Source organism: Ectobacillus ponti (assembly GCF_024294785.1).
GTDB lineage: Bacteria > Bacillota > Bacilli > Bacillales > Bacillaceae_G > Ectobacillus > Ectobacillus ponti.
In genome coordinates this window covers 1-54,383 of the sequence record NZ_JANCLT010000001.1, presented here as the reverse complement: position 1 = coordinate 54,383, position 54,383 = coordinate 1, and the positions used below count along the sequence as shown (strand labels likewise).

67 protein-coding genes, 1 pseudogene and 1 riboswitch (1 of these 69 running past the window's edge) are annotated in these 54,383 nt (G+C 51.6%); of the genes and pseudogenes, 48 read left to right on the top strand and 20 right to left on the bottom strand.

Annotation, left to right across the window (positions count from 1 at the left end; translation table 11 throughout):
- The 3 genes from NK662_RS00340 to NK662_RS00330 form a co-directional block, all read left to right on the top strand.
- Window positions 1-863 carry the 3' portion of a GerAB/ArcD/ProY family transporter gene (locus NK662_RS00340; protein WP_254756209.1) on the top strand. Its footprint begins 298 nt before the window's first position, so 863 of the gene's 1,161 nt are visible here — the last part of the coding sequence; the start codon falls outside the window, past its left edge; its stop codon occupies window positions 861-863.
- 132 nt (window positions 864-995) lie between these two features.
- Complete coding sequence (locus NK662_RS00335) at window positions 996-1,697, top strand: DUF554 domain-containing protein (protein ID WP_254756207.1); 702 nt, start codon at window positions 996-998, stop codon at window positions 1,695-1,697.
- Between the two features lie 112 nt (window positions 1,698-1,809).
- A complete protein-coding gene (locus NK662_RS00330; protein ID WP_254756205.1) occupies window positions 1,810-2,193 on the top strand; it encodes a hypothetical protein in 384 nt (127 codons plus the stop codon).
- Between the two features lie 55 nt (window positions 2,194-2,248).
- On the opposite strand, the gene ribH is transcribed toward NK662_RS00330, so the two are convergent.
- The 3 genes and pseudogenes from ribH to ribE form a co-directional block, all read right to left on the bottom strand.
- On the bottom strand, window positions 2,249-2,719 hold the full coding sequence (gene ribH, locus NK662_RS00325; RefSeq protein ID WP_254756203.1) for a 6,7-dimethyl-8-ribityllumazine synthase: 471 nt from the start codon (window positions 2,717-2,719) through the stop codon (window positions 2,249-2,251).
- 47 nt (window positions 2,720-2,766) lie between these two features.
- Window positions 2,767-3,390: pseudogene (gene ribB / locus NK662_RS00320) on the bottom strand (3,4-dihydroxy-2-butanone-4-phosphate synthase); the annotation flags it as partial.
- A 12-nt stretch (window positions 3,391-3,402) separates the two neighbouring features.
- Window positions 3,403-4,047 carry a riboflavin synthase gene (gene ribE, locus NK662_RS00315; protein WP_254756201.1) on the bottom strand — a complete coding sequence of 215 codons (645 nt, stop codon included), beginning with the start codon at window positions 4,045-4,047 and terminating at the stop codon, window positions 3,403-3,405.
- A 174-nt stretch (window positions 4,048-4,221) separates the two neighbouring features.
- Window positions 4,222-4,362, bottom strand: a riboswitch (FMN riboswitch).
- 98 nt (window positions 4,363-4,460) lie between these two features.
- Here ribE and NK662_RS00310 point away from each other — a divergent pair.
- On the top strand, window positions 4,461-4,847 hold the full coding sequence (locus tag NK662_RS00310; RefSeq protein ID WP_254756199.1) for a fluoride efflux transporter FluC: 387 nt from the start codon (window positions 4,461-4,463) through the stop codon (window positions 4,845-4,847).
- Entirely contained in the window at window positions 4,844-5,200 is a 357-nt protein-coding gene (gene crcB, locus NK662_RS00305; RefSeq protein WP_254756197.1) for a fluoride efflux transporter CrcB, read from the top strand. The genes NK662_RS00310 and crcB overlap by 4 nt, the downstream gene beginning before the upstream one ends.
- 14 nt (window positions 5,201-5,214) lie before the next feature.
- Here the strand turns inward: crcB and NK662_RS00300 are convergent, their stop codons facing one another.
- Entirely contained in the window at window positions 5,215-5,430 is a 216-nt protein-coding gene (locus NK662_RS00300) for a CDGSH iron-sulfur domain-containing protein (protein ID WP_438503563.1), read from the bottom strand.
- Between the two features lie 114 nt (window positions 5,431-5,544).
- On the opposite strand from NK662_RS00300, the gene NK662_RS00295 reads away from it, so the two are divergent.
- Window positions 5,545-5,787, top strand: coding sequence for a DUF2552 family protein (locus NK662_RS00295; RefSeq protein WP_254757382.1), 243 nt, complete (start codon window positions 5,545-5,547; stop codon window positions 5,785-5,787).
- Here the strand turns inward: NK662_RS00295 and NK662_RS00290 are convergent.
- A complete protein-coding gene (locus tag NK662_RS00290; protein ID WP_254756193.1) occupies window positions 5,784-6,686 on the bottom strand; it encodes an alpha/beta hydrolase in 903 nt (300 codons plus the stop codon). The genes NK662_RS00295 and NK662_RS00290 overlap by 4 nt on opposite strands.
- Window positions 6,687-6,871: 185 nt before the next feature.
- Between NK662_RS00290 and NK662_RS00285 the strand changes: the two genes are divergently transcribed.
- Together NK662_RS00285 and NK662_RS00280 are read left to right on the top strand one after the other, a co-directional pair.
- Complete coding sequence (locus tag NK662_RS00285) at window positions 6,872-7,783, top strand: LacI family DNA-binding transcriptional regulator (RefSeq protein ID WP_254756191.1); 912 nt, start codon at window positions 6,872-6,874, stop codon at window positions 7,781-7,783.
- 86 nt (window positions 7,784-7,869) lie between these two features.
- Complete coding sequence (locus NK662_RS00280; RefSeq protein ID WP_254756190.1) at window positions 7,870-8,313, top strand: ribbon-helix-helix protein, CopG family; 444 nt, start codon at window positions 7,870-7,872, stop codon at window positions 8,311-8,313.
- A gap of 37 nt (window positions 8,314-8,350) precedes the next feature.
- Here the strand turns inward: NK662_RS00280 and NK662_RS00275 are convergent, their stop codons facing one another.
- Entirely contained in the window at window positions 8,351-9,940 is a 1,590-nt protein-coding gene (locus NK662_RS00275) for a bifunctional metallophosphatase/5'-nucleotidase (protein WP_254756188.1), read from the bottom strand.
- A 220-nt stretch (window positions 9,941-10,160) separates the two neighbouring features.
- Here NK662_RS00275 and NK662_RS00270 point away from each other — a divergent pair, with 220 nt between their 5' ends.
- From NK662_RS00270 to NK662_RS00260, 3 genes are all read left to right on the top strand, one after another.
- On the top strand, window positions 10,161-10,412 hold the full coding sequence (locus NK662_RS00270) for a YqkE family protein (protein ID WP_254756186.1): 252 nt from the start codon (window positions 10,161-10,163) through the stop codon (window positions 10,410-10,412).
- Between the two features lie 93 nt (window positions 10,413-10,505).
- Entirely contained in the window at window positions 10,506-11,330 is an 825-nt protein-coding gene (locus NK662_RS00265) for an aldo/keto reductase (protein ID WP_254756184.1), read from the top strand.
- 60 nt (window positions 11,331-11,390) lie between these two features.
- Entirely contained in the window at window positions 11,391-12,224 is an 834-nt protein-coding gene (locus tag NK662_RS00260; protein WP_254756182.1) for an aldo/keto reductase, read from the top strand.
- 119 nt (window positions 12,225-12,343) lie between these two features.
- On the opposite strand, the gene NK662_RS00255 is transcribed toward NK662_RS00260, so the two are convergent.
- On the bottom strand, window positions 12,344-13,252 hold the full coding sequence (locus tag NK662_RS00255; RefSeq protein WP_254756180.1) for an aldo/keto reductase: 909 nt from the start codon (window positions 13,250-13,252) through the stop codon (window positions 12,344-12,346).
- A gap of 56 nt (window positions 13,253-13,308) precedes the next feature.
- Entirely contained in the window at window positions 13,309-13,443 is a 135-nt protein-coding gene (gene mciZ, locus NK662_RS00250; protein WP_254756178.1) for a Z-ring formation inhibitor MciZ, read from the bottom strand.
- A gap of 76 nt (window positions 13,444-13,519) precedes the next feature.
- On the opposite strand from mciZ, the gene NK662_RS00245 reads away from it, so the two are divergent.
- Window positions 13,520-14,062: an NUDIX hydrolase gene (locus tag NK662_RS00245; protein ID WP_254756176.1), complete on the top strand. Its 543-nt coding sequence runs from the start codon at window positions 13,520-13,522 to the stop codon at window positions 14,060-14,062.
- A 7-nt stretch (window positions 14,063-14,069) separates the two neighbouring features.
- Here NK662_RS00245 and NK662_RS00240 read toward each other — a convergent pair whose 3' ends face one another.
- On the bottom strand, window positions 14,070-14,639 hold the full coding sequence (locus NK662_RS00240; RefSeq protein ID WP_254756174.1) for a GNAT family N-acetyltransferase: 570 nt from the start codon (window positions 14,637-14,639) through the stop codon (window positions 14,070-14,072).
- 460 nt (window positions 14,640-15,099) lie between these two features.
- Between NK662_RS00240 and spoIIM the strand changes: the two genes are divergently transcribed.
- From spoIIM to corA, 10 genes are all read left to right on the top strand, one after another.
- On the top strand, window positions 15,100-15,747 hold the full coding sequence (spoIIM, locus tag NK662_RS00235) for a stage II sporulation protein M (RefSeq protein ID WP_254756172.1): 648 nt from the start codon (window positions 15,100-15,102) through the stop codon (window positions 15,745-15,747).
- 105 nt (window positions 15,748-15,852) lie between these two features.
- A complete protein-coding gene (gene fur / locus NK662_RS00230; protein ID WP_254756170.1) occupies window positions 15,853-16,314 on the top strand; it encodes a ferric iron uptake transcriptional regulator in 462 nt (153 codons plus the stop codon).
- Between the two features lie 110 nt (window positions 16,315-16,424).
- Window positions 16,425-16,655, top strand: coding sequence for a YqzK family protein (locus NK662_RS00225; RefSeq protein WP_254756168.1), 231 nt, complete (start codon window positions 16,425-16,427; stop codon window positions 16,653-16,655).
- A gap of 6 nt (window positions 16,656-16,661) precedes the next feature.
- Window positions 16,662-17,552 carry a site-specific tyrosine recombinase XerD gene (gene xerD / locus NK662_RS00220; RefSeq protein ID WP_254756166.1) on the top strand — a complete coding sequence of 297 codons (891 nt, stop codon included), beginning with the start codon at window positions 16,662-16,664 and terminating at the stop codon, window positions 17,550-17,552.
- A 289-nt stretch (window positions 17,553-17,841) separates the two neighbouring features.
- Window positions 17,842-18,567: a FixH family protein gene (locus NK662_RS00215; protein WP_254756164.1), complete on the top strand. Its 726-nt coding sequence runs from the start codon at window positions 17,842-17,844 to the stop codon at window positions 18,565-18,567.
- A 26-nt stretch (window positions 18,568-18,593) separates the two neighbouring features.
- Window positions 18,594-19,307 carry an N-acetylmuramoyl-L-alanine amidase family protein gene (locus tag NK662_RS00210; RefSeq protein WP_254756162.1) on the top strand — a complete coding sequence of 238 codons (714 nt, stop codon included), beginning with the start codon at window positions 18,594-18,596 and terminating at the stop codon, window positions 19,305-19,307.
- Window positions 19,308-19,473: 166 nt separating this feature from the next.
- A complete protein-coding gene (gene deoB / locus NK662_RS00205; protein ID WP_368736042.1) occupies window positions 19,474-20,649 on the top strand; it encodes a phosphopentomutase in 1,176 nt (391 codons plus the stop codon).
- A 14-nt stretch (window positions 20,650-20,663) separates the two neighbouring features.
- Window positions 20,664-21,479, top strand: coding sequence for a purine-nucleoside phosphorylase (locus NK662_RS00200; RefSeq protein WP_254756160.1), 816 nt, complete (start codon window positions 20,664-20,666; stop codon window positions 21,477-21,479).
- A 17-nt stretch (window positions 21,480-21,496) separates the two neighbouring features.
- Window positions 21,497-22,801 carry a pyrimidine-nucleoside phosphorylase gene (locus NK662_RS00195; RefSeq protein ID WP_254756158.1) on the top strand — a complete coding sequence of 435 codons (1,305 nt, stop codon included), beginning with the start codon at window positions 21,497-21,499 and terminating at the stop codon, window positions 22,799-22,801.
- A 137-nt stretch (window positions 22,802-22,938) separates the two neighbouring features.
- Window positions 22,939-23,889 (top strand): magnesium/cobalt transporter CorA, encoded by a 951-nt coding sequence (gene corA / locus NK662_RS00190; protein ID WP_254756156.1) that lies wholly within the window; start codon window positions 22,939-22,941, stop codon window positions 23,887-23,889.
- Between the two features lie 59 nt (window positions 23,890-23,948).
- On the opposite strand, the gene NK662_RS00185 is transcribed toward corA, so the two are convergent.
- Both NK662_RS00185 and NK662_RS00180 read right to left on the bottom strand, forming a co-directional pair.
- On the bottom strand, window positions 23,949-25,238 hold the full coding sequence (locus NK662_RS00185) for an NCS2 family permease (RefSeq protein WP_254756154.1): 1,290 nt from the start codon (window positions 25,236-25,238) through the stop codon (window positions 23,949-23,951).
- 91 nt (window positions 25,239-25,329) lie between these two features.
- The gene (locus tag NK662_RS00180) at window positions 25,330-25,980 is read right to left on the bottom strand and encodes an SIMPL domain-containing protein (RefSeq protein ID WP_254756152.1); all 651 of its coding nucleotides are present in this window, start codon (window positions 25,978-25,980) and stop codon (window positions 25,330-25,332) included.
- 126 nt (window positions 25,981-26,106) lie between these two features.
- On the opposite strand from NK662_RS00180, the gene NK662_RS00175 reads away from it, so the two are divergent.
- The gene (locus NK662_RS00175; RefSeq protein ID WP_254756150.1) at window positions 26,107-26,523 is read left to right on the top strand and encodes a MarR family winged helix-turn-helix transcriptional regulator; all 417 of its coding nucleotides are present in this window, start codon (window positions 26,107-26,109) and stop codon (window positions 26,521-26,523) included.
- 128 nt (window positions 26,524-26,651) lie between these two features.
- Window positions 26,652-27,071 carry a MarR family winged helix-turn-helix transcriptional regulator gene (locus NK662_RS00170; RefSeq protein ID WP_254756148.1) on the top strand — a complete coding sequence of 140 codons (420 nt, stop codon included), beginning with the start codon at window positions 26,652-26,654 and terminating at the stop codon, window positions 27,069-27,071.
- Between the two features lie 144 nt (window positions 27,072-27,215).
- On the opposite strand, the gene NK662_RS00165 is transcribed toward NK662_RS00170, so the two are convergent.
- From NK662_RS00165 to NK662_RS00150, 4 genes are read right to left on the bottom strand one after another with little or no spacing between them, the layout of a single operon-like run.
- Complete coding sequence (locus NK662_RS00165) at window positions 27,216-28,292, bottom strand: hypothetical protein (RefSeq protein ID WP_254756146.1); 1,077 nt, start codon at window positions 28,290-28,292, stop codon at window positions 27,216-27,218.
- An 18-nt stretch (window positions 28,293-28,310) separates the two neighbouring features.
- Window positions 28,311-29,375 (bottom strand): ABC transporter permease, encoded by a 1,065-nt coding sequence (locus NK662_RS00160; RefSeq protein WP_254756144.1) that lies wholly within the window; start codon window positions 29,373-29,375, stop codon window positions 28,311-28,313.
- Entirely contained in the window at window positions 29,365-30,246 is an 882-nt protein-coding gene (locus NK662_RS00155) for an ABC transporter ATP-binding protein (protein WP_254756142.1), read from the bottom strand. Before NK662_RS00155 ends, NK662_RS00160 begins: the two co-directional genes overlap by 11 nt.
- Entirely contained in the window at window positions 30,212-30,631 is a 420-nt protein-coding gene (locus NK662_RS00150) for a GntR family transcriptional regulator (protein WP_368736041.1), read from the bottom strand. The genes NK662_RS00155 and NK662_RS00150 overlap by 35 nt, the downstream gene beginning before the upstream one ends.
- A gap of 218 nt (window positions 30,632-30,849) precedes the next feature.
- Between NK662_RS00150 and NK662_RS00145 the strand changes: the two genes are divergently transcribed.
- From NK662_RS00145 to NK662_RS00090, 12 genes are all read left to right on the top strand, one after another.
- Window positions 30,850-32,046 (top strand): D-alanyl-D-alanine carboxypeptidase family protein, encoded by a 1,197-nt coding sequence (locus tag NK662_RS00145; protein WP_254756140.1) that lies wholly within the window; start codon window positions 30,850-30,852, stop codon window positions 32,044-32,046.
- A 372-nt stretch (window positions 32,047-32,418) separates the two neighbouring features.
- Complete coding sequence (gene spoIIAA, locus NK662_RS00140) at window positions 32,419-32,769, top strand: anti-sigma F factor antagonist (RefSeq protein WP_254756138.1); 351 nt, start codon at window positions 32,419-32,421, stop codon at window positions 32,767-32,769.
- Window positions 32,770-33,210, top strand: a complete 441-nt coding sequence (spoIIAB, locus tag NK662_RS00135) for an anti-sigma F factor (protein ID WP_254756136.1) — start codon at window positions 32,770-32,772, stop codon at window positions 33,208-33,210.
- 12 nt (window positions 33,211-33,222) lie between these two features.
- Entirely contained in the window at window positions 33,223-33,981 is a 759-nt protein-coding gene (gene sigF, locus NK662_RS00130) for an RNA polymerase sporulation sigma factor SigF (protein ID WP_254756134.1), read from the top strand.
- Between the two features lie 326 nt (window positions 33,982-34,307).
- The gene (locus NK662_RS00125; protein WP_368736040.1) at window positions 34,308-34,928 is read left to right on the top strand and encodes a stage V sporulation protein AA; all 621 of its coding nucleotides are present in this window, start codon (window positions 34,308-34,310) and stop codon (window positions 34,926-34,928) included.
- Window positions 34,915-35,337: a stage V sporulation protein AB gene (locus NK662_RS00120; RefSeq protein WP_279663039.1), complete on the top strand. Its 423-nt coding sequence runs from the start codon at window positions 34,915-34,917 to the stop codon at window positions 35,335-35,337. Before NK662_RS00125 ends, NK662_RS00120 begins: the two co-directional genes overlap by 14 nt.
- 11 nt (window positions 35,338-35,348) lie before the next feature.
- Window positions 35,349-35,804, top strand: a complete 456-nt coding sequence (gene spoVAC, locus NK662_RS00115) for a stage V sporulation protein AC (RefSeq protein ID WP_254756132.1) — start codon at window positions 35,349-35,351, stop codon at window positions 35,802-35,804.
- Between the two features lie 12 nt (window positions 35,805-35,816).
- Complete coding sequence (gene spoVAD / locus NK662_RS00110; protein ID WP_254756130.1) at window positions 35,817-36,833, top strand: stage V sporulation protein AD; 1,017 nt, start codon at window positions 35,817-35,819, stop codon at window positions 36,831-36,833.
- A gap of 3 nt (window positions 36,834-36,836) precedes the next feature.
- Window positions 36,837-37,187, top strand: coding sequence for a stage V sporulation protein AE (spoVAE, locus tag NK662_RS00105; protein WP_254756128.1), 351 nt, complete (start codon window positions 36,837-36,839; stop codon window positions 37,185-37,187).
- 5 nt (window positions 37,188-37,192) lie between these two features.
- On the top strand, window positions 37,193-37,783 hold the full coding sequence (spoVAEA, locus tag NK662_RS00100; RefSeq protein WP_254756126.1) for a stage V sporulation protein SpoVABEA: 591 nt from the start codon (window positions 37,193-37,195) through the stop codon (window positions 37,781-37,783).
- Window positions 37,749-39,221, top strand: a complete 1,473-nt coding sequence (locus NK662_RS00095; RefSeq protein WP_254756124.1) for a spore germination protein — start codon at window positions 37,749-37,751, stop codon at window positions 39,219-39,221. The genes spoVAEA and NK662_RS00095 overlap by 35 nt, the downstream gene beginning before the upstream one ends.
- Window positions 39,222-39,326: 105 nt before the next feature.
- A complete protein-coding gene (locus NK662_RS00090; protein ID WP_254756122.1) occupies window positions 39,327-40,112 on the top strand; it encodes an HAD family hydrolase in 786 nt (261 codons plus the stop codon).
- A gap of 108 nt (window positions 40,113-40,220) precedes the next feature.
- Here the strand turns inward: NK662_RS00090 and NK662_RS00085 are convergent, their stop codons facing one another.
- Window positions 40,221-41,087, bottom strand: coding sequence for a DUF1002 domain-containing protein (locus NK662_RS00085; protein ID WP_254756121.1), 867 nt, complete (start codon window positions 41,085-41,087; stop codon window positions 40,221-40,223).
- A 280-nt stretch (window positions 41,088-41,367) separates the two neighbouring features.
- Here NK662_RS00085 and NK662_RS00080 point away from each other — a divergent pair, with 280 nt between their 5' ends.
- From NK662_RS00080 to NK662_RS00070, 3 genes are all read left to right on the top strand, one after another.
- Entirely contained in the window at window positions 41,368-41,838 is a 471-nt protein-coding gene (locus NK662_RS00080) for a hypothetical protein (RefSeq protein WP_254756120.1), read from the top strand.
- Window positions 41,839-41,921: 83 nt separating this feature from the next.
- A complete protein-coding gene (locus tag NK662_RS00075) occupies window positions 41,922-42,356 on the top strand; it encodes a peptidylprolyl isomerase (RefSeq protein ID WP_254756119.1) in 435 nt (144 codons plus the stop codon).
- A 352-nt stretch (window positions 42,357-42,708) separates the two neighbouring features.
- On the top strand, window positions 42,709-43,071 hold the full coding sequence (locus NK662_RS00070; RefSeq protein WP_254756118.1) for a GNAT family N-acetyltransferase: 363 nt from the start codon (window positions 42,709-42,711) through the stop codon (window positions 43,069-43,071).
- Between the two features lie 17 nt (window positions 43,072-43,088).
- Here the strand turns inward: NK662_RS00070 and NK662_RS00065 are convergent, their stop codons facing one another.
- Both NK662_RS00065 and NK662_RS00060 read right to left on the bottom strand, forming a co-directional pair.
- A complete protein-coding gene (locus NK662_RS00065) occupies window positions 43,089-43,607 on the bottom strand; it encodes a DUF309 domain-containing protein (RefSeq protein ID WP_254756117.1) in 519 nt (172 codons plus the stop codon).
- A gap of 172 nt (window positions 43,608-43,779) precedes the next feature.
- Window positions 43,780-43,869: a YjcZ family sporulation protein gene (locus NK662_RS00060; RefSeq protein ID WP_438503562.1), complete on the bottom strand. Its 90-nt coding sequence runs from the start codon at window positions 43,867-43,869 to the stop codon at window positions 43,780-43,782.
- A gap of 177 nt (window positions 43,870-44,046) precedes the next feature.
- Here NK662_RS00060 and NK662_RS00055 point away from each other — a divergent pair, with 177 nt between their 5' ends.
- The 4 genes from NK662_RS00055 (at window position 44,047) to NK662_RS00040 (ending at window position 46,936) form a co-directional block, all read left to right on the top strand.
- Window positions 44,047-44,781, top strand: coding sequence for a segregation/condensation protein A (locus NK662_RS00055; protein ID WP_254756115.1), 735 nt, complete (start codon window positions 44,047-44,049; stop codon window positions 44,779-44,781).
- 14 nt (window positions 44,782-44,795) lie between these two features.
- Complete coding sequence (gene scpB / locus NK662_RS00050) at window positions 44,796-45,371, top strand: SMC-Scp complex subunit ScpB (protein ID WP_254756114.1); 576 nt, start codon at window positions 44,796-44,798, stop codon at window positions 45,369-45,371.
- Between the two features lie 140 nt (window positions 45,372-45,511).
- Window positions 45,512-46,426 carry a ComEC/Rec2 family competence protein gene (locus NK662_RS00045; RefSeq protein ID WP_254756113.1) on the top strand — a complete coding sequence of 305 codons (915 nt, stop codon included), beginning with the start codon at window positions 45,512-45,514 and terminating at the stop codon, window positions 46,424-46,426.
- Window positions 46,427-46,528: 102 nt separating this feature from the next.
- On the top strand, window positions 46,529-46,936 hold the full coding sequence (locus NK662_RS00040) for a VOC family protein (RefSeq protein ID WP_254756112.1): 408 nt from the start codon (window positions 46,529-46,531) through the stop codon (window positions 46,934-46,936).
- Between the two features lie 11 nt (window positions 46,937-46,947).
- On the opposite strand, the gene NK662_RS00035 is transcribed toward NK662_RS00040, so the two are convergent.
- Window positions 46,948-47,424 (bottom strand): hypothetical protein, encoded by a 477-nt coding sequence (locus NK662_RS00035; RefSeq protein ID WP_254756111.1) that lies wholly within the window; start codon window positions 47,422-47,424, stop codon window positions 46,948-46,950.
- Window positions 47,425-47,586: 162 nt separating this feature from the next.
- Window positions 47,587-48,408: a Cof-type HAD-IIB family hydrolase gene (locus tag NK662_RS00030; RefSeq protein ID WP_254756110.1), complete on the bottom strand. Its 822-nt coding sequence runs from the start codon at window positions 48,406-48,408 to the stop codon at window positions 47,587-47,589.
- 185 nt (window positions 48,409-48,593) lie between these two features.
- On the opposite strand from NK662_RS00030, the gene glcT reads away from it, so the two are divergent.
- From glcT to NK662_RS00005, 5 genes are all read left to right on the top strand, one after another.
- Window positions 48,594-49,466, top strand: coding sequence for a glucose PTS transporter transcription antiterminator GlcT (gene glcT / locus NK662_RS00025; protein WP_254756109.1), 873 nt, complete (start codon window positions 48,594-48,596; stop codon window positions 49,464-49,466).
- Between the two features lie 361 nt (window positions 49,467-49,827).
- Window positions 49,828-51,849 carry a glucose-specific PTS transporter subunit IIBC gene (gene ptsG / locus NK662_RS00020; RefSeq protein ID WP_254756108.1) on the top strand — a complete coding sequence of 674 codons (2,022 nt, stop codon included), beginning with the start codon at window positions 49,828-49,830 and terminating at the stop codon, window positions 51,847-51,849.
- A 97-nt stretch (window positions 51,850-51,946) separates the two neighbouring features.
- The gene (locus NK662_RS00015; protein ID WP_254756107.1) at window positions 51,947-52,210 is read left to right on the top strand and encodes a phosphocarrier protein HPr; all 264 of its coding nucleotides are present in this window, start codon (window positions 51,947-51,949) and stop codon (window positions 52,208-52,210) included.
- On the top strand, window positions 52,210-53,919 hold the full coding sequence (gene ptsP / locus NK662_RS00010) for a phosphoenolpyruvate--protein phosphotransferase (RefSeq protein ID WP_254756106.1): 1,710 nt from the start codon (window positions 52,210-52,212) through the stop codon (window positions 53,917-53,919). The genes NK662_RS00015 and ptsP overlap by 1 nt, the downstream gene beginning before the upstream one ends.
- A 132-nt stretch (window positions 53,920-54,051) precedes the next feature.
- Window positions 54,052-54,201, top strand: a complete 150-nt coding sequence (locus tag NK662_RS00005; protein ID WP_254756105.1) for a hypothetical protein — start codon at window positions 54,052-54,054, stop codon at window positions 54,199-54,201.
- Window positions 54,202-54,383 lie beyond the last annotated feature (182 nt).

The window sequence follows — 54,383 nt, the reverse complement described above, 5'->3', positions numbered from 1 at the left end:
GCTTTTATGCGCTCTTGATGGTAACAGCCACGTACTATGAGATATTGGCTACTTACTTATTTCCGGAAATCCCGAATTGGTTTGTGAGCGCTTTGCTGATCATCTTGACCGTCTATACAGTAAGCAGCGGCATCCGTGTGATCGTCGGCTTCTGCTTTTTCAGCATCATCATTTCGATCCCGCTGCTCCTGGTGCTGTATCAGATTGTTCCGTATATGGATTTGCGCCATTTTTTCCCGCCATTCGAGGCGGCGCCGATGCAGGTGCTGCGGGCTTCTTATGAAATGTCGCTTTCGCTGGCAGGCTTCGAATTGATTTATTTTTATTACCCGTACATCAAGCCGCAAGAGCAGGCTGGCCGCTATGCGCAAATGGGAGCAGGGCTGACAAATGCCATTTTTTTATTTGTGATTCTGATTTCAATCGGCTTTTTCGGCGGGGGAGACCTATTAAAATCCGCTTGGCCGACCATGAGCTTGTATAAGGTGATCAAGTTTCCGTTCTTGGAGCAGGTGCAGGTGGCGCTGCTTTGTATTTTCATGGCGGCGATCCTTCCCATCCTTTGCCTGTACATATGGAGCCTGACGAAAGGGCTGAAAAAGCAGTTTGGCGTGCCCCAGCGGCAGATGCTGCTGGCCGTGGCCGGGGCTCTGTTTCTCGCGTCGCTTGCCTTTCAAACGCGCCAGCAGATTTATAATACCGGAACCCTATTCAATCGGTTCGCTTTTGTTATGATCTTTATCTATCCGTACGTGCTGTTTGTCCTTTCCTGGATAGTCGGCAAGGTGAAAGAGCGGCAGAAGCGGAGGAAGCAGCCGGGTATAGCGGAAAATAGCGGAGAGTCCATGCCCTTCAAGGGCTGAGCGGGCATCTCCGCTATTTTTGTGCACACAAAATCAGAGGAAAAGGGTGCTGCATTCAGTTTGTCGAAACGTATTGAAAATTCTGCATAAATCACCTAGAATGAAACAAGTACAAGGAGAGGGGGACTTCATATGGCGTTGCTTGGTACAATTGTCAACGGGATTGCGATCATTGCCGGAAGCTTGCTTGGCCTTATTTTCCGCAATGTTTCCGATAAGACAAAGGATACTGTATTGCAGGGAATTGGCTTGTCTGTCATCATTCTTGGCGTCGGAATGGGCCTGAAAAGCCAGGAATTCCTGATTGTCATCGGCAGCTTGGCCGTCGGCTCGGCACTTGGGGAATGGTGGAATTTGGAGGAGAAGCTGAATGAGCTCGGCGCCTGGATTGAGCGCCGTGTCGGCGCAAAGGAAAAGGGCGGCATTGCCAGAGGATTCGTGACAGCGACACTTGTGTATGTGATCGGGGCCATGGCGATTATCGGAGCGCTGGACAGCGGTCTGCGCCATGACCATACGGTTTTATATACAAAATCCATGCTGGATGGAATTTCTGCCATCATCTTTACATCAGCGCTTGGCATCGGGGTGGCCTTCTCGGCTGTGCCTGTATTTATCTATCAGGGCTTGATTGCCCTCGGAGCCGCATTTATTCAGGATGTGGTGCCGAAAGAATTGATGAACAGCATCATCGTTGAATTAACAGCAACAGGCGGCGTCCTGATCACAGCAATTGGGCTGAACATGATTAAGGTGACGGCGATTCGTGTAGCGAATATGCTGCCGAGTTTGTTATTTACCATTATCATTACCGTAATTGTTCACCATGTGTAAAGCACGAAAAGCGGATGTCATCCGCTTTTTCTTTTGCGAGTGCATGTTCTGAGCCCGGATTGCGCATAGTAAGAAGGGTATGTCGGATTTTTAGCGCAAGGGAAGGGATGCTATGTATCAAGCAGTTATGATTGCTGCTGCCATCCTGCTGCTGCCAGTGCCTGCGGCGGCGGGAGTATCTCACCAGCAAATTGAGCAGCACTTCCGGAATCAAGCCGAGCAGGCAGGCATTCCGACAGCAGGGAAAGAACTGGAGGATATCCGCCGGGCTCTGCATGATTGGAAGGAAGCGAAGCGGGAAGAAACCATTGTACAAACTGCCGAGCGCTATGGAATTTCCCGGGACGGAAAGCGGATGGAACAGGTTATTGATGAAATCCGGACCGCAAAGGAACAGCGTCTCGTGCAGGCCGCCCAGCAGGCGGGCATTGCCGTGGACGGGAAAAATGTGCATGAGCTGGCAGAAGAGCTGGAGGCGCATGTGAGGGCAAAATAAAAACGCAGGAGCGCGGAGCTCGTGCGTTTTTATGTTTGGGCCGGTGTTCCAGCTGTTATTTTTGTGTTGGGAGCACACGTGTCAGGTTGGCCATTTCAATAGCGGACACAGCAGCTTCCCAGCCTTTGTTTCCAGCTTTCGTGCCAGAGCGCTCAATTGCCTGTTCAATGCTTTCTGTTGTGACAACCCCGAAGATGACCGGGATGCCCGTCTGCATGGAGACAGCTGCCACACCCTTCGCCACTTCACTGCACACATAATCATAATGGGTAGTTGCGCCGCGGATCACTGTGCCGAGGGTAACAACCGCGTCGTACTTGCCGCTGTCCGCCAGCTTGCGGGCTACCAGCGGCAGCTCGAATGCACCTGGCACCCACGCAACATCCACATGCTCTTCCTCCACACCATGGCGCTTAAACGCATCCAGAGCGCCGCTCAGCAATTTGCTTGTAATAAATTCGTTGAAGCGGGATACAACCACCGCCACCTTTAAGCCTGATCCAACTAAATGTCCTTCAAAAATCATGTGTATTCTCTCCTTTAATGTGCTTGAGTTTGGGTCGTTCAGCTATTTGTGAGCTCTGCCGGCTTGCTCTGTATGTCCTGAAGATGGCGGCTCAAATCGGCAATTGTAATCATCTTTAAATCAAAGCGCTGTGCAACCTCCACAAGGTCCGGCACACGGGCCATTGTGCCGTCTTCATTTAAAATCTCGCAAATGACACCAGCCGGAGAGGCGCCGCACAGCATCGCGAGGTCCACTGCCGCCTCTGTATGTCCCGGGCGCTCGAGAACGCCGCCGGATTTGGCGATGAGCGGGAACATATGCCCCGGCCGCTTAAAGTCGCTGCCTGTTGCTTCCGGACGGAGCATTTCCAAAACGGTCGCCGCCCGTTCATAGGCGCTGATGCCTGTTGTGGTGGAGATATGGTCCACGCTGATGGTGAATGCCGTACCGTGCGCGTCTGTGTTTTCCGCAATCATCGGATGCAGCTGCAGCCGCTTTGCATGTGTTTCCGTGATGGGCACGCAGACAAGTCCGCGTCCGTGCGTTACCATGAAGTTGATGGCTTCCGGGGTGATTCGGTCGGCCAACGCAATAAAGTCTCCTTCATTCTCACGGTCCTCATCATCGCAGACGATGACCACCTTGCCATTTTTCAAATCTTCCAGTGCTGCTTCAATAGAATGAAACATAGGGAGCCCTCCTTATAGATAGCCGTGGTCGCGCAGGAAGCTTTCGGTGAGCGGGCGCTTTGGCGGCTCTTCCCGGCGGGTGAAGCGTTCAATATATTTTCCAATCATGTCGCACTCAATGTTAACAATGTCGCCTGTTCCCTTATGGCCGACAATTGAGTAGCCGACTGTGTGCGGAATCAGGGAAATAGTAATTGATGTGTCATCAAGGCCAAAGATGGTCAGGCTGGTGCCGTCGATGGCGACAGAGCCTTTATAAATGCAATACCGCAGCAGATTCTCCGGCAATTCAATCCGGTAGTACATCGCGTTATCCTGTTTGCGCTTTTCCGCAATTCGGCCGATGCCGTCCACATGGCCGGTCACGAAGTGTCCGCCAAAGCGGCCGCCGGCACCCATGGCCCGTTCCAAATTTACCGAGGAACCGCGCTGCAGGGATTGCAGAGACGTTGCTTTTACGGTTTCGGGCATGACGTCCACTGTGAAGGAGCTTTTGGTGAAAGAAGTCACAGTGAGGCAGACGCCGTTGACGGCAATGCTGTCGCCAAGCTGCACATCGGATAGGATGCGCTCCGCTTTGATCATCATGGCAATGGCTTGTCCGGCCTGCTGCATGCTCATGATGGTGCCCGTTTCTTCAATAATTCCTGTAAACATACACACACCTCCCTGAATCTAACATGACGAAAGCCCCGCGGAAACGTTCCGGGGGCTGCGGGAGACGGTGCTTTCAGCTGCATAACGGCATAGGAAAAAAGAGTCAATTTCTCTGTGTTTCAAAAATTGACTGCAGTCTGCACACGCAGACAAATCCCGTATGTACTGAAACCAAACATCCTTCTCCCATCCAGACTATACTGTCGGCTCTAGATTCTCACTAGATCCACCGGCTTCCAAAGGAAACGCGGGTCACGGACTTAGAATTGCTTCATCACCGCCGGTTGGGATTTGCACCCGACCCCGAAGGATATTATTTTTTGTCAGTATAGCACACTGTCGGCGGCCCGTAAAAGCAAATGCTCTTGGTATTCTTCTTATATTTGTTATCATAAGTGTTGAGGTGAAAGATTATGCAATCTATTGCAGTCGGCACAGCCGGCATTCTGGGGGCGCTGCTCCGATATGGGCTGGGCCTGCTTCTTCCGTGGACGGGAGGATTTCCTGCAGCCACTTTTTCCGCCAATATGCTCGGCAGCTTTCTGCTGGCATTTCTGACAAGCTGGCTGTTCCGGAGCGGGCGCCTGTCTCCGCAGCTTGTCGCCGGAATTGGCACAGGATTTATTGGTTCCTTCACGACGTTTTCGACTTTCAGCATGGAGATGGTGCGCCTGCTGGAGAGCGGGGAGGCGGGGAATGCGGCTGCATACGGACTGGGCAGTGCCGCAGGCGGCCTGCTGCTCGCTTATGCGGGCTGGCAGACGGGAGAAGTGCTGGCGGCAAGGAGGCAACGGGTATGACGGCATTGTTGGTGGCTGCCGGTGGCTTTTGCGGCGCAATCGTCCGTTTCTGGATTTCTTCTGTATGGAAAGCGCGGTATCGTGGGAGCTTTCCCTTTGCCACCCTGTTCATTAATGTAACAGGTGCGTTTTTGCTCGGGCTGCTGTGGGGAGCGCGTGCAGGGGAGGAAGTGCTGCTGCTGTGCGGAACTGGCTTTATGGGGGCGTACACAACATTTTCCACAATGAAGCTGGAAACCGTTCAGCTGCTGCAGCAGAAAAGGCTGCTGTCATTCGGCTTGTATTTGCTCGTTACATACTGTCTGGGGATCGCCCTTGCCTTTCTTGGATATGAAACAGGCGCCCTCTTGTGAAGGCGCCTGTTCCTTTATTCCTTTGTTTCGGGCTCAGGCGCGCGGACAACGGATTGAAACACGCCTTTATGGGCTCCGTTGCAAAACGGCATGTTTGTGGAACGGCCGCAGCGGCAGAGCGAAAAGGATGGTTTGACAGGAAACGGGTTGCCGGCCCCGTCAACCAATTCCACTTCTCCTGTAACGCGCAGGGATCCATTATCATTGACTTTAATTTGTACTTTTGCCATACAGCTTCCTCCTTTGAATTGCATCTGTTTGTTCCAGAACGATGGAGATTAGACCGTTCGCTTTGGAATCATATTATGAAAGACGAAAACGAAATAGAAGACAAGGTGATGATGATGACCAAAAAACTGAACACGATCCGCAATATTGCCAAGGACAGAAAATGGGTTTCCTTCCTATACGACAATCATCCATACAGCCTTCTTCATCAATCCGTTGCCGGAATGGGAGAAGAAGAACAGCCGGAGTGGCTGCTGCAGGATGAAATGACCTTTGAAATGCAGGGATTTGCCAGCCTCGAAGCTGCGGTGCAATGGCTGTCCGAGCACATGGCGGATATTACGGACATTCTTGCCTAAAGCACATATTGCTGCAGGAAGCGGTCCACCGCTTCCTCATATGCTTCTTTATTCTCGGCATAAGACAAGGCATGGCCGCCCTTTTCCGGCAAAAACAGCATCTTCGGGCCCTTCTTCTGCTCATACAGCTCTTCTGTCATCCGGCAGGAGATATAATCATCCTCCTGGCTGTGGATAAACAAAACGGGCTTTTGAATATGGCGGACACAGCGGATGGGCGAAACGTCCTGCACCTTATAGCCGTCCCGCAGCTTTAAAATCAGGTTGGCCAGCGGCAGCAGCGGCTTCTCCGGCAGCTTAAACTCCACCTGCAGCCTGTGCGACAGCTGCTCGTAGAAGTCTGAGAACGGGCAATCCGCGATGTAAAAGTCTGCTCCATCCTCCACTTCCCCGGCATACTGCAGCAGAGTCGCCGCTCCCATGGATTCCCCGTGAATGCCGATCACGCTTTCTTCGCCAAAGCGTTGGCGGAGCCAGTGCATGACGGCCTGCAGGTCATACTTTTCGTAGTACCCGTAGCTGGTGGTGGAACCGCCTGACTGCCCATGCCGGCGGTGGTCATACAGAAACACGCTGAAGCCCCGTTGCAGGAACAGGCGGCTGTACTTGACAGAATTCCACTTGTTCACCGTTACACCGTGGCAGAATACCATGATGCGGTCCGGCCGCGGACCCGGCATGTACCAGCCGTGGATGTCATATCCGAACGGGGAAGAAATCCATGCCTCCTCTTTTGGCTGTGCATCCAGCTCCTTTGGGTCAAAGTGCACGCCTGCTTCTCTTGCCAAAATTTCTTCGTCCGTCTTCTTTTTTATGTACATCATCTTGTTGGTAAAGAAATAACCGATTCCAAGCAGCAGCAGAACTGCCGCTCCGAGTGCTTTCCATAGCGTGCGCATCCTTACCCCTCCATCTGGTCGCTGCTTCCATTGTAGCACAGCTGTATGCAGCAGGAAAAAGGGAGATGGCCGTAATGACGGTAAAATTTTGCCGCCTTTTTCAGAGAAAACAGAAAAGTCCCCTTGACGCATTCTGTCGTTTCTCTTACGGTAAATATGTAAACCATTCCATGGAGGTGAAGCCAATGGCGACCATCCGCGATGTCGCAAAGCTGGCCGGTGTATCCGTTGCAACCGTATCCCGTGTATTGAATAAAAAAGGCTATGTCCATGAGGACACCGTCAAGCAAGTGGAGCAAGCCATCGAACAGCTGCACTATAAACCGAACGCTGTAGCAAAATCCCTTTTCAAGAAATCCTCCACCATGATCGCACTCCTTGTCACTGATTTTCAGGAACCATCCTTCTTGCCGATTCTGACGGCTGTGGAACAAGCAGCCTGCCGGGAGGGCTACCAGACAATTGTATGTAACATCACCCACGACATCAGCTATCTGGATACCCTGCTGCAAAATCATACAGCCGGCTACATTTTAAGCCGGAGCGCCTTCAGGCTGGCTGGAAACAGGCTGGCGGAGGCTCCGTATGTTGTGATTGACGGAGATTCGGGGCATGCTGTGCAGAGCGATGAATACGGAAGCGCCCGGCAGGCTGTAGAGTGGCTGCTGTCCCGGCAGGCCAAATTTCTGGCCTGTGTATATGAAGAGGAAAACAGCACAGCACTGGAAGAGCGTGTATCCGGTGTTTGCAATACGGCAGAGGCAAATGGCCTCTCTTATCGTCTTGTGCCTGCCGGGGCTGGACAATCGGAGCAAGTGACTGCGGCTCTCCTGGCTGCCGCGCCTTATATTGACAGTGTTGTAGCCTGCAATGAAGGGGCAACTGCGGGTGTGCTGCGCGCCGCTCGGGGGAGGGGACTGGCGGTGCCGGAGCAGCTCCATGTGATTGCGCTTCACCAGAGCGCTGATTGCCCGTCCAGTGCTGCTTCCGGCAGGCAAAAGGGAGAGGCTGCCGCCCGGATGCTGCTCAAGCGCCTGACAACAGGGCAGGCACCTTCTTATACAAGCTCTCTGCCTCCGCAGCTGACGCATTCCTGACACCCCGCAGCTGCGGGGTGTTTTTTTGTATGGGGACAGACAACATGAGCGGGCTGCCGCTTACACATAAAGCAGGAGGGGAGGCCATGAAGGTCGGAGAGATTATTGACCGCCTGAACAAGCATGAGTCCTTGTCGTTGCTGGCAAAGAAGGTTGGGCTGGCTCCATACGTTTTGTCCAAAAGGCTCCGGATGCTTGGGTATGAATATGACAAGGAGAAGAAGCGGCAGGTGTTTGTCGGGGAAGGGGAAGAGCCGCGGGAGCGCAGCATTTTGGAGGAGGTGAAGCCGCGCCCGGCAGCTGTGAACTATGAGGAGCTCATGTACGAGGAGCTGCGTGCCATTCGGATGCTGCTTGAAGCAAGGCCGTCTGCAGCTAAGGAGCAGCAGGAGGAGGGCAGCAAGAAACGGCGGTCCTTTTCTTTGCCGGAGGACCTGTTGATCCGTCTGGATTTGGCAGCGAAGCGGCAGGGCCTGCAGAAATCCCGCATTGTCGAGCAGGCGCTGCGCGAGTGGCTGCAGCGGGAATAAAAACAAGCCAAGACGGCATGTCCTGGCTTGTTTATTGTTAGTTCAGCCTTGTCATGCGCCCTTCCACTTGGACGTTGATCGGGCCATTTGCCTTTTGTACATACTCGACAAGGGCATCTAAATCGATCGGTCCCGCAGTCATGCCCTGGCCGTTCTTGAAGATGGTAAACCCGTCGCCTCCTGTGGCGATGAATGCATTCGCGCCTACTGTGTATACACCAGTTTCCGTAATCGGTGTGCCGTCCGCAAGCGTTGCGCTCACGATTTTTTGGCCATAAGGCTTGCTGTTGTCCCATGTGTACTTCAGACCGGAGATTTGCAGCATGCGTACCTTAGTTGGGTCAGCCCATTGCTGGTTCAACACCCCGATGATATCTTTTCCTGTTAAAGTGAACTTCATCAGCTGATTGTTGAATGGCTGAATGCCGTACAGTTCGCCCCAAGTAATCGGGCCTGCGTCCAAATCAAGACGGATGCCGCCCGGATTCATGAAGGCAATTTGCGTGCCCGTGGCAGCGCGCTGCGCATCTGCAATCAGGTTGCCCAGAGAAGATTCGCCGGCATTAGATTGCGTCCGTGTCAAGGCAGTGGCGGATTCCCCGACCACCCGTTCAACCAACGGCTTAACCCGTTCTTTATAGCCGTCCACCATCGCTTTAATTTCCGGATCCGGCTGGATGGCGTCGCGGTATGTTGGAATCACTTCGGCCTTCTTTTGGATAATGTCACGTGTTTTTCGGTCAATGCGAAGATCCACATCTGCAAATGCAGCGCCATAGGAGTAAGCTTGTACGACAAGCTTGTTATTGATTGTATCGCTGATTAGCTTATGGTTGTGCGCACCGAAGATGACATCGACCTCAGGGTCTGTCTGTTGTGCCAGGCGGACAATATCGCCGGTTGTTGTGCCGTCTTTTGTTTCCCCTGGGTTATGCGCCAGCACAACAATGGATTTTACGCCCATCCGCTTCAGCATTGCGCTGTATTTGTTAATGGCTGCAACCTCATCTGTAAACTTCACGTTCTCAATTGCGGATGCAAGGACAATGCTCTTTGTTTCTGTTGTCACCACACCAATAAACCCGATTGGAACGCCCTGCACCATTTTAATGGTGAAGGCAGGGAGAAGGAGCTTGCCAGTCTTTTTATCTACTACATTGGCAGCTACATAAGGGAAGTCTGCTCCCTTGAAATTTCCTGTTGCCGGATGGTAGCCTCCGTAAATCAAACGCTTCAGTTCACTTACACCCTCATCAAACTCATGGTTGCCCAGTGTGCCGACGTCAAAGCCCAATGTGTTCAGAATGTTGATTGTCGGCTCGTCCTGCAGCAGGGCGGAAACAGGCGGGCTTCCTCCCACAGCGTCACCGGCATGCACCAGCAGGGTATTGCGGTTTTGCTTTTCATGCTCACGCAGGTAAGCAGCCAGATAATCAGCGCCGCCGGCTTCCCGGCCGTTAATCTTGGTCACTGTATCCAGCTGGCCATGAAAGTCATTGATGCCAAGCAGTTGTACGTCTACGTAATGGCCGCGGTCGCCGGGTTCCCCAAATGGATTGGCCGCCAAAACAGATGACATGGTGAGGGCGCCTGCAAGGGCAGCCGCTGGAATCACCTTTTTCCACATATCATTTCCCCCTATCTCTATCATGTTCCCTTCTTACGGTTTCATTGTAATAGATTAGGAGACAGGATTCTACATAATTTTGCATTCTTAAAAATATTTACAATTGTTTTTCTTTTATTGTTGCAGCATAATAGAAGGTTATCTCGCTTAACGCTTTCTCCAAATGGTGAAACAGAAAGCGTATGGTATAATAAAGCTGGTAAAAAAGGAGGGGTTTGCAATGGCAAAGAAAAAGAAGCAGGCCATGCCGGCGCCGAAGGCTGAGAAGGAAAAGAGCAGCCTGGCGGATGTGCTGAACCAGGACTTGGTGAAGCAGCTGAAGCAAAAGCAGAAGGAGCTGCAGGAACGCGATGAAAAGAAACAGCAGGAGGAGCTGGAGCGCAAAAAGCGCGAAGCCCGGGAGCGCGAGAAAAATAAATCCTTTGAAGAGCTGTTGAACGAAAGCGGCTTATCCTGGCGCGAATTCAAATAAGCCGCATCGGGAGCAGTCATTTCCTTTGACTTTTCTTCCATATTCTTGGTTAAATGAAAAAGAAATTGGTTTCATGATGAAGGAGGAAGCAAAATGACTGCTCCAGTAATTACGCTGAATAACGGCTTGCAAATGCCGGTGGTGGGTCTTGGTGTATGGAAGGCAAAGGATGGCGAGGAAGTAAAGACAGCAGTGAAGGCGGCGCTGGCTGCCGGATACCGGTCTATCGACACGGCTGCCGTATACCAAAACGAATCAGGTGTCGGCGAAGCCATCCGTGAGTCCGGTGTGCCGCGTGAAGAGCTGTTCATCACGACAAAGGTATGGAACAGCGACCAGGGCTATGAATCAACGCTGCAGGCATTTGAGACAAGCCTGGAAAAGCTTGGGCTCGACTATGTGGACTTGTATCTCGTGCACTGGCCGGTGAAGGGGAAGTACATTGATACATACCGTGCATTGGAAAAGCTGTATGCGGACGGACGCGTGCGCGCCATCGGCGTATCCAATTTCCATATCCACCATCTGGAAGACTTAATGGCCCATACATCTGTGGTGCCGGCAGTCAACCAAATTGAACTGCATCCCCGCCTGTCTCAAACGGAAATCCGCTCCTTCTGCCAGCAGCACGGCATTGCCGTAGAGGCCTGGAGCCCGCTGATGCAGGGCGGCGGCATTTTCGAGAATGAAACACTCCGTGCGATTGCCGAAAAGCATGGCAAGACACCTGCACAGGTTGTGCTGCGCTGGGATATTCAAAGCGGCATTGTGACCATTCCAAAGTCTGTGACGCCATCCCGCATTCAGGAAAACTTGAACATCTTCGACTTTGAGCTGTCTGCCGAAGAGATGGCGCAAATCGATGCCTTGAATGAGAACCGCCGCGTCGGCGCAGATCCTGACAACTTCAATTTCTAAAAACGGGAGCGCTTGCATAAGCGCTTTTCGTTTTTCTGATGCTAATGGCGAGGTGATAGCATGCATGATGTAAAGGCAACGACTGTATTACGCAACGGCATTCATATGCCGTGGTTCGGCCTTGGTGTATGGAAGGCTGCAGAGGGAGAAGAGGTGAAGCGGGCGGTGCGCACTGCTCTTGAGGCAGGCTATGTATCCATTGACACGGCGGCGGTGTATGAAAACGAAGCTGGAGTGGGGGAGGCCATTCGGGAGTCCGGCATGTCCCGGGAGGAGTTGTTCCTCACAACCAAGGTGTGGAACGACGATCAAGGCTACGAGGAAACGCTGCGCGCCTTTGAGGAAAGCCGGCGCAAGCTGGGGACAGACTATGTGGACCTATACCTGATCCACTGGCCGGTGCGCGGCAAATATGCAGAAACATACCGCGCCCTGGAGAAGCTGTGCGAGGAGGGCTATGTCCGTGCCATTGGCGTTTCCAACTTCCATCAGCACCATCTCGAGGAACTGCTGGCCCACTGCCAAATCCCGCCGATGGTGAATCAGGTGGAGCTGCATCCGATGCTGGCGCAGCAGGAGCTGCGGGAGTATTGTAAGAAGCAGGGGATTCAGGTGGAGGCCTGGAGCCCGCTGATGCGTGGCGGCGAAATTTTTGAGCACGAAACCATCCGGGATATTGCCGGGAAGCATGGGAAAACGCCGGCGCAGGTCGTGCTGCGCTGGGATTTGCAAAGCGGCATTGTGACCATTCCCAAGTCTGTGACACCGGCGCGTATCGTGGAAAACAGCCGTATTTTTGACTTTGAGCTGTCGGCTGGGGACATGGCTCGTATTGATGCGCTCGATTGCGGCAGGCGCGTGGGCACAAACCCGGAGAAGTACGATACAATGTGAGCAAATCAGCCTAATTTTATATAAGCGCGGAACTGCTGCAGATACAACGAAGAAAGTGTCGGATCCAACCTTCCATGCCGAAGACAGAAAGCAAGGGGCTGGCCGGCCCCTTGTCCCATTCAGCGGTGCAATTCATATTTGTCTGCCCTTGTTCCTGCCTGAATCGCCGCGTACTCCTCTTGTGCAAGCGGCTCAGCTTTGCCTGCTGCGGCATTTTGCAGCAGCTGCTCCAGTGAGCTTGCTCCAGGAATGACAGCCGCGACTGTCTGGCTGTGGAGACAATATTGAATGGCGGTCTCGCCAAGCGGCCTGCCGGGAGCAGTTTCCCGGATATGCGGCAGCACCTGCGCCAGCTCCTCGTGGCTGTAGGACAAATAGCCTTTGCCGCCGGAAAGCTTTTGCTCATAGCGGTCTGTCAGCAGCCCCTTGGCCAGCGGTCCGCGTGCGATAACGCTGATGCCGTGCTCCTGCAAAAGCGGAAACCATTCTTCGGGCCGCCGATTTAAAATGCTGTATTCCATCATCACGCTGACAATGCCGGAGCGCTTGGCATACTCGCGAATGACATTTGGCCGGATGGAGGAAATGCCGTAATGGCGGATGATTCCTTCCTTCTTCAGCTCTTCAAACGCCTCAATCGCCTCATCCATATTGTCTTCCATCGTGCCCCCGTGCAGCTGATAGAGATCGATATAGTCTGTGCCAAGCCGGCGCAGGCTTTCCTTCACTTCCTCTTTGATATAAGCCTTTGATGGGTCCCAATACCAGCTGTCCTTCGCTTCTGTCCAGCGGTTGCCGACCTTTGTCGCCAATATCGCCTGATCGCGCCGCCCCTTTAGGGCTTTGCCCACGAATGCCTCATTCATGCCGTAATCATACAAGTCAGCAGTGTCCAAATAGTTGATGCCCTGTTCCAAAGCAGCGTGGATGAGGGACACCGCATGCTGCTCGTCCGTGCCCAGCGACATGCAGCCGAGCCCGACCTCACTGACGTACAGGTCAGATGTTCCCAGTTGTCGTTTCTTCATAAAAACGCCTCCTTTTCCCATATTGTAAGGGGTGAGGGAGAAGAAAGACAAATGCTTTACTTGGAGGCCGAGGCCGCTTCCATCCATTCTGCCACAGTCTTGTAGGCTTTGCTGTATTCTCTCAGCTTGTTTCGAATCTCCCATGCTTTTCCCGCCATGACAATGCGATTCGGAAAGACATATATTTTCATCCCGCGCTCCTCCTTAGCAGATTGTGGTAGAATGTATGTGACAGGCTGCGCAAATAGAACGAGGAGTTGAATGGGCATGAGCAAATTTGAAGAAAAAACACTTTCGACACAGCCGGTGCTGAATGGCCGCGTCATTCAGGTGCGTGTGGATGAGGTGCTGCTGCCGAACGGCGCGGTAAGCAAGCGGGAACTGGTCAAGCATCCGGGTGCGGTTGCGGTCATTGCGGTGACAGAGGAAGGGAAGCTGATTCTTGTGGAGCAATACCGCAAGGCAATGGAGAAGCTTCTGGTGGAAATTCCGGCCGGCAAGCTGGAGCCGGGCGAAGCACCCGAGGCAACAGCTGTGCGTGAACTGGAAGAGGAAACAGGATACGGGTGCGACGAGATGAAGCTGATCGCCTCCTTCTATACATCACCGGGCTTTGCTGATGAGCTTGTGTACTTGTATGAGGCTGTCGGACTGCGGAAGCTGGAGCAGAAGGCCGATTTGGATGAGGATGAGTTCGTGGAGCTGCTGGAGGTAACGCTTGAGGAGGCGCAGGAGCTGGTTCAGGCACAGCGCATCCACGATGCGAAGACACTTTTGGCCATTCAGCATCTGCAGCTGAAAAACCGATAAGCGCAGCTTATCGGTTTTCGTCTGTTTTGGCATATACACTTGTATGGCGCAGCTCGTTTGTATCAGGAGCCAGCCGGTCGTTGCGCAGCACGCCTTCCAGGGCAAAGCCCAGCTTGGCCGCCAGGCTGCAGGCCGCTTCGTTCAGAGAATCACAGCGGATCTCCAACCGCTTGGCTCTGAGCTTGAAGAAGGCGAACTGGACGGCCCCGCGCACCGCTTCCTCCATATATCCTTTTCTTGTATAACGGCTGTGTGTCCAAAAACGCAGTTCAAACTTTGGGATATCCCAGTTTGTCGGGATAAGGGAAATCGCCCCAAGCAATTGGCCGCTGTCCTTTTCATAGATGTGAAAGGAGAGCTGCTCCCGCAGCAAAAAACGCGCATGCTCCTCCCGCACGAGCTGTTCGGCCTGTTCTTCAGAGCTGATCTGTTCCGGAATGGGAAGCCAAGGACGCAGATGGCTGACGGACTCGCGCACAGCCTCATACAGTTCCGCCCCATCGCCGGGAAACGGCTTGCGTACTTGCAATCTCTCTGTTTGGAACATGGCTGGGAAATCAAGCAGCAAAATACTCATTATGTACCCCCTTATGCAGCAGTATATTCGTCTGGACACCGGGCGCCCGATCCTGCTTTTCTTCAAGTGTATCAAAGGTAAAGTCCTTTTTTCAATGTATTTAGGCGGAGATTTTCCTTGCTTGTGCGGGCGGAACGAGCCGGTTTCGCTTTTCTTGGTGTCCAGCTGCACCGGCTAGCCCACTGCCAGGGAGGTTCTGACACCATAAAAGGCAAAAAGCGCCTTTTAGGTGTCAGAACCTCCCTTCGGATGGCTAAACGGGCTGCTTTCGCTTTTCTTGATGTCCAGCTGCAGCAGCCAGCCATCTGCCAGGGAGGTTTTGACACCATAAAAGGCAAAAGCGCCTTTTAGGTGTCAAAACCTCCCTTCGGATGGCTAAACGGGCTGCTTTCGCTTTTCGTGGCATACTCTCTTATCTCTTTCATAGAATCTAGTAGAGGGAAAGGAAGGAGAGCGGAGTATGAGGAAAATGTCCTGGCGGGATCGCGCGGCTCAGCATATACAGGAAAATATGTCACTCTATTTGTTCGTGTCTGTACTGCTGCTGATGGGAGTCATCTTTGGCGCAGTGCTTGTCAATAGCTTGCAGGATAGCCAGAAGCAAGACTTATATTTCTACTTAAACCGTTTTTTTGGACAAGTGTCGGAGGGGAAGTTTGCAGATGGGGGGGAGATGTTCCGGCAAAGCTACTTCTCCCATTTGAAATATATTGGGTTTCTATGGATTCTTGGCATCTCCATCATTGGGCTGCCGATTATTTTCATTCTGTTGTTTGCCAAAGGGGTCATGGTCGGCTTTACGGTTGGTTTCTTGGTGCATCAGCTTGGCTGGAACGGCTTCCTGCTCGCATTTGTATCCGTCCTGCCGCAAAACTTGATTATGATTCCGGCTGTTATTGTCATGACGACGATTGCCGTCAGCTTTTCGCTGCGCATGATCCGGCATCAATTCATCCGCCGGCTGCATGAACCGCTGCTTCCGTTGTTTGCACGCTATACCATTTGCTTTTGTATAGTCGGACTGGCCGCCGCGCTTGCCTCTGGGGTGGAAGCTTACATGTCGCCAGCGCTGATGAAAAATGTAATTGAAGTTATTAAACAAAAATAATTATTATATAAAAGCAATTTTTAGCTGACTTTTATTATTTCCTTTTGACACACTCCCTTCTTTTGATATAATGGTAGAAGAGTGGCGAGGGAGGGAAATAGCCGAATGGAAGATAGACTTGAACGTATTAAGAAGCAATTGCATGCCGCCAGCTATAAGCTGACGCCGCAGCGTGAGGCGACGGTCCGCGTGCTGCTGGAAAATGAAGAAGATCATCTGAGTGCGGAAGACGTGTACCTCCTAGTAAAAGAAAAATCGCCAGAGATCGGACTTGCAACAGTGTATCGCACGCTGGAATTATTAACGGAGTTAAAGATAGTTGATAAAATTAACTTCGGTGACGGAGTTTCACGCTACGACCTGCGGCAGGAAGGGGCATCCCGGTTCCACCATCACCTCATTTGCACGGAATGCGGCGACGTGGAGGAAATTCAAGAGGATCTGCTTGGCGAGGTAGAACGGAAGGTCGAGCAAAACTGGAGATTCCGGGTGAAGGATCACCGTTTGTCCTTTTATGGAACATGCCGGAACTGTCTTGAGAAGGAAGAACAAACAAAAGAGCAATAACCTTTTCCAAAAGCGGAAAAGGTTTTTTTGTTATGTATAAAGCCTGTAAAGCTTGGCATATCTTGTAACAGAGGCTGTCCCGCCAAAATCATGGACAACGGAGGACGAGTATGCGACAAGCGGCAAGAGTCATGTTTGATGTCGTAAAGGTATTTATTTTGTTTACGGGTTGTACGGTTTTGTTCTATTTCGCTATACTATGGGTAAATGAGGAATACCAAAGCTATCACCGGTATGATAAGCCGTCAGGCGAAACGGTGGAGGAGGTATCGGGCCCGGTGCAGCCGGAGGAGGAGAACTGGATGCACCGGCTTGTATTCTTCTATGAAAATGGGGAGTAGTGGCGATTGGAAGATCAATTGAAGGACTTTATGCATTTTATGCTGGTGGAGAAGGGGCTCTCGCAGAATACGATTGTTTCCTATGAACGTGACCTGAAAAGTTATATGAAGTATATACAGAAGGTAGAGCAGGCGGCGTCTTTTTCAGATGTGACGAGACAGCATGTGCTGGGCTTTCTATACTATTTGAAGGAGGCGGGCAAATCAACGAAAACCATTGCCCGCCATGTGGCGTCCATTCGTTCCTTTCATCATTTCCTGCTGCGGGAGCGGCTGTCAGCCCATGACCCGACGCTTCATATTGAGACGCCGCAGGGAGAGCGCAGGCTGCCGAAGGTGCTGAGCGTCGCGGAGGTGGAAGCCTTATTGGCTGCGCCAAAGGCCGGCACTGGCTTTGGCATGCGGGACAAGGCGATGCTGGAGGTGCTGTATGCAGCCGGACTGCGGGTTTCCGAACTGATTGGCTTGGACCTTGGGGATGTGAATCTCACCATGGGGTTTGTCCGCTGCATCGGAAAGGGAAGCAAGGAGCGCATTGTGCCGCTTGGCGGCTTGGCGACCGAGGCGGTCCGGGCTTATTTGGAGCGCGGCCGCAGTGAACTGGCTGGGAAGAAGACAACGAACGCACTGTTTCTGAACCATCATGGCGAGCGCCTGTCCCGGCAAGGATTTTGGAAGATTCTGAAGCGCTTGGCCGGCGATGCGCGCATTGAGAAGGAGCTGACGCCGCATACGCTCAGGCATTCCTTTGCGACGCATCTGCTTGAGAACGGGGCGGATCTTCGGGCGGTGCAGGAAATGCTGGGGCATGCAGATATTTCCACCACGCAAATCTACACGCATGTGTCCCGGACAAGGCTGAAGGATGTATATAAGCAGTTTCACCCGAGAGCGTAGCAGCGCTCTTTTTTTGTGGTCAGAATCTCCCTTCGGTGGGCTGGACGAGCCGGTTCCGCTTTTCTTGATGTCCAGCTGCACCGGCTAGCCCACTGCCAGGGAGAATCCAGCCCCCAAAAAGGCAAAAAGCGCCTTTTAGGGTCAGGAACCTTCCTTCGGTGGGCTGAATGAGCCGGTTCCGCTTTTCTTCACAGAAATCTCACAAACTGTTTGCAGATTCTTTTCCGGGCCATCCATGGACGGGGTATGCCCCATCTACTATACTAGAATACAAAGGGAGGCGTTACGGATGAGAAAATGGATGATTCTGCCCGGAATGCTGGTGCTGATATTGGCAGGCTGCAGCAGTAAGGAGCATAACAATACTGGCAATAGCGTGATGAAGGAAGTTAAGGTAGAGGTGAAGACAGCACCGGAAAAGCTGGAAGCCAATAAGAAGGTGGAAGTGCAGGCCCTCGTGACGCAGGACGGCAAGGCGGTCGAGGATGCCGAGAGTGTGAAGTTTGAAATTTGGAAGGAAGGCAGCGAGAAGCATGATATGCTGACGGCCAAGCATAAGGATGGGAGCGTGTATGCAGCCGATGAAACCTTCTCGGAAGATGGAGTCTATCATATTATCGCCCATACGAATGCCCGTGATATGCACACGATGCCCGAGGTAAAGGTGACAGTGGGTACAGGGCAGGCAGCGGCGGCAGGCGGACAGCATAATGACAGCGCCCATGAGCATGGGAAGGCTGCCATCACTCTTCATGCGGGAGAGCCGCAAGCCAAGAAAAAAACAGATCTGCTGGCAGATGTCCGATATGAGGAAAAGCCGCTGGCGGGCGCCAAGGTGCAGTTTGAGATTTGGAAGGGCAGCAGCAAGCACGAGTACATTGCGGCTGTGGATGCCGGAAATGGACAATACAAGGCGCAATACACGTTCCCGGAAGCCGGCAGCTATCAGGTGAAGACACATGTGGAAAACACCACCCTGCATGAGCATGTGGAACAAGCTTTGGCAGTAAAATAAACCTTCCCTCGAGGAAGGTTTTTTGCATGTTCATTGCGAAACTGTATAGAAAATGGCATGGCGAGGTTCTGGTGGATATGAAGAAATGGATGTACAGCACTGCTCTGTTGGCGGGCAGTGTTCTTTTGCTGTGGGCGGGCTGGTTCATCTGGCACCGGCTGCAGGAGCGGCAGGAGACGGTGATTGTATTGGATCCGGGCCATGGAGGGGCCTACCCGGGATTTGCGCAGGGAGGCCTGCTGGAGAAGGATATTGTGTTCGAGGTTGCGAAGCAGACGAGAGAGATTTTGGAGCAAAAGGGATATCGTGTGTATATGACGCGGGAGGGAAACAGCGCCTGCAGCGAGGAAGGGTATGTGAAGGACTTGGGCTGCCGTCCGGCCGTTGCGCGCAAGCAGGATGCCGATCTGTTTGTCAGTATCCATGCCAATGCTTTTCCGGGGGATGCAGGGGTGCGCGGCATGGAGGCGTTCTATTTTACTCCGTTTCGGGATAAAGAGGCGGCGGAAGCCATCGGAGCAGCTGTGTCCGAAGCATCAGGCATTCCGCTCCGGTTTACGAAATTCGGCAACTTCAAGGTGCTGCGTGATTCCATTGTGCCCAGCACTTTGATTGAAATCGGGTACATTACGAATCCACAGGATGCGAAGCTGATGGCAGACCGGGAAGGCCAGCGTAAAATCGCGGAGGGCATTGCCTTGGGTATTCAAGCGTTTCGTCCGGTTGGGCAGCCCGAATAGGGCGCCCAGCCGGACAGAAGAATACAAATCTTATTCTTATCAAGAAAGCGGAAACATGATATGATATACGTATATGATGTCTGACATCTGACTTAGGGGTATGTGAAGCATTTTCCAGTATTTCGCGTATACTAGGAGCAGTATGTCTGTATAGGAGGAATCTCTTGTGAAATATAAACGCATTTTTCTCGTGGTCATGGATTCCGTCGGCATTGGAGAAGCGCCGGATGCCGAAAAATATGACGACAAAGGCGCCAACACACTGGGCCATATTGCCGAGCATATGAATGGGTTGCATATGCCCAACATGGCGAAGCTGGGCCTTGGAAACATCGCATACATAAAAGGAGTAGAGCCGGCGGCGCAGCCGATGGCATGCTACACAAAGATGCAGGAGCAGTCTGCAGGGAAGGATACGATGACCGGGCACTGGGAAATCATGGGCCTGCATATCGACAAGCCGTTCCGTGTGTTTCCGGAAGGATTCCCGAAGGCGCTGCTGGATGAACTGGAGGCGAAGACAGGCCGCAAAATCATCGGCAACAAGCCGGCATCCGGCACAGAGATCTTGGATGAGCTTGGCGAGGAGCATATGAAGACGGGAGCGCTCATTGTCTACACATCCGCTGACAGTGTGCTGCAGATTGCGGCTCATGAAGAGGTTGTGCCGCTTGAGGAGCTCTATAACATTTGTGAGATTGCCCGTGAAATGACATTGGATGAGCCGTACATGATCGGCCGCATTATTGCCCGTCCGTTCGTGGGCCGGCCGGGGGCGTTCAAGCGCACGCCGAACCGCCACGACTATGCCCTGAAGCCATTTGGCCGCACCGTGATGAATGAACTGCAGGATGGCGGCTACGATGTCATTTCCATCGGAAAAATTGCTGATATTTATGATGGTGAGGGAGTCACGAAGTCGCTCCGGACAAAGTCCAATATGGACGGCATGGATAAGCTGATAGATACCTTGAAGATGGACTTCACGGGTCTCAGCTTCCTCAACCTGGTGGACTTTGACGCTTTGTTCGGCCACCGCCGCGACCCGCAGGGCTATGGGGAGGCGCTGCAGGAATATGATGCCCGCCTGCCTGAAGTGCTGGAGCTGCTGAAGGAGGATGACCTCCTGTTGATTACGGCGGACCATGGCAATGATCCGGTGCATCATGGCACAGATCATACGCGTGAATATGTGCCGCTGTTGGCATACAGCCCGGGGCTGAAGAGTGGCCAGGAGCTGCCGCTCCGCCAGATTTTTGCTGATATCGGCGCTACCATTGCCGAAAACTTCGGTGTAGCGATGCCAAAGCACGGCACAAGCTTTTTACAGGACTTAATATAAGGAGAGAAGAGTATATGAAGCAACACATTGAAGCATCCGCTTCCTACCTGAAGCAGCAATTCGGCGAAGCGCCGAAAATTGGTTTGATCCTCGGCTCCGGCCTTGGTGTGCTTGCCGATGAAATTGAAGGTGCAGTCCGCGTTCCGTACGAAAGCATTCCGAACTTCCCTGTATCTACAGTAGAAGGCCACGCCGGCCAGCTTGTATTCGGTACGCTGCAGGGCGTCACGGTAGTGGCCATGCAGGGCCGCTTCCATTACTATGAAGGCTATGATATGCAGAAGGTGACGTTCCCGGTGCGCGTGATGAAGGAATTGGGCGTGGAAACGGTGGTAGTGACAAATGCAGCCGGGGGCGTGAATACGTCCTTTGAGCCTGGAGACCTCATGTTGATTTCAGATCATCTGAATTTCATCGGCAATAATCCGTTGATCGGGCCAAATGATGGGGCGCTTGGCGTCCGCTTCCCGGACATGTCCGAAGCCTATTCGAGAGAGCTCCGCCAGCTGGCAAAGGGAGCAGCTGATGGTCTTGGCATTTCTGTGCAGGAGGGCGTATACGTTGGCATGTCCGGTCCTACATACGAAACACCCGCGGAAATCCGCATGCTTCGCACGCTTGGCGGCGATGCGGTCGGCATGTCAACAGTGCCTGAGGTCATTGTGGCGCGCCATGCCGGATTGAAGGTGCTCGGCATTTCCTGTATCTCCAACATGGCAGCGGGCATCTTGGATCAGCCGCTGAATCATGAGGAAGTGATTGAGACGACTGAACGGGTAAAAGCAAACTTCCTGGCGCTTGTAAAAGAAATTGTCAGACAAATGAAGTGAGGATGGGGTGACGCCGGATGAGAATGGTGGACATTATTGCGAAAAAACGCGATGGACATGAGCTGACAACGGAGGAAATTCAGTTTGCAATTCAAGGCTATACAAACGGGACAGTTCCTGATTATCAAATGAGCGCTTTTGCAATGGCTGTCTTCTTCCGCGATATGACTGACCGGGAGCGGGCGGATTTGACGATGGCGATGGTGCATAGCGGCGATACCATTGATCTGTCTGCGGTGGAAGGAATAAAGGTTGACAAGCATTCCACCGGAGGCGTGGGGGATACAACAACACTCGTGCTCGGCCCGCTTGTGGCGGCGCTTGGCGTGCCGGTTGCCAAAATGTCCGGGCGCGGCCTCGGCCATACCGGCGGTACCATTGACAAGCTTGAGGCTGTGCCGGGTTTTCATGTGGAGCTTGAGAACGAGGAGTTCATCCGTCTTGTAAATGAAAATAAGATTGCGGTTATCGGCCAAAGCGGCAACCTGACGCCGGCGGACAAGAAGCTGTACGCCCTGCGTGATGTAACGGCGACCGTCAACTCCATTCCGCTGATTGCCAGCTCCATCATGAGCAAAAAGATTGCTGCAGGCGCGGATGCCATCGTACTGGATGTCAAGACAGGAGCAGGCGCTTTTATGAAAACGGCTGAGGAGGCGCGAAATCTGGCCGAAGCGATGGTGCGCATCGGCAACAATGTCGGCCGAAAGACGATGGCTGTCATTTCCGACATGAGCCAGCCGCTTGGCCTGGCCATCGGCAATGCTTTGGAAGTGAAGGAAGCGATTGATACGCTGCAGGGCAAGGGACCAAAGGATCTGGAGGACCTATGCTTAACGCTCGGCAGCCAGATGGTGTATTTGGCAGGCAAAGCCTCTTCCTTGGAGGCCGCACGGGCGAAGCTGCTTGAAGTCATGCAAAACGGCAAAGCACTGGAAGCCTTCAAGACATTCCTCTTGGCACAGGGCGGCGATACCTCTGTTGTGGATGACCCGTCCAAGCTGCCGCAAGCAACATACGTCGTTGACCTGCCAGCGCAGGCTGACGGATATGTAGCCGAAATTGTGGCGGATGAAATCGGCACAGCTGCCATGCTGCTTGGTGCGGGACGCGCCACGAAGGAATCGGAAATTGATTTGGCAGTGGGCCTGATGCTTTGCAAAAAGGTGGGAGATCAGGTGCGCCGGGGCGAGCCGCTTGTCACCATCCATGCGAACAGCCGGGACATCGAAGAGGTGAAGCAGAAAATTTACAACAGCATCACCATTTCGGCACAGCCGGTGGAAGCGCCTGTGCTCATTCATGATACAGTCACAAGGTAAGCAAGAGCCGGTCCGTGAGGGAAACCTTATGGACCGGTTTTTTTGTATGCTGCTGATGAAAGCCTGCCGCTGTCATCAGCTGAAAAAAAGGATTATGGTATCCCGGCACCGCTCATACTAAGACAGGGTGATGCCGGATGATGCGCATTTGCGCGATAACAAAGCAAGGTGATGTGCGGTACGGTCTTTCCATTGAAGAAATTCAAAGTGATCAAATTGCATGGTATTGGATTGACCTGAATGAACCGACAGAGGAAGAGTACACATTTATTTTGAAGGAGCATTTCCGTTTCCATCCGCTCGCAGTGGAAGATTGTCTGGAATATGTGCAGCGTCCCAAGCTGGATTTCTATGATGGCTATCATTTTCTTGTTGTGCATGCTATTTCACGCGAGGATATGGAGCCTGGGGAAATTGATTTGTTTATTGGGGAAAACTTTCTTGTTTCGTTTCATTTTCATAATGACAAGGCGTTGCAGCGCACTTGGGAGAAGCTGCCGGAGCGGCAGCGGGTGCGGCAGAGTCCGCTTCATCTGACTCATTTCATTATTGATCAGCTCGTGGATAATTATTTCCCGCCCATGTACCATATTGAGGACCGGCTGAATGAAATGGACGACAGCTTAACGAGGGATTCCGCCAGTGAGGTTTTAGAGGAAGTGTTTGATATACGGGCCGATTTGTCCAAAATGCGGCGAACCATTATTCCGATGCGGGATTTGCTGTATCGGATCTTAAATTCGGAGCGTTTCTACGGTGCCAGCGACCACGAAATATACTTCAAGGACATCCATGACCACTTGCTGAAGCTGACCGAGATGATTGAAGCAAGCCGCGAGCTGACGGCGGATATCCGTGACAGCTACTTCTCGCTGAACTCCAACTATATGAACAGCATCATGAAAACACTGACGGTATTCTCCACCATCTTCATGCCGCTGACCTTCATTGCAGGTGTATATGGCATGAATTTCCGGCATATGCCGGAGCTCTACTGGGACTACGGCTACTATATCTGTCTGGCTATGATGGCAGGCATTTTCATCTCCATGATGCTGTGGTTCCATGCGAAGGGATGGTTTAAGTAGGATACAGGCGCAAACAAGGCGGACCCGCAGAGAGTCCGCCTTGTTCCGCAGCCTATGTCTTAGCTGAGTGCGTGCAGCACAAAGGTAAGGAAAAACAGTCCGGCAATCATATAAATGGGCTTGGCAACCTCTCGCTGTTTGCCGAGTGCCAGCTTCAGAATCGGATAAGCCATAAAACCAAAAGCAATTCCGTCTGCGATGCTGTAGGTCAACGGAATCATCACAATCACCAAGAAGGCAGGGAAGCCTTCTGAGAAATCGTGCAGTGGAATCCGTTGAATATGCACGATCATTAAGCCCCCGATGATGATAAGAATCGGCGCAATGGCGCTGTTTGGAATGAGCTTGACAAACGGCAGGAAAAACAGCGATGTAAAGAAGAGCAGTCCCGCTGTAAGCGCCGTGAGCCCGGTTTTGCCGCCAGCTGCAATCCCTGCGGCGCTCTCCACCGTGGAAACAGTCGGGCTCGTTCCAAACAAGCCGCACGTCAGCACGCTGATGGCATTCGATTGGAATGCGCGCGGAAACTTCTCCGGCTTCTCCAGCATCCCGTGCAGCAGACCCATATTTTCAAAAATGAGCACCATGCTCAAGGAAAATACGGCAATCCAAAACGTGACGGACGTCAGACCGGAAAAGGACAAGCTCCCGAACACATGTCCATAGTCCGCCAGCTGAAACGATGCAGCCTGCCCGCTCTCTGCTTTGACAAGGCCGAATGACCACGCAATGGCTGTTCCTGCGGCAATCGTCCAAAGGAAGCTGCCCTTCACGCCGCGGCTGAACAAGATGACGGCAAGCACAAGCGTCAGCAGTGTGGCAAGCACATGCGGATCGCGCAGGCTGCCGAGCGCCACACCCGTGGTGGCATTCGCCACTACAAGTCCGCCCTTTTGCAGGCCGATAAACGCCAGCAACAGGCCGATTCCGACCGTGATAGCCTCCTTCAGCGACTGTGGAATCGTCTGGGACAGAATGCCGGCCAACCGCGTGAAAGCGGTGATGGCAAACAGGATGCCCGATAGAAATACGACTGCCAAGGCTTCCTGCCAACTGAGGCCGAACGAATGGACAATCGTATACGTAAAGAAGGCGTTCACACCCATGCCGGGTACAAGAATAATGGGGGCATTGGCCCGAAACGCCATGAGGAGGCAGCCGGCAGCCGAACTGAATACAGTTGCCAAAATCCCACTCTCAAGCGGAATGCCCGCGTCTGCCAAAATGGCGGCGTTGACAGCAATGATATACACAATGGTGAAGAATGCAGTCAAGCCGGCCGTAAGCTCCTGCCGCACTGTTGTTTGGTGGGCTGTAAGCCGAAATAATGCTTCAAACAATCCTTTCATACGATAACCTGCTTTAATGTGCAGTCCCTCTCCCGCCCATGACACCCTCAAGAAGGGCTCATCAATTCTCTATTATACCAGAAATCTTCCTTTATACATAGGAAAAAGAAGCCTCTACAATAACCGTAACGTTCAGCTCGCCGGGCTGGATCGGCGGGGCATCTGCCTGCATGGCATATACGGCCCGCTGTGCATTCGTCTGTACCTCCGTTACGGATACAGGGATGGCATTAATCTTTACACCGAGCGTTCCTGCAATGGTTCTTGCTTTTGTCCGGGCATTGTTGACAGCCCTTGTCAAGGCTTGCTCGTAGGCGACAGATGGATCCGAAACACGGAAGGAAAGGCCGCGGGCCACATTCGCTCCTGCCTGCACGGCGGCGGCATACACCTCACCGGCCCGCTGCACGTTGGCAACTCGAATTTCAAACAGGTGCTCCACGCGGTAGCCTTGCAGGGTACCTGCCCCGTCCTTGTAGTCATATTCAGGGTTAATGGTATAAGAAAGTGTCTGAATGTCCTGATCCGGAATCCCGAGTGTCCGCAGCGCTGTGAGCAAGGCGTTGGAAAGGCGGGCATTTTCACTTTGTGCCGCTTTCACATCCAGGTTTTCAGTCTGTACGCCAATTGTCAGAGAAACCAAATCAGGCTTGGCAGTTGCGGTGCCTTCTCCTTGTACATTTATATTCGCGGGTCTTGCTGTGCTGCTGTATGCTTGAAGCGGATTCAAACCAAATTGCATCCGTCTCACTTCCTTTCTGTTCATGCTTTTATGTATATGAGCGGTATGGAGGAAATTTTCACATTGAATTCATCAATTCCGCTTTATCAGAATAATGTAAATTAAAAACATGCAGGGAGTGAGGGCATGGAGGACCGTGATGTGCTGATTGGACAGATTGGTTTGCGATTCCGCAAAATTGGCCGGATGCTGCAGGAGGAAGTGAATGAAGCTTTCCGCAGTTATATGGCCTGGAACGAATTTGAGGTGCTGCGTATGCTGCATCAGAGAGGTCCACAGACAGCCACAGAGCTTGCCTGTGAATTGCGGGTATCACCAAGCCATATTACAGCTGTCGGAGACATGCTCGTGAAGGGAGAGTACGTGAAGCGCTATCGGTCAAACAAAGACAGGCGCCTTGTGTTCATGGAGGCTACGGAAAAGGGAAAAGAGGTATCGGATATATTGGAAGCAAAGCGGGCAGATTACATCCGTAATAAGTATCAGATCTATACGACAGCGGAACTGGTTATGCTGTTGGGGCTGTTGAACCGCTTGTTTTAGGCAAAATAATGTGAAGAATTTGTAAATATATATCACATGGCGGATGGAAAGTCAGAAGAGACTGTATACAAGGACCTGAAACATCCATTATAATAAGGAAAATAATCTATGAAAAAGGGTCGAGAACAGTGAGAGACGAACGCGAAGCATTTATTTTAAATTTATCGAATTCCCTCAGAACGCTGCTGCGCACGGTGCAGCACGATGTCAACGAGCTGTTTTCCGAGTACATGCCTTGGAACGAGTTCTCTGTGCTGCGGGCGCTTTACGCCAAAAGCCCACAAATGGCTTCCCAGATTGCCAGTGAGGTAAATGTTACATCGAGTCACATCACAGCGGTAACAGACCGTCTTGTCCGCAAAGGCTTTGTAACACGACAGCGCTCTGACTCAGACCGCCGGATTGTCTATCTGGAAATTACGGAAACAGGGCGGGACGTTGCAGAGAAGCTGGAGGAAATGCGCAAAAACTATTATGGCGAAAAGTTTGCGGATTGGAGCAACGAGGAAATCAAGTACGTCATTGAACTATTTGAACGCGTATTGTAGAAGAGGGGGTCCCCTCTTTTTTGCGTTTAAGCAATTTGGTATAGGAGCCGCTCCCTTTCTCCACAAGGATACGGTTTTCAGACAAAAGAGGAATAAGGCGACTGGAAACGAAGAGAAGCCCTCCGATCAGGAGAGCTTTTTTTGTTATCTCCCCGGCCAGGCAAGCCGCAGCCGCATAAGCCGCTTCAGCAGCCAGTAGGACATGCAGCCGGCGATGAACGATATAGCGTAAAAGAGCAGCGGTGCCGGTGCAATCAGTCTGCCCGTCGCCATGGCGCCGCCGACAAGACCGCAGCAGACAGCGGCACAAATCAAACACAGCTTTGCCAAAAGCGGGTACAGCAGAATTTTGCCGTTATTCTCGTTTGGCGAACGTTCGTATAATCTCATGCCAATGAGAACACTGAGCAGGATGTATACAGGCGAAACAAGCAGCGACCAAACCGGGTACGGCATAAGGAGTGCCCCACAGGAAACCCACTGCTCGCCCGGCTGCTCCGGTGCACGGCCTTTTGGATCCAGATTGTAGGAAATGGAGAGGTCCATAAACGGCGCAGCCGGCGACAGGGCGACAGCCGCCTTTTGAATTGGTTCCATTTGCGCATAATACTGCGGCTGTTGCTCAGGAATATGCAGCCGATACATATAATTCCCCAATGAAAACAGCCCAAGCGGCAGAAGGAGCAGAATCAAGCTCAGCACCGCCTGTGATACAATGTTGCCGGTCATCGTGCCGACGAATAAAGTCAGGCTGAATACAGCGCTCAGGGCAGCAAAGGAAAGGAAGAAATAGATGCTCCAGACGGTAAAATCCTGATATAAATCGTGGATGGTTGTTTTCTTAACTAGAAACATAAACCCCCAACTCACAGCATGCAGGAGCAACAGATGGCTGATGCCAAATGCCCATTGCGACAAAAAGATGCTCCGGCGGGAAAAGGGCATGGACCATAGGATATCCATCATCTGATTGGCGCGCGCCCAGCCGATGAGAGCGCAGGCAAGCGCAACCACTGCGGCTATTTGCAGCAAGATGGCACCGGACGGCTCCCAATAGTAACTATAGCTGTAGGACTCTCCGCTTTGCAGGCGCTGCCACTCCGTGGACAATGCCGCATTATAATACTCATAAGGAAGCAGAAACAGGGTCATCAGCCAAAGCGCAATGAGAATCCACTTTGTCTGCTTGAAATGCTGCTGCCATAATGTGCGGGAAAACATAGGTACCACCTCCGACGGTTATTGCTTGGCGGCGCGGGGAAAGCGCCAGTGCAGCAGGCGTGCTGCGCATAAGGCTCCGGCCATGCCAAAAAGCGTGAAGCCGATATAAAAGGACAGAGCGGAAGCCATGGAGCCGAGGCCGCTGACAGTGCCCCCGAACAGGCCGCAACAGAGAAATGCCAGCACAAGAACGAGCGGGCGGAGCCGTGGAAACAGCAAAGCTTCGGCACTGTACTCCTGCCGGGAACGCTCGTAAAGCCGGGCTGCCAAAAGCGCGCATACCGTGCTGTACAGGAGGGGGACACTCAAGAGCCAGGGAGAAGGAATATCAATCTGCACTGGTGCCATCGACGTGTCGAAGAGGGTATGTCCGACAGCCAGATTGTATTGTATCGCAAACTCTTGCAGCGGTGCACTTACTGACATGATATCAGCAGCTTTCTGCCATGGATGAACCAGCTTCCACATTTGTTCGCCATTGCTCATATGCACCTGCATCACACTCGTTATAAGGGCCATGAGCAGGCTGGGCAGGCTGACAAACAGCATGCCGAGCAGCCCTTGTGCCAGCAGCCCTCCCGTAAGAGCGCCGGCGAGCATGAACAGCGTGAAGACCGCGCTCAGTACGATAAAACAGTAGAGAAAGTAAGTGTGATACGGCGCAAAGCTTTGATACTGCGCATGAATCGTTGTTGTCAGCACCAGCCACATAGATGCCCAAGAGACGAGAAGGCAGGCGGCAACAGCTGTCATGCCAAACAGCCACTTCGACCAAAAGATATGCTTGCGCGGCATCGGCAGCGAGAACAGGGCATCTGTCCGGCGCATGGTACGTTCCCAGCCGAGCAGGGAGCAAGCAAGCAGGGCGATGGCAGCCATTTGAATCAAAAGATGCATGCTGCCGTAAAAATAGAAATCGTAGTAATAGTCGCCTGTCTGCAGGCGGTCCAACAGCTGTTTCCCCTGTTGCTGCGCCCTGGTGAACAGGTCATACGGCAGATAATAGAGATGAATGAGCAGCAGAAGCAGCGCCGGCCATTTGCTGTGCTTCCAGTTGTAGGCCCACAGTGCTTTATGAAACATGGCTGTCCCCTCCGAGCTCCGTTACGAAAATATCCTCCAATGACATTGGAATTTCCTCAAGCAACAGCGGCTGCTCCTTCGCGAATTTCTGCACCGTGGCGTTGACATTGCCGCGGATGAGGAAGGTGTGCACTTTTCCGGTTTTCTCAAGCAGCGTCACATTAGACAGATGCTCCAGCTTTTGCGGCAGAGATTGAGCAAAGGCCACCTGTATTTTGGTATAGTGCAGCTTGGTCTCATCAAGCGAAGTGACGGACGCAATGCGATTGTCCTGCAGCATGATGATTGTATCGGCAATTTTCTCGACTTCGTCCAAGTGGTGAGTCGAAATGAGCACGGCGGTCTCGCGGTCTGTCATTTCTTCCACCAGAAATTGCAGCATTTGCCGTTTCATAATCGGGTCCAGCCCATTTGTCGGCTCATCGAGAATGATGTAATCTGCCTTTGTAGCAAATGCAAGAATAATACCGAACAATGCCTTCATGCCTTTGGAATAGTGGCGGATCCGGCGTTCCGGCAGCTGAAAGCGCTCCAGCAGCGCGTAGAAATACTCCTTGTCAAATCCCTCGTACACAGAAGCGTAAAAGCGGACAATTTCCGCTACGGTATAGCTGTTTAAGAAATGTGTAGAGTCAGCAACGTAAGCGACCTTTTGTTTCACGGAAGGATCGCGGTGGACATCTGTGCCATCATATGTAACGCTGCCGCTGTCCGGATTCAGGATGCCGACCATGGTGCGAAGCAGTGTAGTTTTACCGGCGCCGTTGCGTCCAAGCAATGCTGCGATGCTTCCTTTTTCCAAAGAGAACGAAATCTGGGACAGCACTTCCCGTCCATCAATCTTTTTTGTCATCTGTTCCACTCGCAGCAACAGAAATCCCTCCCAATTGTCTGAAATGTTCCTCTACCCATGCCAGCATGCGCTCCTTGGAGATGCCAAGATAGGTTGCCTCCAGCAGGAGCTGCTTCAGCTGCTGCTCCAGCCGCTGCACCTTTTGCTCATCCTGACGGGGGACGATGGCCGCAGCCACGAAGGTGCCCTTGCCTCGCAGTGTTTCAATGACCCCTTGCCGTTCCAGTTCCTGATAAGCCTTGCTGACTGTATTGGGATTGACCAGAAGCGAGGAAGCCAGCTCCCGTACAGAAGGCAGCTTATCTCCCGGAGCCAGCGCTTCCACCAGTACAAGTTCTTTCATCCCCGCGACAATCTGTTCCCAAATCGGCGCATGACTTTTCGGATTGAGCTGAATCAGCACAAATACGACCCCCCTTCGAGTGAATGAAGTGTATTATTCAATATAGTACAGTTCATACACTACCAACCCCTCCATTTTATGTCAAGTCTTTTGCGGGAAAAAGACAGGCGGCAGAGCTCCCATGTTTGATGGGAAATAGAGAGAGCAAATAGAAGATTATGGTATAAAAAGCTGAATGCTGGAAAAAATAGGTGTGATACTGAATGGAGGGTGTGAATATGAAACGATTCATCGGAGTACTAGTTTGTTTCGTTTTGCTCTCTGCTGTTCCGGCCGCGTACGCCCAATCCGAGACGAACCCGCCGCAACAGGCAGGACAAGCACAAACGGCACAGCCCAACCTTGTCGATACTGCTTCCTCCGCTGTTTTGCTGGAGCAGGACACAGGCACAGTGCTTTTTGATAAAAACAGCAATGAAAAGCTGCCGCCGGCCAGCATGACAAAAATCATGACGATGCTGCTTATTATGGAGCAAGTCGAAAAAGGCAAGCTGAAGCTGACTGACAAGGTGCGCGCCAGCGAATTCGCCGCTTCCATGGGCGGGTCGCAAATTTTTCTGGAGCCGGGAGAAGAGATGACGGTGGATGAAATGCTGAAGGGCATTGCCATCGCTTCCGGAAATGACGCTTCTGTAGCCATGGCAGAGCATATTGCCGGCTCAATGGAAGGCTTTGTGCAAATGATGAATGACAAAGCCAAGGACCTTGGTCTGAAGAACACCAACTTCAAGAATCCGACCGGGCTGCCGGCGCCGGATCACTACTCAACTGCCTATGATATGGCTGTGATGGGGAGAGAGCTGATGAAGTATCCGCTCATCCGCAAGTACACAGGCAAGTATGAGGATTATCTGCGCGAGAATACGGAAAAGAAATTCTGGCTTGTCAACACGAACAAGCTCGTCCGCTTCTATCCGGGTGTGGACGGGGTAAAGACCGGCTTTACGACGGAAGCCCGTTACTGTTTAACCGCATCTGCGCAAAAGAACGGGATGCGTGTCGTTGGCGTGATCATGGGAGCCCCAACCTCCAAAGACCGCAATGCACAGATGACAAAGCTGCTCGACTACGCCTTCAGCCAATATGCAACAAAGCAGCTGTATCAGAAGGATCAGCAGATTGCCTCCATTAAGGTAAGCCGCGGCAAGCAGAAGGAGGTCGGCCTCATTGCATCGGGCAACGTATCACTCCTGCTGAAGCGCGGTGAAACAGCCAAAAACATTACAAAAGAAATTATAAAAGACGAAAAAGTAAAAGCGCCGATTCAAAAAGGCGATGCGCTGGGCACACTCGTGGTCAAGAATGACGGCAAGGTTGTGGCCAAGCAGACGCTTGTTGCCAGCCAGGATGTCAAGAAGGCAACGCTTTGGGAGCTGTTCAAGCAGAGCTTTGGCGTTTTCTCCAAATCTAAATAACAAGCAGTACAGGTACGGCGGCAATCTCATTGTCTGCCGCTTTACCATTTAAAAGCGGAGCCGGCTCATTCTCCCTGACAGTAAGCCAGTCCCCGCAGCTGGACATCAAGAAAAGCGAAGGGGACTCGCCCGGCTTACAGAAGGGAGGTTCTGGCACCTAAAAGGCGCAGTTTGCCTTTTATGGTGACGGGTTCTCCCTGACAGTAAGCCAGTCCCCGTAGCTGGACATCAAGAAAAGCGAGCCGTGTCGGCTTTTCGGGTATCCGCACTTGTTTTGTCAGGGAGAAGGAATCCAAAAAAGCGACAGCGAAAGACTTCTTATAACTTTCCGCGCGAATGCGCACGAATCCCTTGACAAGGAGGAAGGAAACAGTGAGTCTTTCAATCAATTTGGAAGTAAAGCGCGATGTGCTGTGCATCCGGCTCGAAGGAGAGCTTGACCACCATACAGCCGAAGAATTGCGCACAAAGGTAACAGATGTACTGGAGAAGAACCAGCTTCATCATATCATTTTGAATTTGGAGCATTTAAGCTTTATGGACAGCTCCGGGCTTGGTGTCATTCTCGGGCGGTACAAGCATATTAAGAGCTTGGGCGGAGAAATGGTTGTATGCGCCATTTCGCCGGCAGTCAAGCGATTGTTTGAAATGTCAGGGCTGTTCAAAATCATCCGGCTGGAAGACAGCGAGCAGCATGCGCTGGATACACTGGGGGTGGCGTAGATGAGAAACGAGATGCAGCTGCAATTCTCGGCCCTCAGCCAAAATGAATCCTTTGCCCGTGTTACTGTTGCGTCTTTCATTGCACAGCTGGACCCGACGCTGGAGGAGCTGACAGAAATTAAAACGGTTGTTTCCGAGGCAGTCACGAATGCGATCATTCATGGCTATGACAGCAACCCGACCGGCATTGTGTACATTACAGTGATTTTGGAGGATGGCTTGGTTCGCCTCACTATCCGCGATGAGGGGATTGGCATCCCGGATTTGGACGAAGCGCGCCAGCCGCTATTCACAACAAAACCAGAGTTAGAGCGTTCTGGTATGGGGTTCACAATTATGGAGAATTTCATGGATGAGGTGGAAGTCATTTCAGAGCCGTCATATGGCACGACCATTCACTTGGCAAAATATTTGTCAAAGACAAACGCTCTATGCAATTAAGGAGATCCGCCTATGGACATAGAGGTAAAACAAGAAAACGGAAAAGTACAGTTAAAAGACCATGAGCTGAAGGAGTTAATCCGCAGAAGCCAGGAAGGCGACCAAGCCGCCCGCGATACAATCGTGCAGAACAATATGCGCCTTGTCTGGTCCGTGGTGCAGCGGTTTATCAACCGCGGCTACGACCCGGAGGACTTGTTTCAGATTGGATGCATCGGGCTGTTGAAATCAGTGGATAAGTTTGACTTGTCCTTCGATGTCAAATTCTCCACGTATGCGGTGCCCATGATTATTGGGGAGATTCAAAGGTTTTTGCGTGATGATGGTACGGTAAAGGTGAGCCGTTCCTTGAAGGAAACCGGGAACAAAATCCGGAAGATGAAGGATGAGCTGTCGAAGACGCTGGGGCGCGTTCCGACGATCACAGAGGTGGCTGAAGCCCTTGGGCTGTCGCCCGAAGAGGTTGTCATGGCACAGGAAGCAAGCCGTTCGCCGTCCTCCATTCATGAAACCGTGTATGAAAATGATGGGGATCCGATTACTATTTTGGATCAGATTGCAGACCAGTCTGAAACCCGCTGGTTTGACAAAATTGCGCTGAAGGAAGCCATCCGTGAACTGGATGAGCGGGAAAGGCTGATTGTGTATCTGCGTTACTACAAGGACCAGACGCAATCTGAAGTGGCCGAGCGGCTCGGCATTTCCCAAGTGCAGGTCTCACGTCTGGAAAAAAAGATTTTGCAGCAAATGAAGGACCGGATTGGCGAATAAGCCAGTTCGGTTTTTTCTGTTTACTATCCTTTCCATATTCGACAGTCTTAAACAAAGAGAAGAGAATTTGAATATAGTACAAGGTGAATTTATTGAATGTTATGAATTCATTTGTGGTCAAGAGAAGGGGGACACGCAGCACAAAAGGCTGATGGGAGGGGCACAGACCGTGTTTTTCGCATCAGCCTTTTGTGTTGGCCGCAGACTCCGGCATGATGGCATATTCACAAATTAAATCCTTATATAAGAATATAAAATTGCCGGGGCAAAAAAGTTGTATGAGAAAAATTTCTGGCAAGCATACTACACATACAGGGGTGATGGGAGTGAAGCGTACCATATACGTCAAGATGAGACAGCGGCTGCAAGTGCCTCCTGACTATAAGCTGCGGCTGGGTGATGTGGCGCAGATGACCGGACCGCAGGAGGTGGTTGCAGTACTGCAGCGGCTGCCTGTATATCAGATTACCGAGAAAGATAAGACGCATGTTGTGCTGGATGCCATGAAGGTGATTGAAGCGATCCGCCGGCACGATAACAATTTGGAGGTAAACCTGTTTGGTTCCGCCGCCACAATCGTGGAAATTATCTATGAAAAACGAAAGGTCAATGTCTTCTTTTTCGCGGTGATCTGGCTGCTTCTGTTCATCGGTTCCGGTCTTGCCATCATTTACTTTCATGAAGATGTCAGCATGCAGCAGGTGCATCAGCGTCTCTACTATATGATAACAGGCGAGATCAACCGCAAGCCGCTGTTGTTTCAAATTCCGTACTCGCTCGGCCTTGGCCTCGGCATGGTTTTGTTCTTTAACCACGTGTTTCAAAAGCGGATTAACGAGGAGCCAAGCCCGTTGGAGGTTGAAGTCTTCCAATATCAGCAATCCCTCGATCAGTATGTTCTTGTAAATGAGAATAAGGAGAGTACGAAGCAGCTTGAAGATGATTGAATATGTGTGCGTCATCATTGTCGGGTTTGCCGGGGGGATTGCGGTAGGAGGCGGATTCGTCGCTTTCTTGACGGTGCTGGGGATCATTCCGCGCTTGACTCAGCTCAGCAAAAGCGTGCACCGCATCCAAGCCTATGAGTGGGCAGTTGTAACCGGGGCGCTGTGCGGCGGCTGGGCGAGCCTGCGGGATACAGCTCTGCATATCTCCATGTATTGGCTTGTCCCGCTTGGCTTGTTCTGCGGAGTTTTTGTCGGCATGCTGGCCGCCGCTTTGACCGAGGTGACAAATGTGATGCCCATATTGGCAAAGCGTGTCGGCGTGGAGGGGAAGATTCTATTCCTCCTTATGGCACTTGTGCTGGGCAAGGTGGTCGGCTCCTTGTTTCATTGGATTTTTCTCATCAAATAGGAGGAGTACAGATGGCAAAACAGAAGCTGAAGGATAACTACAAAGAGGGCATTAAGGCATATCAGCCAAAGCCTCCTTACCTGAAAAACTGCTTGAAGGCCTTCTTCGTCGGCGGCCTCATCTGCGCATTCGGGCAGGTGCTGATGAACTTCTATATGAATTACTTCGGATTCACGAAGGAGACAGCGGGAAACCCGACCGTGGCCACTCTCATTCTTATTTCTTCCCTTCTGACCGGATTCGGGGTATATGACCGGATTGGACAATTTGCCGGAGCAGGCTCTGCGGTTCCGGTCACCGGCTTTGCCAACTCGATGACAAGCGCAGCCATGGAGCACCGCAGTGAAGGGATTGTCCTCGGGGTGGCCACGAACATGTTTAAGCTGGCCGGAAGCGTGATTGTATTCGGGGTTACTGCGGCCTACATTGTCGGCTTGATCCGTTATGCCATTAAGATGATTATGTAAGGAGGAAGGAATGTGAGGCTGACAGGAAAGCAAACATGGGTGTACGAAAATGACATCTACATACAGTCTGCCGGCACAGCGGTCGGGCCCAAGGAAAAGGAGGGGCCGCTCGGCACATATTTTGATATTACATATGATGACCTGCATTGCCAGGAGGAAAGCTGGGAGCGTGCGGAGCGCCGTCTCATGCAGGATGCGATCCGCCAAGCTCTCATGAAGGCAGAGCTGAAGGCCGAGGATATAGATTTCTTTTTGGCCGGGGACCTATTGAACCAGATTGTCACGGCGAACTATGTGGCGCGTTCCCTTGGTGTGCCGTTCCTCGGGATGTTCGGGGCTTGCTCCACCTCCATGGAAACATTGGCAGTCGGGTCGGCCTTCGTAGACGGCGGCTTTGCAAACCGGGTGCTGGCTGCTGTCAGCAGCCATAATGCGACAGCGGAAAGGCAATTCCGGTATCCGACTGAGTACGGCGGACAGAAGCCGGAAACCGCCACCTTCACCGTAACGGGTTCCGGTGCGGCCATCATCGGCAGGGAGCCAAGCCCTATCCAAGTCAAGGCGGCTACAATCGGCAAAGTACAGGATTTGGGCATTACAGACCCGTTTGACATGGGATCTGCAATGGCGCCGGCAGCCGCCAGCACCATTAAGCAGCACTTTGAGGATATGGGGCGTACTGCAAAGGACTATGATCTGATTGTAACCGGCGACCTATCCAATATCGGGGCGCCGATTGCCCGGCAGCTTGTGCTGGAGGAAGGCTATGAAATGGGGGCTGTATACAACGACTGCGGCCTGATGATTTACCGGCCTGATGATGATACCGTATTTGCAGGGGGAAGCGGCTGCGGCTGCTCGGCGGTCGTGACATACGGATATTTGCTGGAGCAGCTGAAGACTGGCAGCCTGCAGCGCATCCTTGTCGTCGCCACCGGTGCCCTGCTGAGCCCGACAATGGTGCAGCAAAAGGAATCCATCCCGACCATTGCGCATGGCGTCGTGCTCGAACGGGCGAAGGGAGTGTAGGACATGGAGTATGTATATGCGTTTCTTGTCGGCGGCGCCATTTGTATCATCGGACAGCTGCTGCTCGATATTGCCAAGTTTACCCCGGCACACGTTATGGCAAGCTTTGTTGTTCTCGGGGCAATTCTCGACGGCTTTGGCATTTATGATAATCTCATCCGCTTTGCGGGCGGCGGGGTGACAGTCCCGATTACAAGCTTTGGACATGCGCTGATGCATGGCGCGATGGCGGAAGCAAACAGCCATGGATTTGTTGGGATCGGCATGGGAATGTTTCAGCTGACGTCATCCGGTATTTCAGCGGCCATTTTATTCGCGTTTTTAGTTGCACTAGTCTTTAAACCGAAAGGATAGAAGCGATGAAAAGAAGGGTGATCTTGGTAACAGACGGAGATGAATATGCACAGCGTACAGTAGAATATATGGCGAAGGAATTCGGCGGCCGCTGTATCTCGGCATCGCAAAGCAATCCTACCGTCTTGTCCGGGATTACGCTGGTGGACTTGATTCTGCAGACACCGTATGATCCTGTGTTTGTCATGTTTGATGACAGCGGCTTCATTGGCGAGGGTCCGGGAGAAACAGCGATGAAATATGTGGCCGGCCACCCGCAAATCGAGGTGCTGGGGGTGCTGGCAGTCGCCTCCAATACACACCGGAATGAATGGGCGCGAGTCGATGTCAGCATCGACCGTGCCGGCCGGCTGACCGAATACGGGGTGGACAAGGACGGTCTGGCGGATGTGGAGATTGGCCGGATCAACGGCGACACGGTCTACTGTCTGGATGAACTGGATGTGCCGGTCATTGTCGGCATTGGCGACATCGGCAAAATGTACGGCAATGATGATGTGAAAAAAGGGTCACCCATCACACGGAAAGCGGTGGAATTAATTTTGGAAAGGAGCGGATATTATGACAGCCGCCCGGAAGGTAACCGTTCCCGTTAGCTCCTTCGTTACGGATAATGAAAATTATTTGAAGCAAACCATGGGGCTTGGCGTTACATTTGATGTGGGCCTGCGCAAACTGAAGGTCCTTGGGAAAGATGTCGGCATTCTATATGTCACCGGCTTGCTCGATTCGTCCTTAATTGTTGAAATCTTTGAGACGCTGGTGGTGCTGAATGATACGGACCATACCGGCAGGAATGCTGCGGAGGTCATCGAGAACCGGCTGGTGCATCAACAGGTCACAAAGTTTACGGATATGAAGGACGTCATCCATCAGGCAACATCCGGTCTGATTGTGGTATTTGTGGAAGGGGAAGACTATGCGCTTGCTGTAGATGTGCGCAGCTATCCGGGCCGGACGCCGATGGAACCGGACACGGAGAAGGTCGTCCGCGGTGCCCGGGATGGCTTTGTAGAGAACATCGTCATGAACACGGCCTTGATTCGCCGCCGTATTCACGATCCTCGCCTCCGTTATGAAATGACCCCGGTCGGAACGCGCTCGAAAACAAACGTCTGCATTGCCTACATACAGGATATTGCCAATCCCGATTTGGTGAAGATTATAAAAAAAGAGCTGGCGGAGATTCATATTGATGCCATCACGATGGCTGACAAGGTGGTAGAGGAGTTTGTTGTCAAGCAAAGCTTCAATCCGTTTCCGCTCGTCCGCTACACAGAGCGTCCTGATGTGGCAGCCAACCATCTGATTGAAGGACATGTCCTCATTATGGTGGATACTTCCCCGAGCGTCATGATTACACCGACAACCTATTTTCATCATGTACAGCATGCAGAGGAATTCCGGCAAAACCCGGCAGTCGGCACCTTCCTGCGCTGGGTGCGGTTTTTGGGTATTTTATCCTCCTTGTTTCTGCTTCCGTTTTGGCTTGTATTTGTGTTTGACCCGACATTGCTGCCGCCGGAGCTGGCTTATATCGGGCCAAATAAGGTAACCAATTTGCCGACCTTCCTGCAAATTATTCTGGCCGAGGTGGGCTTGGAATTCCTGAGGATGGCCTCCATTCATACGCCCACCTCCTTATCCACCTCGCTTGGTCTCATTGCTGCTGTGCTGATCGGCCAAATTGCCATAGAGGTCGGCTTGTTTGTGCCGGAAGTCATTTTATATTCAGCTGTTTCCGTATTGGGCGCTTATGCGACACCGAGCTATGAGCTCAGCCTGGCCAATAAGATTGCCAAGATTTTCATTATTGTCATGACGGCCTGGCTCCACGAAACAGGATTCATCGTGGGCATGACGATTGTCTTCCTCTATCTTGCTTCCATCCGCAGTCTGCAAACGCCGTATTTGTGGCCGTTCTTGCCGTTTGACGGGGGAGCGCTGATGAAAATTGTGGTGCGGCCAAGCATGTCCAGCTTAAAGCGCCGCCCAAGCATTGTTCACGCACAAAATGTACATCGTCAAGAATAAGCAGGCAGGAGCCTGCTTATTTTTATATAAATTTTGGATAGAATGAACAATACTTTCATATAGACAGCGTACGATAGAAGCAAAGAGCGAAAAGGAGTGGATGGTGTGATTAAACTGTTTGTGAGCGATTTGGATGATACGCTTGTGTATAATGTCAAAGAAGTGCATGCCCACGACAAACGGGCGCTGCAGTGGCTGGCTGACCAGGGAACGGAGATTTGCTTTTCCTCCGGCCGATTTGCCCACCGCATCCACGAGGCAGTCCGCCAGTTTGGCATTTCGTATCATACAGCCAGCTTGAACGGGGCGTATGTTACAACGAGTGACGGAACTGTCATTCATGAGCGTGTCTTTTCTGGCAGCGCAGCGCGGGATGTATATCGTTACCTCCATCCGCAGCAGCTTGCCGAGGTGGTATGCGCCAAGGCGGAGCGGTATACGAGGCGCAAGAGAGAAGTGCATAAGCAGTTTGAGGAGCACATTCAAGGAGAAGTGATTGAGTTGGAAACATTGGAGGAGGAGTTTGGCAAAAGCATTCATCCCTCGAAATTCTTTCTCTACGGGGAGGAACGGGAAGTGCAGCGATTGGATGAAGAACTGCGGGATGTATTTGCCGGACAAGCCGAGGTTGTCATCAGCGGCCGTCAGTATGTGGACCTGATGCCGGCTGGCGTCAGCAAGGGAGAGGCGCTCCGGGTGCTGATGGAGCATTTGGGCCTGAAGCCAGGGGAGGTTGCCTGCATCGGCGATTCGTTCAATGATGTCTCCATGTTCGCTGTCACTCCGCATTCCTTCGCGCTGCAGCATGCAAACCAAAGCGTGAAGGAGCGCGCTATGCATGTGGTCCGTTCTGTGGAGGAAGCTGTCATGAAGCTGTCGTTGCTTGCCTAGAGGAAATATGAGCGATGGGTGTGCCAGAGGAGAGAAGCAGCCTGGCTGAACAATTGACCAGATTCCTCTTTAGAAAAAGCTGCCTCCACAAGGAAGCAGCTTTGTACGTTATTTAAATAGGGACTTTATGAAATCAATAAAGCTGGAGAACAAACCCTTCAGCTGGTCCAGCAATGTTTGCCCCTCTTCTGAACTCAGAAATGCCGTTACTTGCTCTTTTGCTTTGTTCAGCTGATTGCCCACCTGATTCCAGTCAATATTCAAGCTTTTCATTTTATCAAACAAGGTAACAAGGTTGTTTAATTGCTCATCTGTCAGCTGAATGCCAAGCTCTGCGGCAATCCGCTTGATGAGTGCGCGCATGTCTTCTGTCGTCTTCGGCGGATTTTTCGCCAGCTCCTCCTTGATGCGCGTCACAAGCTGTACGGCTTTGTCAGAACCGATTTGATCGCCGAGCTTTGCGGTTGTCACCATTTCCTGGTTCGCCACCTGCTTGACGCTTTCATCAATCGGCTTATTTGTCGAGAGCTCATAGGCCTTCATCAAACCGGTAAGGGCGGCTGTGCCGGAGACTCCAAAAGGTGCGGTAATATAGATATTTGCATCCTTTACGCCGGCTGTGATCAGTGCGTTTGTATACATGGCATCTGTCACCCAATTGATGTTGTGCGTCTGTACAATCAGGCCGGAGCCTTTCTTCGTATACGTAATCATAGAGGACGAAAGGGCTTTGGAGCCAATTTGTCCTTTCGGGACGTACTGGTCCAAATATTTATGCTCTTCGGCATTGGATACAGTAATTGTGGTTGCGTCCTTTGGCGCTTTCATTTCCTGCAAAATCTGATCCTTCTGCTGCTGTGTCAGATTTTCTCCGAGAGTCACGATCGTGTCGCCTTCCACAACATCAGCTGAGGCAGCTGCCGGCAGGAAAAAAACGGCCAGCGCAAGCAAAAATGCCGTCAATTTCATTTTCATGGAGATCACTCCTTTTTGTCAGTATAATCCGTTGCTGTTGTTGCATGTCCTTTTCAGGTGCAGCATGCTGTGCCATTCTTGTTATCCGGATGAAGGATGCCGGGCGAGTCCCCTCCGCTTTTCTGGCAACATACACATTATAGTATATTTCTATGCGCTGTCATCAGTCTTAGGATGGATTTTTTGGACAAAATTCCAGGTGTGCCCGTTTGAAATCGGATAGAACGGGTATGCCGGAGGGAAGCTAAAGGTATCTTAAGGAAACGTGAGGTGCAGCAGGATGAAGCGGAACAAATGGATTTTGGGGGCAATGGTGCTGCTCGCTGCAGTTCCCCAGACAGTGTCGGCCCAAGACAGAGCTGTGATGCCGGCACAGGCAAAGCAGGAATTGCTGCCGGCCAATAAGGACAAGGACATCCGGCAAACAGCGGATGAATTTTACGAAGAGCTGCTGAAGAAAGGCGATTCTCCGTATCGTGAATTTGAGAATGCCAAGGAAAACGTGCGCAAGAAGGTACTGTTTCATGAAGTGCAAAACTACTATTACCGGATGCAGGATGGAAGGAATGAACGCTTGTATCCGCATGATGAAATTGTCTTTTATCCAACACCGCATCCTGAACGGCAGGTATACTTTTTCCTGTCAGTGCGCGAGGATGAGAAGGAGTTCCGGGGCGCTTATGCGATTTATGATGCGGAAACAAAGCGTTTCCTGTCAGGGGGGCGCACGTTTCAGGCAAAGCAGAAGTAAAGGGGGGAGAGTCCTCTCCTTTGTGTTCCCGGCACAATATGGTATGATAGAGGCTGAATACATAGATGAAGGAGAGATTTTCCATGAAAAAAGGACATTTCATTATGGAAAACGGTGAAACAATCGAGTTTGAGCTGTACCATGAGGCAGCTCCCAAAACAGTTGAAAATTTTGAAAAGCTGGCAAATCGCGGCTTCTATAATGGCTTGAAGTTCCATCGTGTAATTCCGGGCTTCGTAAGCCAAGGCGGAGATCCAAACGGCAACGGTACAGGAGATGCCGGCTATACAATTCCATGCGAAACAGCAGGCAACCCGCACCGCCACAAAGCAGGCGCATTGTCCATGGCGCACCGCGGCAAAGACACAGGCTCCTGCCAGTTCTTTATTGTTCACGAGCCGCAGCCGCACCTCGACGGTGTCCACACGGTATTCGGAATGGTGACGTCCGGCCTGGATACAGCGCTGAAAATGCGTCAGGGCGATGTTATGAAGGAAGTCAAAGTCTGGGAAGAATAAGAGAAGGCTGTCCCGTCCCGCTGTTGCTGGACGGGCTTCTTTTTTGCCTGGAGACTCAGGCATCACGGCTTGCATGAACAAGTCATGGAACATTGCATATACTAAAGGCGGGGTCTAGGTTCTATTTCCGTCCGCCGGACTTTCCCTCCTGCCGGATTTCGGGAGAAGCCGCCTTTGCAAAATATTAGCCCATGCCTTCTCACCTATGGGAAAATGGTGTAAAATAAACACAAAATAAATGTGAAGCAGTTAATTAGGCAGCGGGAAGCGGAAGCTTATGCAGCAGGATGGATTGCTGAATGGAAGCAGTTGCGGATGAGAAAGTTTGCTGAATAAGAAGGGATAATTTTTTATGTTAATTCGTTTCAAGAAAAGCTATGAGAAGATTGCCATGGGCCTTCTATCGTTCATGCCGACAGAAAAGGAATTAAAGAAGCTGCGGTGTACGATCAAGGAGTACGAAACGAACGAGAATTGGCAGCTGTACTTATGGAGAGAAGATGATGATATGCTTGGCATCATTGGAACGGTGAAGCAAGAGGATGGAGTGGTGCAGATTCAGCATATTTGCGTTACGCCGTCGCACCGCCATGCCGGCATTGGCAGCAAGATGGTGCAGGAGCTGCGTGCCATGATGCCGGGGGTCACTGTATGCGGCAATGAGTATACCACTTCCTTTTGCCAAAAGTGCGGTGACACAGTTCAAAATATGTAAGAAAAAAGCAGAGACGGCTATCTCTGCTTTTTTGCTTGCAGCGAACGTGCTCTCTCGGCAATCACGCTGCTGCGGTCACGGCGGCTGTGCCGGTGCAGGAGGTCTGCGTTATGCAAGTCACTGCTGCTGCGCCAGGCAAAGCCCTTTTCCAGGCAGCGGCGCATGCATTGCGCTTCCAGGGCAGGATCTGCGATGGGAAGCTGCAGGCTGGTATATGCTTGATCCTGCTGCATGTCTGCCGCACAAGCATGCAGCATCGGCAGCAGCGCATCGGAGTCCAGTCCGAGAGAGGGCAGGGCTGTGCGCTCCTGCTCCAGGATGGAAATGGCGCTGTTCATCATCCGGACTGCGCCGGTAAAATTGCCGCGGCGCTGATGGTAGAGTGCCACAGCTATTTGGATGAGCCCAACCCAATGTCTGCAGCGGGAAGCGGGCGGATCCTGCTTCCAATGCTCCTCCAGCAGCTCGTGGCATTCAAAATAATCGCGGTCCCCGTGAAAGTGAACCAGGTAATCTATATAAGCTTCTGGGTACATGCCAGCACCCTCCTTCCAGACGTGTATATGTACAGTGTAAGAAAAACAAGCGGGGAAGGAAAGCGGGTTTTCGTAAAACTGGACAGCAGATGGGCCGGAGCACTGGTGGCCAGGGGCTGTTTCCCTGCTGTTGTCACAGGAAAAGAGGGCAGAATGTCTGCCCTCCTCTGGTTTACCAGCAGATTGCCGCGCCGACGATAATGAGAAGAATGAACAGAACAACAAGCAAAGCGAAACCGCCGTAGAATCCAGTAGTACCCATGGTGTGAACCTCCTGCATAGTTTGTGCTGATTACAATGTATCATATGAGCGGGATGGGCCCTGTGGTATGGGCATCCGTCTATTTTCCTGCGCTTTTTTTGGTTTGTATATTGGATACGCTGTTCATTTCCTCTATACTAATATGTGCCGTAATCTTGAACGAGGTGGGATGTCCCGATGCAGTACAACATTAAAACGGAGGCGTTTGAGGGGCCGCTGGACCTGCTCCTCCATTTGATCAACCGTTATGAAATCGATATATACGATATCCCTGTTGCGGTCATCACAGAGCAATACTTATCTTATATCCACGCCATGCAGGAGCTGCAGCTTGATGTTGCCAGCGAATACCTGGTCATGGCAGCCACGCTGCTGGCTATTAAGAGCAAGATGCTGCTGCCAAAGCAGGAGGAGCCCTTGCTCGATGAAGACGGGGAAATGATGGATGATCCACGCCAGGACTTAATGGAGCGTTTGATTGAATACAAGAAATATAAAGAGGCTGCCAATGAATTGAAGCAGCGGGAACAGGAGCGGGCTGAGCTGTATACACGCCCTCCATTGGATTTGGGCTCTTTTCAGCAGAAAGAGGCTGAGGAGCGCCTGCCGGTGGATGTGACACTGTACGATATGCTGGCGGCATTTCAAAAGCTGCTGCGGCGCAAAAAGCTGCAAAAGCCTATCACCACCAGGGTGGCGCGCCAGGAAATCCCGATTGAACAGCGCATGGAGGAGGTGCTGCACCAGCTGGAGGAGCGGAATGGGCGCAGCAGCTTCTTTGATTTGTTTCCGCAGGATGACCGTGAAGCAATCGTTGTAACCTTCTTGGCAGTGCTGGAGCTGCTGAAGAAAAATCTTGTGCTTCTGGAGCAGGAGCGTAATTTTGAAGAAATTTTTCTACTGAAACCGTGAATAGGAGGCTGTGCATGGAACGGAAGGAGCAAAAAGGCGTTATTGAAGGCCTGCTGTTTGTCTCTGGCGAAGAAGGCATCTATGCTGAGCAAATGGCATCCGTATTGGAGATGGATGCCGCACAAGTAAGAGAGCTGCTGGACGAACTCAAAGCAGACTATGAGCAGCCGCAGCGCGGCTTGCAAATTGTCCAGTATGCCAATGCATACAGGCTGACCACCAAGAAGCAGCATGCTGCGCATTACAAGAAGCTGGTGGAAGTGCCGGGGAGTGCTTCTCTGTCGCAGGCCGCTTTGGAGACACTGGCCATTATTGCTTATCGGCAGCCGATTACCCGGGCGGAAATTGAAGAGGTGCGCGGCGTCAAAACAGACAAAGCGCTGCAGACGCTTGTCTCCCGCCTGCTGATCAAAGAGGTTGGCAGAGCAGAAGGGACAGGCCGCCCAATTCTATACGGCACAACACGGGAATTTCTGGACGTATTCGGGCTGAAGACGCTGGAGGAATTGCCGCCGCTTCCGGATGAACTGGAAGAGACGGGAGAAGCCGATTTGTTCTTCGACTCGCTGCGGGAGCTGCCGCTGCCGTAAACGCGTCGGGCAGCCGGCCAAATGTGATTTGGCGCATAAAGATGAAACGGGCCGCATCCAGCGGTCTTTTTTCACGGATCTCTGCAGATTCCTTGTTCATAAGATTGGCTGCCTGCAGCCATAATAAGGAGAAAAAGGAGGTGCGCATGTTGCGGGTGCGCCTCACCTTGTTTGGCATATGTTTCTTTCTGTTATCTTGGCTGTCCGGTACATCGCATGCTGCGCACAGCTTCCTGCCGGCTGCCGGGGAATCACTGACAGAGTACGATGAGCTGCGGCAGGATCATAAGCTGAAGCTTTCCTTTCTGAAAGTAGGGCAGGGAGATGCAGCAATCCTCATCCTCCCGAACGGCAAAACGGTACTGATTGACGGAGGGCCGCCTGAAGCCGGCGAAGTTATTTTGCATAAGCTGATTGAAGCGGGCATTCAGAAGCTGGATTTAGTAGTAAGCACTCACCCGGATGTGGACCATATCGGCGGGCTGATCACCGTAATTCAGCAAGTGCCTGTCATGGCCGTGCTTGACAGCGGCAAGCCTTATTATTCCCTCACCTACAAGCTCTATCGGCGCAGCATCCGCAAGCGCCGCCTCCCTTTTGAATATGCAAAGGAAGGCGTATACTTGCCGCTTGATCCGGATGTCTCCATTCAAGTCATGAACAATGGCAAAAAGAAGCTGGAAAACAACGAATCATCCATTGTCCTTAAAATCCGGTATCAGCGTGCTGATTTTCTTCTGACCGGTGATGCAGATGTGAAGACGGAGAGAGAAATGATTGAGAAATACGATATGCATGCGGATGTGCTGAAGGTTGGCCATCACGGGTCCTACACGTCCACCTCAAGAGCCTTTTTGCGGCAGGTGAACCCTTTGTTTGCGGTCATTTCGTACGAGAGGGGCAATCCGTATGGGCACCCGCACCGGAGTGTGCTGCGCCGGCTGAAGCGGTTCGGCATTCAAATGTATCGGACTGCTGACGGTGATGTGGAGTTTGAGACAGACGGGCGAAGCATCAGTGTGAACGGAGACATGCCGCTGCCGCTTGTACGATAAATGTAAGTTTTTGCAGAAAATCTTCCGCTCCCCCCTGAAGGAAAGCGCTTTAAGAAGAGCGAATTCTACAGTACGAGAACAAGAGGGAGAGTGAATAACGAGATGATTACGACAGTAGCAGGAGTAGGGGTATATGTCCGTGATGAGCTTGCCGCGCTGGAGTTCTACACAAACGTGCTTGGATTTCAACCGCATACATATGACGCGCTGGGAGATTATCTCGATTCACCGCGATGGATCACGGTTACGCCGCAGGAGCAGCCGGAGCTGGAGCTGCGCTTGCAGAATCCGCTGAAATGGAATGGGGCGGAGGAAGGAGCACGCATGCTCGCAACCATTGGCTACAGTCCCTTAATCTGCCTCGAAACGAAGCAGCTGCATGAGAAGATGGAGCTTTGGAAGGAACGGGGAGTCATTTTTCTGTCGGAGCCAAAGGAAGAGGATTGGGGCATTCAAGCTGTGTTTCAGGATTTAGATGGAAATAAATTTTGCCTGGTGCAGCAAAAATGAGGCAGACCGCCTCATTTTTGTTTGTTTTCCAGGTAGGTCACGTGCCAAAGCTGATCCGGATAGCTGTTCAGAAGAATATCCAAATCATGCAGCAGCCGATGCAGGGTAATCAGCTGCTTTACATTTTCCGTACGCAGTGCTTGTTCAGCAAAGCCCGCGGCACGCAGCAAATCCTGCTTCAGCTTCCCGTCCTTGGCTTCAGCGGCATGTGCCTGAAAGGTGTGCTGCAGGGCGGTTAAATCCGCAGCATATTTCTTCCACTTCTCACTGCTGCTCCATTCATCCGCCCTCCCGTAGCATACGTACTGATTCAGCTTTTCATGATATGTATGAACATCCTCTGAAATATTCTTGCCTTCATTGACAAGGACAGTCCGCTCTGCCTGCGGCGGCGGATCAGCTGCCTTGGCCGTAAAATAATATACGAAAGCGCTTACCCCGCTTGTGAGCAGCAAAGCAAGGAAAATATAAAGCCATTTCCTGTTCACAGATGTCACCCCTTTGCACGAGTTGTATCATAATATTTAGTGACAGCTGCGGCAAATCCCTTTATTTTCCGGCAAAATAATTCATATTTCCCTTATTTTTGCTAATCTTGGCATAGAGGGGGAAGAGCATCGCATAAGATATACTAACAAAACAGCGCCCGCTTAGGAAATGCCGGCGCTGTTTTGCTGCTGCGTGCGATTATATTGTCGGACAAAGGCGGCAGCTTCTCTTACAGAAGAGACCACATGGCGTGCGTGTGTCCGTACTTCTTCGTCCGCATTCTGCATGGCAAAGCTGTGCGGGGTCAGCCCGAACATCGGAATGTCATTGTAGGAGTCGCCGATACATGCCATTTCATGCGGCTCCAGACCATGCTGCTGCAGGAGCACGGAAATGGCAGCTCCTTTGCTGACATCGGGCGGCATAATGTCAAGGCAGAGCTTTGCCGAAATGAAGGTGCTGACCTTGCCAGGGAAGGCCTCCTCAATCTCGCGCTGCAGCAGCAGCAGTTCGCCCTCAGTTTCCGCCCCAATGGTAAACTTATGAGGGAAGATGCTCGTGCCCACTTTTTCCGCCAGCAGCGGTTCTTCCATTGACGTCATTCTGGCTTGTTCCTCGATTTGCAGGACTAGAGGCGTCTTTTTCTCAATGTAGTAGGAGTGCTCATCGCTTATATAGCGGATGAGGTGTTCTTTGTTTGTCATTTCCAGCAAGCGGGGCAGAACCGCGGGATCGAAGTGTGAGTGGAGCAGCAACTCATCGTCATGTGTATAGACGAACACGCCATTTACGCTGATTCGGTGGAAATCGGCCCCGACCTCCTGCATCAGGCTGGCAATCTCATTGTCGAGCCGCCCGGAAGCAAAGCAAAGAATGATGCCTTCCTGGGCCATTCCGCGCATCGCTTGTATGTCCGCCGCATCAATTGTTCCGCCGTGCTGCATCATGGTGCCATCTATGTCGCTTACGAACATTTTGATCAAAATATTCACATCTCCTTTATATTAGAATAATTCTTTGTGCGTGTACTGTTTCATTATACTGTTTCCCGGAAGCTCTGTCGAAGAAAGAAACTTCTTCCAACTGGCAATAAGATTGACGAAAAACATCGTTATTTGTAACATAAAAGTTATCTGACTTGTATTATGAATGGATGAGAGGAAATCAAATGAACGGTCCAATTGAGATTAAAAAGGTACTGAATAACAATGTTCTCATTGCGGCCCACCCTGAGCATGAGGAGGTTGTCGTAATCGGGAAGGGAATCGGATTCGGCAGAAAGGCCGGCGACCTCTTCCAGCCCGAGCTTGCAGAAAAGCTGTTCGTGCTGAAGAATGAACGGGAACGGGAGCAGTACAAGCAGCTTGTGCCGCATGTGAGCGAGCACTTGATTGAACTGATGAATGACATCCTGCTGTATGTCCAGGAGCAGGCCGGGGGGCCGTTGAACGAGCATATTCACGTGGCGCTTACTGACCACTTGGCATTTGCCATCAGGCGCATGAAGCAGGGCATGGCTATTGATAACCCGTTTCTGCTTGAGACAAAGGCGCTCTATCCGGAGGAATATACGATTGCCAAGGGTGTTGTGGAGATGATTGAACGCAAGCTTGGGCTGCGTATGCCTGAAGGTGAGGTTGGCTTCATTGCGCTGCATATTTACAGCGCCGTGCATAATACCGAACTGACAGCCATGAACCAAAACTCCCGCTTAATTGCACAGCTGACTGAAATCATTGAAAATCAGATGGAGGTTCAGTTGGATAAGGAAAGCATTCATTATCTCCGTCTCGTGCGCCACCTGCATTATGCCATTGAGCGTGTGAAGAGCGGGGAAGCCATGGAGGAGCCGAAGCGGTTCGCGGAAATCCTGAAGGAGGAATATCCCGAGTGCTATAACCTCTCATGGGTGCTGATCAGGGTGATGCAAAATAGCCTCCGTCTCCCTGTCTATGAAGCGGAGACGGTATATTTAACGATGCACCTGCAGCGTCTTGTCCAAAGCAAGCAGCAGGTCCGCCCAAACGGCACGGGGCATTAATCCGTTCGCAGCGTGTGTCCGGCAGCGTGATATCGCCTTGCCAAAGGAAAGAGAAAAGGTTTTTTTCTTTTTCAGAAGAAAAGTGTTGAATCGCTTTCATCGTTTTTGTATAATTCATTTCGAGAGTTGCTTACTTTTCGGCAGTCAAAACGAATATTCGAACGTGCAGTACGATTGCAATTATTTGACTCATTCGACACGTGTTACTGATTCGATCAGGCATGAGTGAAGAAGAGATAGGATGATGGCACTGAAAAGGGTTATACTACCCTTCAAAGAGCCATCTCTGTCCTTCTTTGCCCATGCCTTTTTTGTTTGCCGAAACAGAAACTATATACATTCAAAAGGAGGAAGAAACCCGATGTTTAAACAACTATTTGGTGTTCTTCAAAAGGTCGGGAAAGCGCTGATGCTTCCCGTAGCGATTTTGCCTGCAGCAGGGATTCTGCTCGCCATCGGCAATGCGCTGCAAAACCCGGCATTAACAGACCGGATTCCAGCATTAAAGGTTGGCTGGTTCGTTCTGATCGCAAAAGTTATGGAGCAATCCGGTGATATTATCTTTGGTAATCTTGCCCTATTGTTTGCGGTAGGGGTAGCCATCGGATTGGCGGGCGGAGACGGTGTAGCCGGCCTCGCAGCGATCGTAGGCTTCCTGATTATGAATAAAACACTCAGTGTGTTAAAAGGCGTCACTCCTGACATGGTCAATAAGGTTGCAGGTGTGTCAAACGTTGTGGGAATTCCAACCCTGCAAACGGGTGTATTCGGCGGTATCATCATCGGTATCCTGGCAGCCTATTGCTACAACAAGTATTTCAACATCGAGCTGCCATCTTATCTTGGCTTCTTTGCCGGAAAGCGCTTTGTTCCAATTGCGACAGCAGCATTCTCCATCCTGGTCGGAATCGCGCTGTTCTTCGTATGGCCTCCGGTGCAAAGCTTGCTGAATGCGTTCTCTCATAACGTAATCGACCAGAACAGAACGCTGGCAGCCTTTATTTTCGGATTGGTGGAACGTTCCCTGATTCCATTCGGCTTGCACCACGTGTTCTATACGCCGATTTGGTATGAGTTTGGACAGTACACAAATAAAGCCGGCGAAATCATTCACGGTGACCAAAAGATTTTCTTTGCACAGCTGAAGGACGGGGTGCCTTTGACGGCTGGTACATTCATGACCGGTAAATTCCCGTTCATGATGTTCGGTCTTCCGGCGGCGGCATTGGCAATGTACCATGAAGCACGTCCGGAAAACAAAACCATGGCAGCAGGTATCCTTGGTTCTGCTGCACTGACGTCCTTCTTGACAGGTATTACAGAGCCAATTGAATTCTCATTCTTGTTCCTGGCTCCTGTGCTGTTTGCCATTCACGCAGTATTTGCAGGGTTGTCCTTCATGATTATGCATATCCTTGGCGTAAAAATCGGGATGACCTTCTCCGGCGGTCTCATCGACTTCCTGTTGTTCGGTGTTCTTCCAAACCGCACAGCATGGTGGCTGGTCATTCCTGTAGGCCTTGTGTTCGCGCTGATTTACTACTTCGGCTTCCGTTTTGCGATCCGCAAGTGGGATCTGAAAACGCCTGGCCGTGAAGTTGTCGAGGAAGATGACCATGCTCCGGCGGTGGAAGCCGGTGAATTGCCGCGTGAAATCCTGGCGGCGCTTGGCGGCAAGGAAAACATTGCGTCTCTGGATGCATGTATCACTCGTCTGCGCGTACAGGTTGCCGATCAAAAGAATGTGGACAAATCCCGACTGAAAGCGCTCGGCGCAGCCGGCGTCCTGGAAGTGGGCAACAATATTCAAGCGATTTTCGGGCCAAAATCCGATACACTGAAGTCCCAAATTCATGACATCATGAAGGGGCGCACACCGCAAATTGTGAAGGAAGTGCAGCCTGCTGTACAAGCTGCCCCGGCAGTAGCGGAAGAAACAATCGCAGTGCCGATTGAAGGCCGCATTGCTCCTATTACAGAGGTTCCGGACCAAGTGTTTGCCGGCAAGATGATGGGCGATGGCTTTGCGGTTGAACCTGCAAACGGTACAGTGGTTTCTCCGGTCAACGGCGAAATCATCAACCTCTTCCCGACAAAGCATGCAATCGGTATTCTGTCTGAGGGCGGCAAAGAAATTCTGATCCACTTCGGCATTGATACAGTCAAACTGAACGGCGAAGGCTTTGAAGCGCTTGTCAAGCTTGGCGACAAAGTAAAGCAGGGACAAGCCATTCTGCAGGTTGATCTGGACTTTGTGAAGAGCAATGCCCCGTCTGTCATGACACCAATCGTGTTCACGAACCTGAAGGAAGGCCAGGAGGTTGTGCTGGCCAAGCAGGGACCGGCAGCAAAAGGTGAAACAGGCGTTGTGACAATCAAGTAATTTGTCTTATTATGTGGTAATATGTATAGTGGTGGTGCGACGGTTTGCGGCACTGTCCACTATACATACCTCTTGAAGAAAAAAGGAGAGAATGAACATGGAAAAGAACTTTAAAGTAACAAGCGAATCCGGCATTCACGCACGTCCGGCAACAGTACTGGTTAATACAGCAAGCAAATTCAATGCAGACATCAATCTTGCCTATGCAGGCAAGACAGTAAACCTGAAATCCATCATGGGCGTTATGTCCCTTGGTATTCCGCAAGGCTCTGATATCACAATTACTGCCGAAGGCGATGATGCGGCTCAAGCATTGGCAGCGATCGAAGCAACACTGAAAAACGAAGGCCTGGCTGAGTAATGACTCTTCGCATCAAGGGGATTGCCGCATCCAACGGGATTGCCATTGCAAAAGCTTTCCGTCTGGAAAATCCTCATTTTACGATCGATAAGAAGTCGATCACAGATGCTGCTGCGGAAATTTCCCGCTTAGACGCAGCATTGGAGCAATCCAAAACAGAATTGACGGCAATCAAAGATCGTGCTTATGCAGAGCTCGGCGCTGACAAGGGCGCGATCTTTGAAGCCCACTTGCTTGTATTGAACGATCCGGAGCTGGTGAACCCGGTTAAGGATAAAGTGACAAGCGAGAACGTGAACGCGGAGTTTGCGTTGAACGAAGTAGCAAATATGTTCATTGGCCTGTTCGAAAGCATGGATAATGAATATATGAAGGAACGCGCGGCGGACATCCGTGACGTGACAAAGCGTGTATTGGCGCATTTGTTGGGAATCAGCTTCTCCAACCCAAGCACAATCACGGAGGAAGTTGTCATCATTGCGGAAGACTTAACGCCATCTGATACGGCTCAATTGAACCGCAAGTATGCCAAAGGCTTCACAACGGATATCGGCGGCCGTACATCTCACTCTGCAATTATGGCGCGTTCAATGGAAATTCCGGCTGTAGTTGGCACAAAGACGGTTATGAAGGATATCCAAAATGGCGATATGGTCATTGTTGACGGCTTGGACGGCGAAATCATCGTGAACCCGACTGCGGAAGAGCTTCGTTCCTACGAGGAAAAGAAGGAGCAATATGAAGCGCAAAAAACAGAATGGGCAAAGCTGAAGAACGAAAAGACACTGACTGCTGACGGCCATGAGGTGGAGCTGGTGGCGAACATCGGCACACCGAATGACGTAAAAGGCGTCATTGACAATGGCGGCGAAGGCGTCGGCTTGTACCGTACGGAGTTCCTGTACATGGGCCGTGATAACCTGCCGACTGAGGAAGAGCAGTTCAATGCCTACAAAACAGTGCTTGAGCGTATGGCAGGTAAGCCTGTTGTCGTTCGTACGTTGGATATTGGCGGCGACAAGGAGCTTCCATACCTGCACCTGCCGAAGGAAATGAATCCATTCCTTGGCTACCGTGCGATTCGTCTTTGCTTGGATGAGCAGGACATCTTCCGTACACAGCTGCGTGCGTTGCTGCGTGCGAGCGTGTACGGCAATCTGAAAATCATGTTCCCGATGATCGCGACTGTGGATGAATTCCGCCAGGCGAAAGCGGTGCTGCTGGAAGAGAAGGCGAAGCTTGTAAGCGCGGGCGTTTCTGTATCTGACAGCATCGAGGTCGGCATGATGGTTGAGATTCCGGCTTCTGCGGTGCTGGCTGATGTGTTTGCGAAGGAAGTGGACTTCTTCTCCATCGGCACCAATGACCTCATCCAGTACACCATGGCTGCAGACCGCATGAACGAGCAGGTTGCTTACCTGTATCAGCCATACAATCCATCCATTCTTCGCCTGGTGAAAATGGTGATTGACGCAGCGAACAAGGAAGGCAAGTGGGCTGGCATGTGCGGCGAAATGGCTGGCGATTCGCTGGCGATTCCTCTTCTGATTGGTCTCGGCCTGCATGAGTTCAGCATGAGCGCGACTTCCATCCTGCCGGCACGCTCCCAAATCCGGAAGCTGTCCCGCGCACAAATGGAAGACATGGCGCAAAAAGCGTTGAACATGGCTACAGCTGAAGAGGTTGTAGCGCTTGTAAAAAGCATCTAATAAGGAAAAGAGCTGATTCATAACCATGAGTCAGCTCTTTTTTTGTTTTTATTTCTCTTGTTTCTGTATACATTCGGTATTACAGCTGGATCAGAAAGCTGTCATTCATTGTATGGAGAGGGGATGCATTTTATGAAAAACCAAAGACAAATCCATAGCTCCCTGGCTGTATTGCTTGTTTCCGATTTGGAGGCTTCAAAAGCCTACTGCCGGGATATGTTAGGATGTGAAGTAACAGAGTGGTGGGTGATCCGGGATGGCTTTGCCGGTCTGGGTGTTTAATGCAAAATAAAAGTACAGACTATTGCAAGGGATTTGTACATAGTACGAGTGCATAAAAAAAGGCTTGCCAGCCTCCCCCATTTCCCTCTACTGTGTTAGGTGTCGAAGCCAACATAGATGGAGGTCATGAAAGGATGCTAGCAATGCCTGAAATACATTATATCAAACATTTACGAGAGAAC

Coding starts and splice junctions, on each gene's coding strand:
- NK662_RS00335 (WP_254756207.1), top strand. CDS start 996: ATGGCGTTGCTTGGTACAATTGTCAACGGGATTGCGATCATTGCCGGA.
- NK662_RS00330 (WP_254756205.1), top strand. CDS start 1,810: ATGTATCAAGCAGTTATGATTGCTGCTGCCATCCTGCTGCTGCCAGTG.
- ribH (WP_254756203.1), bottom strand. CDS start 2,719: ATGATTTTTGAAGGACATTTAGTTGGATCAGGCTTAAAGGTGGCGGTG.
- ribE (WP_254756201.1), bottom strand. CDS start 4,047: ATGTTTACAGGAATTATTGAAGAAACGGGCACCATCATGAGCATGCAG.
- NK662_RS00310 (WP_254756199.1), top strand. CDS start 4,461: ATGCAATCTATTGCAGTCGGCACAGCCGGCATTCTGGGGGCGCTGCTC.
- crcB (WP_254756197.1), top strand. CDS start 4,844: ATGACGGCATTGTTGGTGGCTGCCGGTGGCTTTTGCGGCGCAATCGTC.
- NK662_RS00300 (WP_438503563.1), bottom strand. CDS start 5,430: ATGGCAAAAGTACAAATTAAAGTCAATGATAATGGATCCCTGCGCGTT.
- NK662_RS00295 (WP_254757382.1), top strand. CDS start 5,545: ATGACCAAAAAACTGAACACGATCCGCAATATTGCCAAGGACAGAAAA.
- NK662_RS00290 (WP_254756193.1), bottom strand. CDS start 6,686: ATGCGCACGCTATGGAAAGCACTCGGAGCGGCAGTTCTGCTGCTGCTT.
- NK662_RS00285 (WP_254756191.1), top strand. CDS start 6,872: ATGGCGACCATCCGCGATGTCGCAAAGCTGGCCGGTGTATCCGTTGCA.
- NK662_RS00280 (WP_254756190.1), top strand. CDS start 7,870: ATGAAGGTCGGAGAGATTATTGACCGCCTGAACAAGCATGAGTCCTTG.
- NK662_RS00275 (WP_254756188.1), bottom strand. CDS start 9,940: ATGTGGAAAAAGGTGATTCCAGCGGCTGCCCTTGCAGGCGCCCTCACC.
- NK662_RS00270 (WP_254756186.1), top strand. CDS start 10,161: ATGGCAAAGAAAAAGAAGCAGGCCATGCCGGCGCCGAAGGCTGAGAAG.
- NK662_RS00265 (WP_254756184.1), top strand. CDS start 10,506: ATGACTGCTCCAGTAATTACGCTGAATAACGGCTTGCAAATGCCGGTG.
- NK662_RS00260 (WP_254756182.1), top strand. CDS start 11,391: ATGCATGATGTAAAGGCAACGACTGTATTACGCAACGGCATTCATATG.
- NK662_RS00255 (WP_254756180.1), bottom strand. CDS start 13,252: ATGAAGAAACGACAACTGGGAACATCTGACCTGTACGTCAGTGAGGTC.
- mciZ (WP_254756178.1), bottom strand. CDS start 13,443: ATGAAAATATATGTCTTTCCGAATCGCATTGTCATGGCGGGAAAAGCA.
- NK662_RS00245 (WP_254756176.1), top strand. CDS start 13,520: ATGAGCAAATTTGAAGAAAAAACACTTTCGACACAGCCGGTGCTGAAT.
- NK662_RS00240 (WP_254756174.1), bottom strand. CDS start 14,639: ATGAGTATTTTGCTGCTTGATTTCCCAGCCATGTTCCAAACAGAGAGA.
- spoIIM (WP_254756172.1), top strand. CDS start 15,100: ATGAGGAAAATGTCCTGGCGGGATCGCGCGGCTCAGCATATACAGGAA.
- fur (WP_254756170.1), top strand. CDS start 15,853: ATGGAAGATAGACTTGAACGTATTAAGAAGCAATTGCATGCCGCCAGC.
- NK662_RS00225 (WP_254756168.1), top strand. CDS start 16,425: ATGCGACAAGCGGCAAGAGTCATGTTTGATGTCGTAAAGGTATTTATT.
- NK662_RS00215 (WP_254756164.1), top strand. CDS start 17,842: ATGAGAAAATGGATGATTCTGCCCGGAATGCTGGTGCTGATATTGGCA.
- NK662_RS00210 (WP_254756162.1), top strand. CDS start 18,594: ATGTTCATTGCGAAACTGTATAGAAAATGGCATGGCGAGGTTCTGGTG.
- NK662_RS00200 (WP_254756160.1), top strand. CDS start 20,664: ATGAAGCAACACATTGAAGCATCCGCTTCCTACCTGAAGCAGCAATTC.
- NK662_RS00195 (WP_254756158.1), top strand. CDS start 21,497: ATGAGAATGGTGGACATTATTGCGAAAAAACGCGATGGACATGAGCTG.
- corA (WP_254756156.1), top strand. CDS start 22,939: ATGATGCGCATTTGCGCGATAACAAAGCAAGGTGATGTGCGGTACGGT.
- NK662_RS00185 (WP_254756154.1), bottom strand. CDS start 25,238: ATGAAAGGATTGTTTGAAGCATTATTTCGGCTTACAGCCCACCAAACA.
- NK662_RS00180 (WP_254756152.1), bottom strand. CDS start 25,980: ATGCAATTTGGTTTGAATCCGCTTCAAGCATACAGCAGCACAGCAAGA.
- NK662_RS00175 (WP_254756150.1), top strand. CDS start 26,107: ATGGAGGACCGTGATGTGCTGATTGGACAGATTGGTTTGCGATTCCGC.
- NK662_RS00165 (WP_254756146.1), bottom strand. CDS start 28,292: ATGTTTTCCCGCACATTATGGCAGCAGCATTTCAAGCAGACAAAGTGG.
- NK662_RS00160 (WP_254756144.1), bottom strand. CDS start 29,375: ATGTTTCATAAAGCACTGTGGGCCTACAACTGGAAGCACAGCAAATGG.
- NK662_RS00145 (WP_254756140.1), top strand. CDS start 30,850: ATGAAACGATTCATCGGAGTACTAGTTTGTTTCGTTTTGCTCTCTGCT.
- spoIIAB (WP_254756136.1), top strand. CDS start 32,770: ATGAGAAACGAGATGCAGCTGCAATTCTCGGCCCTCAGCCAAAATGAA.
- sigF (WP_254756134.1), top strand. CDS start 33,223: ATGGACATAGAGGTAAAACAAGAAAACGGAAAAGTACAGTTAAAAGAC.
- spoVAC (WP_254756132.1), top strand. CDS start 35,349: ATGGCAAAACAGAAGCTGAAGGATAACTACAAAGAGGGCATTAAGGCA.
- spoVAE (WP_254756128.1), top strand. CDS start 36,837: ATGGAGTATGTATATGCGTTTCTTGTCGGCGGCGCCATTTGTATCATC.
- spoVAEA (WP_254756126.1), top strand. CDS start 37,193: ATGAAAAGAAGGGTGATCTTGGTAACAGACGGAGATGAATATGCACAG.
- NK662_RS00095 (WP_254756124.1), top strand. CDS start 37,749: ATGACAGCCGCCCGGAAGGTAACCGTTCCCGTTAGCTCCTTCGTTACG.
- NK662_RS00085 (WP_254756121.1), bottom strand. CDS start 41,087: ATGAAAATGAAATTGACGGCATTTTTGCTTGCGCTGGCCGTTTTTTTC.
- NK662_RS00080 (WP_254756120.1), top strand. CDS start 41,368: ATGAAGCGGAACAAATGGATTTTGGGGGCAATGGTGCTGCTCGCTGCA.
- NK662_RS00075 (WP_254756119.1), top strand. CDS start 41,922: ATGAAAAAAGGACATTTCATTATGGAAAACGGTGAAACAATCGAGTTT.
- NK662_RS00070 (WP_254756118.1), top strand. CDS start 42,709: ATGTTAATTCGTTTCAAGAAAAGCTATGAGAAGATTGCCATGGGCCTT.
- NK662_RS00065 (WP_254756117.1), bottom strand. CDS start 43,607: ATGTACCCAGAAGCTTATATAGATTACCTGGTTCACTTTCACGGGGAC.
- NK662_RS00060 (WP_438503562.1), bottom strand. CDS start 43,869: ATGGGTACTACTGGATTCTACGGCGGTTTCGCTTTGCTTGTTGTTCTG.
- NK662_RS00055 (WP_254756115.1), top strand. CDS start 44,047: ATGCAGTACAACATTAAAACGGAGGCGTTTGAGGGGCCGCTGGACCTG.
- scpB (WP_254756114.1), top strand. CDS start 44,796: ATGGAACGGAAGGAGCAAAAAGGCGTTATTGAAGGCCTGCTGTTTGTC.
- NK662_RS00040 (WP_254756112.1), top strand. CDS start 46,529: ATGATTACGACAGTAGCAGGAGTAGGGGTATATGTCCGTGATGAGCTT.
- glcT (WP_254756109.1), top strand. CDS start 48,594: ATGAACGGTCCAATTGAGATTAAAAAGGTACTGAATAACAATGTTCTC.
- ptsG (WP_254756108.1), top strand. CDS start 49,828: ATGTTTAAACAACTATTTGGTGTTCTTCAAAAGGTCGGGAAAGCGCTG.
- NK662_RS00015 (WP_254756107.1), top strand. CDS start 51,947: ATGGAAAAGAACTTTAAAGTAACAAGCGAATCCGGCATTCACGCACGT.
- ptsP (WP_254756106.1), top strand. CDS start 52,210: ATGACTCTTCGCATCAAGGGGATTGCCGCATCCAACGGGATTGCCATT.
- NK662_RS00005 (WP_254756105.1), top strand. CDS start 54,052: ATGAAAAACCAAAGACAAATCCATAGCTCCCTGGCTGTATTGCTTGTT.